This window comes from Acidobacteriota bacterium (genome assembly GCA_020845575.1).
GTDB lineage: Bacteria > Acidobacteriota > Vicinamibacteria > Vicinamibacterales > Vicinamibacteraceae > Luteitalea.
Window position 1 is genome coordinate 1 of the sequence record JADLFL010000013.1, and the last position, 57,671, is coordinate 57,671.

The following is a 57,671-nucleotide window of genomic DNA, read 5'->3' on the forward strand; positions in this document are numbered from 1 at the left end:
ATCCAGCAGCACGGGTATGCGCCGAGTCTGGAGGAGGTCGGCCGTCGCTTCGGGCTGTCGTCACTGGCCACGGTCCACAAGCACCTGACCAACCTGCAGGAGAAGGGGTTCATCAAGCGTGCGTGGAACCGCAGTCGTTCGGTAGAGCTGATTCCGGCGCGCATCGGCGGCCGCGCCCTGGAACTGCCGTTGCTCGGCTACGTGGCGGCAGGCCGCCCCATCGAGGCCATCACGAGCACCGAGACGATCACGGTCCCGGAAGCGCTGGCCGGCAAGCGCGACACGTACGTGCTCCGTGTCAAGGGCGACTCGATGATCGATGAGCAGATCCGCGACGGCGACTTCGTCATCGTCGAGGATCGGAAGACCGCGTCGAATGGCGAGATGGTGATCGCGCTGCTGACGGGGTCGGACGTCACCTTGAAAAAGTTCTACAAGGAGCAGGAGCACGTGCGGCTCCAGCCGGCCAACCCGACGATGGCGCCGATCGTGGTGCCGGCGTCCGACGTGCAGGTGCAGGGCGTGGTGATCGGCGTGATGCGGCGATACTGAGTGGCATGAGCCAGCCCACCGAGCCTCGCCAGATCAACTTCACGATCGTGCCGGCCGATACGCCGGACGTCCCGCGCGTCTACGCGAACTTCTGCGCGGTGGCCAACACGCCGTTCGACTTCACGCTGACCTTCTGCGAAGTACAGCCGCTGTCGCCGCAGGACGTCCAGCAGGCCGAGCGCGACCACGTGGTGCCCGCGCCGGTGAAGGTGAAGGTCGTGGTGCCGGTGCCGTTCATCCCGACGCTGGTGGCGGCGCTCCAGGAGCATATGCGAGCGTTCGGCGAATCGCAGAAGCAGGGCGCGCCCGGCTGGTCCGGCGGCGACCCGATCCACTGACGTCGCCTCACAGAAGACGTCGCACAACAGGGACGAACGCGCTGTCAGACCCGGCGCCTCCGAAGCGTTCTCGTTGTACTTCGCCTTTTGTTTGAGACGCCGGCGGAGCTGACGTGATGACCACAACCGGATACCCGAACGCACGCCTCGCACTCGTTCTGCCCGAATTCCTCGTCGACGTCGAACGCCGGTGGGAGCAGATTCCTGCCGACGTCCCGCTTGTCGTAGGCGGCGCGGCAGACGGACCGGGGCATGTGATGGCGGCGTGTCGCGTGGCGCGTGAGGCGGGCGTGCGTGTGGGCCTGCCGCTGCGGGACGCCGCCGCACTCGTTCCCGGCGCGCGCTTCGTTCCCGGCATCCTGGATCGCTATGCAGAAGCGGCGTCAATGCTGGACGAACTCGTACGCCGCTGCTGCAGCGAAGTCGACTGGGTGGCCATCGACACGGCGGTGATCCCGGCGCATGCCGTCGCGGCCGAACCGCTTGCGTCTGCCGCGCACGCGATGCAGCGCGCCATTCGCGAACAGTTGGGTCTGCACTCGGCGGCGGGGATCGCCGGCACGGAGGCCGCTGCGATGGTGGCTGCCGCGCTCGTGGCGCCCGCGGGACATCTGCAGGTGCTGCCCGGATACGACGAGCGGTTCCTCGCCCCCCTGGATGTTCGCTGGCTCCCGGGGCTGTCGGTCGCGGCTCGCGCGCGTCTGGCCGCGAGCGGGATCGACACAATCGGCGCGCTCGCCGCGGTGCCTGCCACCGATGCCGAAACCCTCATCGGAACCGGCTGGTCCAACGCGTGGCGCGCGGCGCGGGCCGAAGAGCCGCGTACGCTCGCGAGCACGCCCCTGCCACGCAGCCTCACGCGAGCGATGCCGCTCACGGGATTCGTCGCGTCAGACGCCGTGCAACTCGCGGCAGAGCATCTGGCCGACCAGGTGTCGCAGCGCCTGCTCCAGATCGGCGCGTTCGCGCACGGGTTGACGGTGCGCGTGATGGGAGCGAACCAGCGATTCAGAAGCCGGACATTCACGTTGCGTGAGGGAACGCACGCGCGCGCCGATCTCGCGCCTGTCGCGCGTGCGCTTGCCTCGCAACTCTGGAAGTACGGCGACCCGCCCATTCGCGTGAGCGTCGTGGCGAACGCCCTGTCGGTGGATGGCCCGCAGCTCAGCCTGTTCGATCTGTCGCATGGCGACAAGCGCCCTGCCGGCCGCCGTCTCGCAGACCTCCGGACGACGCGGAGCTTCCGCGCGCTCGCCGCCGGGTCGCTGAGTCGCCCCCGCCGCGCCTCGTGAGGCGAGCGCGCGAACCGGCCCGTGCCAGGGGCTGGAGCCCCTGGCCTCCAGCCCTCGTGGTCACGCCCTCCTTCGGGAGGGAGCGAACGGGCTTCAGCCCGTTCGTCAACCCGTCGTGCAGCCGGTGTAGCTGGCGTGGAAGGCGTTACCCGTGTAGCCGAGTTCTTTCAGCCCGGGCTCGGAGGCGAAGTAGATGCCGGCCACCCAGCCCTTGATGTGATCGAAGTGATCGCGCAACGTCGCGGGGCTGGCGGGCGGCTCGGGCAGCGGAATGGGGTCGCCCTTCTTCCACGACACGACGGGTCGGCTCGGCTGGCCGTTGGCGGCTTCGGTCAACAACTCCACCTGCTGCGCCGGCGGAAGATCCTTGAAGGCCGCGCGCCCCTTCCTGACCGCCGCGCCCTCGATGGCTCCAAGCGCCGTCGAGAGGCGACGCCGCGTCTCGGGCAGTTCCACGGCGAGCAGCTTGTCGAGGAACTCCGGCGTTCCCGACGCCTTCGCGCCAGGCACGATGAGCTCGGCCAGCACGACAATGGTCGCGAACTGATGCGGGTCGAGCGCCACGGGTACGTAGGCGGCGGCCGCGGTGGCCGTCCGGGCCGTGCGCGTCTGCTCGGCCACGTGCGCCACGTGCGGGTGGACCGGATGGTCATGCGCGATGGCCGCACCCGGCACGGCGATCGAGGCACCGATGCCCGCCGCGAGCGTCTGCAGGGCCGCACGGCGCGACACGCCGGTGTCAGGCACGGACTCCACCATTGACAGCGTTCGACGTTCCTTCATCGCATCCACTCCTGCGAAGCCATCCTGGGCGTCCGTTGGGGCGACGCACGCGTCGCCCGCACACCTCGATGCGCCACCTGCGTTCCAGATGCGCGCACGATAGCACACGCGCACCGCCGGACCGTTTGACGCTCGCGTGACGTCGCGCCTATGCTGCGCCTGTCCTTCAACAGGGAGTCGAGAGAGTGGCGCAAACGGCGCGCGATCAGGCAGGGCAATCGTTCGACGTCATCGTGGTCGGGTCCGGCGCCTCCGGCGGATGGGCAGCCAAGCGACTCTCGGAAGCCGGCGTGAACGTCGCTCTGCTCGACGCGGGTCGTGCGCTCACCGATGCCGACTACAAGGAGCACACACCCGCGTACACCCTGGAATACCGCAATCGCGCGAACGAGCGCATCAGGCAGACGCGCGGACGGCAGAAGGACTGCTACGCCTGCACCGAGTTCAACTACGACTGGTTCGTCGACGACAACGACGAGCCGTACACCACACCGAAAGACAAGCCGTTCTCATGGCAGGGCCGCACGCGCATCATCGGCGGCCGGACGAACATCTGGGGACGCCAGAGCTATCGCTTCAGCGACACGGACTTCAAGGCCGCGAGCCTCGATGGCCACGGCATCGACTGGCCGCTCTCCTACAAGGACGTCGAGCCGTACTACGACCTCGTCGAGGACTACGTCGGGATCTCGGGACTCGCCGAGCACGACCCGATGCTGCCCGACAGCCGGTTCCACCCGGCGATGGGATTCAACTGTTCCGAGGTCCACGTGCGTAACGTGTTGAAGCAGTCCTTCAACCGCACGCTGACGATCGGCCGCGCGGCCAACATCACCAGGCCGATCAACGGGCGCTCCGCGTGCCACTACTGCGGTCCGTGCGAGCGCGGCTGCATGACGCACTCGTACTTCAACTCCGCGTTCACGACGGTGGCCGACGCGTTGAAGACCGGCAAGTGCACGCTCATCCAGAACGCGATGGTGTACCAGGTGCTGATGGACGGCACCGGCAGGAAGGCGCGCGGCGTGTCGTACATCGATCGCCGGACGCGCCAGGTGCGCGAGGTCCACGCACGCGTCGTGATTCTCGCCGCGCAGGCGCTCGAGTCCGTGCGCATCCTGCTGAACAGCCAGCCCGGCGGCCTCGCCAACAGCAGCGGCGCGCTCGGCAAGTACCTGATGGACCACACGTGGGTCGCTGGCGGCGCAACGGCCGAGTTCCCAGACCACGCGCAGAAGCCGAGCGTCGACGGCCCGAATCGGCCCAACGGCACCTATGTGATCCGCTTCCGCAACCGCCCCGGCGAACCCGCGCACAAGGCGTTCCTGCGCGGCTACGGCTATCAGGGCGGCGGCAGCAACACCTTCAACTACGGCGTGCAGGGATTCGGCCAGGCCTACAAGGACGCGGTGAAGAGTTCCGCGCTCTCGACGTTCGGGTTCTCCGGCTTCGGCGAGGTGCTGCCCTACGAGGACAACCACGTCGCGCTCGACCCGGACCAGGTCGACGCATTCGGGATCCCCGTGCTGCGCATCTCGATGGAGTGGAAGGAGAACGAGAAGCAGATGATCCCGGACATGGGCTATGCCGCCGCCGAGATGCTGGACGCCGCCGGCGGGCGCAACATCAAGCCGTTCTTCTACCTGGACCGCGTCCCCGGCTACGGGATCCACGAGATGGGCATCGCACGCATGGGCAGCGACCCGCGGACGTCGGTGCTGAATCAGTTCCAGCAGGCGCACGACATCCCCAACCTGCTGGTCACGGACGCGAGTGGATTCACCTCCGGCGGCTGCCAGAACCCCACGCTCACGATCATGGCGCTCACGGTGCGCTCCACCGACCACCTGCTGGAGCAGATGAAGCAGGGAAATGTGGGTTGACATCTTCAGCAGACGCTCTAGGATGGGCGCACACGTTGTCTTACCACTTGATCGCAAGGAGCCTTCGATGTCTCTGGACTCGAGCGTGCCGTTCCGACGCCTGCGTGGCGTAGCGAGCGCGGCCCTCTGTTTGTGTCTGGTATTGCTGGTGGGCGCACTGCCCGCTTCCGCCCAAAACATCACCGGTCGCATCGGCGGTCGCGTCACCGACAGTTCGGGAGGTGTGCTGCCCGGCGTCACGGTGACGCTCCTCAACGAAGCCACCGGCATCTCGCGTACGGTGATCACCGACGAGTCGGGCACGTACCTGGCCACCAGCCTCCAGGTCGGGGCGTACAGCGTCACCGCCGAGCTCGAAGGCTTCCGCCGCCAGCAACGCACGGGCATCAGTCTGACGGCCGACGGCAGCATCACGGCCGACTTCGCCCTGGGCGTCGGGCAGCTCACCGAATCGGTCGAAGTCACCGCAGCCATCGGCGAGACCGTGAACCGTACCTCCGGCGAGGTCTCCCGCACCATCGACACGCAGCAGATCAAGGATCTGGCCTTCAACGGCCGCAACTACCTCGAGCTCGCGTCGCTCATCCCCGGAGCCGTGGCCACGGACTTCGACCCCCTCGCGCTGGCCACGAGCCTTTCGGTCACCGGCCAGTCCATCAACGGTAGCCGGACCAACACCAACAACCTCACCATCGACGGCACGTCCAACGTCGACTCAGGCTCGAACGGCTCGCAGGTGAACAACGTGAGCCTGAGCTTCATCGAGCAGGTGAAGATCCAGACGTCCAACTTCTCTGCCGAAGTCGGCCGCAACAGCGGCGCCGCCGTCAACGTCGTCACGCGCAGCGGAACGAACCAGTTCCGCGGCACGGCGCGCTTCGACATCCGAGACGAGAAGTTCGACGCCCCGAACCATTTCGCGCCGCGTGACGCCAACGGCAACAAGACCAAGCCACCCCTCGAGTTCCGCAACTTCGAAGGCGCGCTTGGCGGACCGATCATCCGCAACAAGCTGTTCTTCTTCGGCGGACAGCAGTACCGCATCATCAACCGCTACACGAACCCGACGCGCCAGACGCTACCCACGACGGCCGAACTCAACGGCGACTTCTCCGTCCGCCTGCGCGGCGCTGACGGCATCGTCGGGACGGCAGACGATGGCGTGCTGCGCGATCCGCTGACCGGGCAACAGTTCCCGGGCAACGTCATCCCGCAGGACCGCATCACGGCCAACGGTCGCGCCTTCGGCAATATCTACAGGGCCATGCAGGGCAAGGCCGCGTCATTCACCGACACGCCGACGGCCAACAACACGACGTTTCAGGAGTACAACCCGTTCAAGTCGCGGCAGGAGATTCTGCGCCTCGACTATCAGGCCACCGAGAAGCAGCGCTTCTACGGCCGCTACATCCACGACGAGTACGTCTTGACCGAGCCGTTCGGCACGTTCTCCGGCGCCGCGATGCCGACGGTGCCGACCGACAGGTCCCGTCCCGGCACCAGCTATCAGGTGGGTCACACCTACGTCGCCAGCGCCACCCTGATCAACGAAGCCAAGATCGGCGCGTCGTGGAACGGCCAGCGCATCAAGCCGCTCGGCGACAACTGGCAGCGGAGCACCTTCGGCTTGACGTTCCCGGAACTCTACGACACGCCGGGCTTTGTGGCCGGGGGCATCCCGAACGCCCAGGTTGCCGGCTTCGCGAGCATCCACGGTCCCAGTTTCGCGCTGCTCTCGCCGACCACCGACATCACGTTCTCCGACACGCTCACGTGGATCACCGGCAATCATTCCGTGCGGACCGGCGTGGCCATCTCGCGCAACCGCAAGGATCAGAACGGACGCGGCCCCTACTTCGGCAGCGTCAATTTCAACACCGGCGGCAACCCGAACAGCACCAGCAGTTCCGTGGCTGACATGCTGCTCGGCAACTACCGCACGTACGAAGAGGCCTCGGCCGACCCCGTCGGCTTCTTCCGCTTCACCACGTACCAGGGCTTCGTCTCGGATACGTGGCGCGTGCGCAACAACCTGAGTCTCGAGCTCGGCGTGCGGTACGAGTACACGCAGCCCACGTACACGCAGGGGAACAACCTGGTCAACTTCGACCCATCGCGGTACGACCCGAGCCAGGCCGTGCGCGTGCAGACCAACGGCCTGCTCGTGCCGGGTGTCGGCAACCGCTTCAATGGCCTCGTGATCGCCGGCGACGGGATTCCCGACGATCAGACGGGCCGCGTGGACCTCATCGCGGGTGGCGACTACGACCGCATCCCGTTCGGCGCACCCCGCGGATTGTACAAGGGGCAGCACCTCTTCATGCCGCGCTTCAGCTTCTCGTACACACTGAATCCGGAAACGGTGTTCCGCGGCGGCGTGGGCGTGTTCTACGACAAGCCGGAAGGCAACATCATCTTCTCGCAGCTCAACATCCCGCCGGTGCTGGCCAACACGCTCTACGAGAACTTCAACATCGCGAATCCGAGCGGTGGCGCGGCCGGCGCGATTGGTGCAGTCGGCACGATCAACGCCGTCGATCCGAACCTCCAGTTGCCCATGCAGACCAACTACAGCGTCGGCGTGCAGCGGCAGTTCGGCCGCGGGTACTTCGTGGAAGCGTCGTACGTCGGCAACACCGGCCGTCACCTGCTTCGCCAGCCGGACATCAACCGCGCGAGCTTCGACGACCTCAGGGCCAACAACGCCCTGCCGGCGGCGCAGCGCGTGTCGGAGAACTATCTCCGTCCATACAAGGGCTACTCGCAAATCCGCATGCGCGTCACCGACGCCAGTTCGCAGTATCACTCGATGCAGTTGTACGGCACCAAGCGCACGGGCGACTTCCAGTTCACCGTGTCGTACACGCTCGGCCGAGTGCTCACGAACGCCAGCGGCAACGGCGACAACGATACGGTGGACGGCGCCAACGACCTCGACTTCTTCTGGGGCCCTGCGTCGTTCGACAGGCGCCACGCCTTCGTGAACACGCTCACGTACCGCATCCCGTGGCTGCGCGACCGCGGTGACCTCGTCGAGGCGTTCCTCGGCGGCTGGGAGTTGAGCAGCAAGTACCGCTTCCAGTCGGGCCAGTACTTCACGCCCGTGGGCAATTCGTCGATCGGCAGCCGTCGCGCGGAGTATCTGGGTGGTGACATCGCCATCAATGGTGATGAGAACCGCTGGTTCAATACCGACGCCTTCGCGAATCCTCCCGAGGATCGTCGCGGATCGGCTGGCGTCGGCGTGATCCAGGGGCCGTCGTTCCAGCAGATGGACGTCTCGTTCCGCAAGAACTTCCGCTTCGGTGGGCGCTACAACGTGACGCCGATCTTCGACGTGTTCAACCTGTTCAACACCGTCAACCTCGGCAACCCGAACGTCGACCGCAACAACGTCGCGTTCGGCACGATCAGCACCGCTCAGCCGCCGCGCCAGTTCCAGTTCGGCGTGAGGTTCGATTTCTGACGCAGGACCCCGGGGGCGGGCAGGTGGAACACACCGCCCGCCCCGGGGATCGGCAACGGGCAACCGGCAACGGGCAACCGGTTGGCTTGGCGCCACGGTTCGCAATCCGGTTGCCGGTTGCCCATTGCCGGTTGCCGGCATCGTTTACCATTCCCCGCGTGGCTCGCGCGCGTTCTGCATCGACGACACTCGTCCCCGCGCCGGCAGTGCTCGAGCGGCTGCTCCGGCACTTCCCCGCTCCTGACACCGAACTGGCGTTCAGCAACGCCTTCGAGTTGCTCGTCGCGACCGTGCTGTCGGCGCAGTCCACCGACACGCGCGTGAACGAGACGACCCCGACCCTGTTTGCGCGCTACCCCGACGCAGCGACGCTGGCGGCCGCCGACCCGCTCGACGTCGAACCGCTCATCCACGCGACCGGTTTCTTCCGGGCGAAGAGCAAGGCCATCGTGGGCCTGGCGCAACGTCTCGCGCGCGACCACGGAGGCGAGGTTCCCGCCGACATGGACCTGCTCGTTGCCCTGCCCGGCGTCGGCCGCAAGACCGCCAACGTCGTCCTGGGGCACGCGTTCGGCGTACCGGGACTTCCCGTGGACCGCCACGTACTGCGCGTTGCGGAGCGCATCGGCATCACGCACCAGACCATGCCCGAAGGCGTCGAACGCGACATCTGCGCGGCGTTGCCACCCAGCGACTGGACGCGCATGTCGGACGGCCTCATCCTGCTCGGGCGACGCGTGTGCCGCCCCAAGCCGCTCTGCACCCAGTGCGAGGTGGCCGACATCTGCCGCTATCCCTTCAAGACAGGCGGCGTGGCGCCCCTCGATCTGGCCGCTCCGCCCGCCGGTGCGCCACGGCGCCGTGCACGACCCGCCGCACCGGCACATGCGCCCAGGCGCACCAGGAAGGCCACTCCCAGATGACGCGCGACGAGTTTGCAGGCCTCATCGAGGAAGCGCTCGCCATCATCCCGGAACGCTTCCGCGATGCGATGCGCAACATCGCGATCATCGTCGAGGCGGACCCGCCCGACTCACTGCTGGCCGAGATGGAAATCGAGCCGCCTGACACGCTCTACGGCCTCTACCTCGGCACGCCCATCACCGAGCGCCAGTGGGGCGACGGCAATCGCGAACCCGATCAGATCGTGCTCTACCAGGGCCCGCACGAAGAGGACGCCATCAACGAGGATGACCTGGTCGCCATGGTCGCCGAGACGCTGATCCACGAGGTGGGCCACTACTTCGGCATGTCCGAGGAGGAGATCCAGGAGGTGGAGGAGCACTTCTGGGCCGCGCAGGACGAGGTCGGCAACTAGTGGATCCGTCTTCGCCGGGACGTGGCCGGACGCGCCGCGCGCGCAAGCGGTTCGGCCAGCACTTCCTCGAGCGGCAGTGGGTGGACAAGATCGTGGCTGCCGTCGACGCGAAACCCGGCGAGACGTTCCTCGAAATCGGTCCGGGTCACGGTCAACTGACGATGCCGCTGGCGCACACGGGCGCGGTGGTTCATGCGGTGGAGATCGACAGGGACCTGGCGGCCGACTTGCGCGCGCGCGCCATCTCCAACGTCCACGTCCACGAAGGTGACTTCCTGGAAGTGCCCTCGTCTGCGTGGTTCGGCGGCGACCACCCATATCGCGTGGCGGCGAACCTGCCCTACAACGTATCGACGCCGGTTCTCGGCCGCCTGCTCGCGTACGCGCGAGAGGGCCTCATCGCCGACGCGGTGCTCATGCTCCAGAAGGAGGTGGCCGACCGCCTCGTCGCGCAACCGGGGTCGGGCGACTACGGCCCGCTCGCGATCGCGACGGCGCTCCAGGCCGACGTCTCCCGGCTCTTCGTCCTCCCGCCGGGCGCATTCCGGCCGCCGCCCAAGGTCCATTCAGCCGTCGTGCGCCTCGTCTTTCGTCCCGACCGCGTGCCGATCGCCGACCGCGGCCGCTTCGACATGCTCGTCAGGCACGTCTTCACCCAGCGCCGCAAGATGCTCGGCACGAGCCTGCAGTCACTGGCTCAGAACGGCACCGACGCCAAGGCCTGGCTCACGGCCGCCGGCATCGATCCCCAGCGCCGCCCGGAGACGCTGTCGCTCGAGGAGTTCGCCCGTCTGGCTCACGGGCTGAAGCCCGTGCGCTCCATCTGAGGGTTCAGGCCCGTCCGGTGCCCGGTGCCCGCCGGCGGCGCGACTGCGCCGCCGATCGTGGTATCGTGTTGCGCGTTGTAGGACTTAGCGGATTCAGCCCAACCCAGTGGGTCTGCGTCCAGAACGACGGCACTGGCGCCCGCCAGGTCAGCCGTCGGTCCGTGTTCACGTGCACCGGTCCCCTGCCTTCGGCCGGCGCGTGTGGCGCAGCAGTGCAGGGCGTCATCGCGACTCGTCCGTCGCGGTGGAGACGTGTCGGCCCGCGGCCGGCGTACTGGGATGCGTTCGAACAGATGACCGAGACGACACTGGCTCAGCCGGTCGACGTGGTGCCCCTCGGAGGCCTGCGCGAGTTCGGCATGAACACGATGGCGATCACCTGCGGCGAGACCACGATCGTGGTCGACGCAGGCGTGATGTTCGCCGAACCCGACATGCCTGGCGTCGATCTCGTGATCCCCGACCTCGCCTACCTCGAAGGTCTCGACCACAAGGTCAGCGCCGTGTTCCTCACGCACGGGCACGAGGATCACATCGGCGGGCTGCCGTACCTCATGCCGCTCGTCGACGGACCCGTCTACGGCTCGAAACTCGCCTTGGCGCTCGTCGAGCACCGGCTCGAGCAGCATGCGATCGACGTCCGTGGACGGCTCACGCCCGTCGCGCCGCGCGATCGCATCACCGTCGGCCCCTTCACCATCGAATGCCTGCGCGTCACGCACAGCATGCCCGACTGTCTCGCGCTGGCAATTCACACGCCCGCGGGCGTGCTCGTGCACACGGGCGACTTCAAGATCGATCACACGCCGCTCGACGGCGAGACGACGGACCTGCCGCGCCTGGCGGAACTGGGCCGCGAGGGCGTGCTGGCGCTCTTTGCCGACAGCACCAACGTCGATCGCCCGGGCGTGGCGGGATCCGAGCGCGACGTCATCGACGGCTTCGAAGAGATCTTCACCTCCACCGCCGGCAAGATCGTCGTCGCGATGTTCGCGTCGAGCATCCACAGGATGCAGATCCTCGTGGACCTCGCCGCGCAGTTCGATCGTCACGTCGCCTTCGTGGGCCGCGGCGTCGTGGACAACTCCGAGACCGCGCAGCGCCTCGGCCTGCTCCGCATTCCGACGGGCGTGCAGATTCGCGACAGCGAGGTGCGCAACTTCCCCGCCGCCGACGTCGTGTGCATCACCACGGGCTCGCAGGGCGAACCCGCCGCGGCGCTCTCGCGCATCGCGATTGACGATCACCGCTTCGTCAAGGTGGACGACGACGATACGGTGGTGTTCTCGGCGCGGGCGATTCCTGGCAACGAACGCGCGATCGGCCGCGTGATGAACCATCTGGCGCTGCGCGGCGCCGACGTGATCTACGAGGGCCAGAAGCACGTGCACGTCTCCGGGCACGGTCACGTCGAAGAGCTGAAACTGATGCACGCGCTCGTGCGCCCCAGGTACTTCGTGCCGATCCACGGCGAGTACCGGCAACTGGCGCGGCATGCGCGCGTGGCGCAGGCCGTTTCGCGCACGACAGAGATCATGGTCATCGACAACGGCGACGTGTTGCGCTTCGACGGCGAGGACGCGACGATCGCCGCGCGTGCGGAGGTCGGGCGACGGCTGATCGACGGCACGCGCACCGGCGAAGTGGCAGACGAAGTGCTGCGCGACAGGCGACACCTGGCGGGCGACGGCCTGATCGTGCCGATGCTCGCCGTGAACATGCAGACAGGCGAGCTTGCCGGCACGCCCGAGATCATCACCCGCGGCTTCGTGGTGGATGACGCCTCGGATGCGCTGCTGCGCGATGCCACGGCGTTGATTCGCGACGTCGTGCGCGAGGCGCCTGTCGAGGAACGGACCGACGTGGGCCTGCTGCAGGCGCGCGTCAGGTCGGAACTGCAGCGGGTCCTGCGGCGCAAGGCGGGGCGCCGCCCGCTCATCGTGCCCGTGGTGATGGAGATCTGATGTCGGCATCGGTCATGTCCAGACGTGCGAGTGAAGCCCTGGGCATCGTCCTGTTCTTCGGGGCGCTGCTCTGGTTCATGGCGCTGGCCAGCTATACGCCCGGCGATCCGGCGTGGTTCTTCTATGCCGGTCCGCCGAAGGAAGCCGCCAACTTCGCGGGCGCCTTCGGGGCGTTCCTGGCCGAGTCGTCGTTCCAGGTGATCGGGTACGCGTCGTTCCTGATCCCGCTCGTGCTGCTCGTGGCGGGCTATCACTACTTCTGGTGCCGCAGCCTCGCGGCCGGCTATACGAAGACGATCGGCGCGCTGGTGCTGCTGCTGTGCGTGTCTGCGCTGCTGGCGCTCGCGCTGGGCGCGCCTCGCACGGACGACACGTCGGTGCCCGCCGGCGGACACCTCGGCACGGTGCTCTCCGAGTTTGCCGTCCAGAACTTCAATCGAACCGGCGGCGCGATCGTGATCCTGTCGCTCGGCCTGCTCGGGTTCGTCCTCACGACGCAGGTTTCGTTGAGCGCACTCACGGCCGCGGGCGTGGACAAGGTGCGTGCGCGCGTGCGGGCGTCGATCGACGCCATGAAGGCGCGACGCGAGCGCAAGCGCCGCGACGACCAGCGCCGTGACGTGGTGGCCAAGCACCTCGGACGCGAAGCGACAGCCGACGATCTGCAGGCCCTCGAGGCGCGCAATCGCGGGCGTCTCGACGCGAGGGCCGCGGCACCGGTCGCGGCAGCGCCCGCGCCCGCGCCGCCTGTGCGCCGCGAGCGCAAGCCGGGCAGTGCGTCCGACACGGCCGCTTCGGTTGCCGGCGTTGGTGTGGCGCCCGCACGCGTCGTGAAGGACATGCCGCCCGTTCGCTCGAAGCCGCCCGTCAACGTCCCGACGCCGGCATCGCTGCAGGAGCACGAGTCGGAATTGAAGGCTCCCGCCGAACGGAAGTCCGGCGCGTACACGCTGCCGCCGCTCGCACTGCTCGACCCCGCGCAGGCCGAGCGCAAGGTCGACGAACGCGAGTTGATGGACTCGGCGCGTCAGCTCGAAGACAAGTGCCGCGAGTTCTCCGTCGAAGGCAACGTGGTCCAGATCCTCCCGGGCCCCGTCGTCACGACGTACGAGTTCAAGCCCGACGCCGGCGTGAAGTACAGCAAGATCACCGGCCTGTCCGAAGACCTGTCGCTGGCGATGCGCGCGGAATCGGTGCTGATCGATCGGATTCCCGGCAAGAGTACCGTCGGCATCCAGATTCCGAATCCCGTGCGCGAATCGATCTCGCTGCGCGAACTGCTCGAATCGGAGCCGTACCGGAAGTCGAGTTCGAAGCTCGCCATCGCGCTCGGCAAGACGATTCACGGTGAACCGTACGTCAGCGATCTGGCGACCATGCCGCACTTGTTGATCGCCGGTTCGACGGGCACCGGCAAGTCGGTGGGCCTGAACGCGATGCTCACCAGCATCCTGTACCGCTCCACCGCGGAGCAGGTGCGGTTCATCATGATCGATCCCAAGCGCCTCGAGCTCGGCATGTACGAGGACATCCCGCACCTGCTGACGCCCGTCGTGGTCGAGCCCAAGCTCGCGGCCAACGCGCTGCGCTGGGCCGTGCGCGAGATGGAGGAGCGCTACAAGACGCTCGCGGCGTTCGGCGTGCGGAACATCGAACAGTTCAACCGCAACCTCAAGGCGTCCATCGACGCCGGCGACGTGCGGACCGATTCGAAGACCGGAGAGCCGATCAAGCCGCTGCCCTTCATCGTCGTCGTGATCGATGAACTCGCGGACCTGATGATGGTGGCGTCCAATGAGGTCGAGCAGTCGATCTGTCGCCTCGCGCAGATGGCGCGTGCGGTGGGCATCCACCTGATTCTCGCGACGCAGCGCCCGTCAGTGGACGTGATCACGGGCCTCATCAAGGCCAACATGCCGTCGCGCATCTCGTTCCGCGTGTCGTCGAAGGTCGACTCGCGCACGATCCTCGACGCCAACGGCGCCGAGCAACTGCTCGGCAAGGGTGACATGCTCTTTCTGCCGCCCGCCACGTCGCGCGTGATGCGCCTGCACGGCGCCTACATCTCGGAACAGGAGAGCGCCAGGCTCGCGAGCTTCCTGCGCAAGCAGGGGCAGCCGTCGTACGACCGCTCGGTGACCGACGAAGAGAAGAGCGGCGACGCGATCGCCGGCGGATTCGAGAAGGACGATCTCTACGACGAGGCCGCGCGCATCGTCGTGTCGAGCAGTCAGGCATCGATCAGCTATCTCCAGCGTCGCCTGCGCATCGGATTCAGCCGCGCGGCACGACTGGTGGACATGATGGAGGCCGAGGGCCTCGTCTCGAACGGCCAGGGTGGCAAGGCCCGCGAAGTGCTGGTCCCCAAGGACTACTTCGACGAGGTCGACGCGCAACTGCGCTGAGGAATGGCGATGCGACGCAGCGTACCGATCATCGTCGCGGCGGCACTGGCGCTCACCGTGTGGGTGCCGATGGACGCCGCGCAGAAGAAGAAGACGCCAGCGAAAAGGCAGGCGGCACCTGTCAGTCAGGTGGCGCGGGCACGCACGGCACAAGCGGCCTACGAACGCACGCTCGCCCGTGAGCGTGCGCTGCGGGCATCGCGCCGGAAGGCCCCGCTGTCGCAGATGCGCGCCGTCGTGATCGAGTACGACACCATCGCACGCCGGTGGCCGCGCAGCGGCTACGCCGACAATGCCTTGTGGAACGGCGCGAACCTCGCCTACGACGCCAACATCTCGTACGGCGCACGCCAGGATCGCGACAGCGCCATGGCGATGCTGCGGTGGCTGGTGAAGGAGTATCCGTCGAGTTCGCTCACGCGCGATGCGCAGACGCGCCTGCGGAAGATCTCGGACACCGCGTCGAAGACCACGAAGGCCGAACCCGTGACACGCAGTGCGGCGGCGGCCCCCCCGGCGCCGCCGCCAGCCGCCACTGAACTCGCGAAGGCCAACATCCGCACGGCCGAAGCCGAACCCTCGGCGCCCCCGGACGAAGAGCCTGACGCGAGTGCGCCCGTTGCCGCACCCACGCGTGCTACCACTCCCTCACCGCCGGCGGAAAAGCGTGCGACGACGAAGGTCGTGGTGCGCGACATCACGCGTGTCGTGCTGCCGGAAGTCGTGCGCGTCACCATCGAGCTCGACGGTGAGGTGGCGTATCACGAGGAGACCCTGAAGAATCCCTCGCGCCTGTTCTTCGACCTTCGCGGCGCCAGCCTCGCGCCATCCATCGAGGAAGGCGCCATGCCGTTCCCCGATGGCGACATCGTGCGCGAGGTCCGCGTCGGGACGCATCCCGGCGGCGTGACGCGCGTGGTCGTCGACACCGAAGACGTGGCGCGCCACAGCCTCTTCACGCTCTACAACCCGTACCGGCTCGTGCTCGACATGTATCGCGATCCGGCCCGCGTCGCACGCGCCACCCCCGGAAGCGCCGTGTCCACGGCACCAAAGACTGTGAGCGCGAGTCGCGCCGTGGCTCTCCCACCTCCGGCGGCTCCCGTCACGACGCCTCCACCGTCGCCATCGGTGTCGGCGGATGCAGGAGCCCGGCCTGCCGTGACGGCACCCATCGCGACACTCCCCTCTGCCCCGGCTGGCCCGAACGTCACGACGGCACCATCAGCGCCCGAGTCGAACAGTTCCGGCAGCTACTCGCTCGCCCGTCAACTCGGGCTCGGTGTGTCTCGCATCGTCATCGATCCCGGTCACGGTGGCCACGACCCGGGCTCGCTCGGTGACGGCATCCGCGAAGCGGAACTCGTGCTCGACGTGTCGTTGCGGCTCGAGAAGCTGCTCCAGCAGGAGCCAGGCATCGACGTCGTGATGACGCGACGCACGGACGTGTTCATCGAGCTCGAGGAGCGCACGCGCATCGCGAACCGTCAGAACGCCGATCTGTTCCTGTCCATTCACGCCAACTCGAGCCGTCGACGCACGGCGCAGGGCATCGAAACGTTCGTCCTCAACTTCGCGAACACGAGCGAGGCCGAGGAAGTCGCCGCGCGAGAGAACGCCATCGCCAAGGGTTCCATGCGTCAGCTCCCGGACATCGTCAAGGCGATCACGCTGAACAACAAGCTCGACGAGTCGCGCGATCTTGCCGAGATCGTGCAGTCGAATCTCGTGACGCGGCTGCGCAAGACGGAGAGCTCACTGCCCGACCGCGGCATCAAGCAGGCGCCGCTCGTGGTGTTGATCGGGGCGTCGATGCCGAGCGTGCTCGCCGAAGTGGGCTTCGTGAGCACGCCGGACGAAGGCAGACGCCTGAAGACGTCGACGTACCGACAGGAGATCGCCGAAGCGCTGCGCGACGCCGTGGTGCGATACCAGCGCGCGCTCAAGAGCGGTGCGGCGACGGTCACCGCGCGCACACAATAGCGGACGCTTACCGTTCGGTGAGAGAGATGTGGTCCTGATCGTCGCGGTCGGGGCCACCCCACCCGAGCGTGTGTTTCACGAACACCAGGATACCGCCGAGGATCGCGCCGACCACGAGCGCGCCGATCACCATCACCGCGACGATACCCAGAGACCCGAGCAGGACATCCGGTACGCCGATGTCCGGCGTGACGGGGCCAACCTGTACGCGTTCGGCCTTCTGCTCCTCGCGGATCGACATGAGCGGCACTTCACGCGGGCCCACGCCGGGCTGCACGAGAATGCCGGTGCCCGCCGGTTTCCCCGGCACGGGCAGAGCCTCGACGCCAGGTCGAGGCTCTGCGGGAGGCGTCGCCGGCGGTCGATCGGCCGCCGGCTGTCCTGACGCCTGCGTCACGTCAGTGCCAGGCGCGTGACGAGCGGGCGAGTTCCACGAGCGTCCTCACGGCCACGCCCGTCGGTCCCTTCGGCTGCCACGGCTTCGGTTCGTCGGCCCATGCCGTGCCGGCGATGTCCAGGTGGGCCCACGGCGTGTCCCCGGCGAACGCCTTGAGGAACAGCGCCGCACTGATCGCCCCGCCGTAGCGCGTGCCCGCCGCGTTCACCATGTCGGCGATGTCGCTCTTCAGCAGGTCCTTGTAGTCGTCGGTCATGGGCAGCGGCCAGAGGAAGTCGCCGCCACGAACGCCAGCGTCCTGCACCGCGCCTCGCCACGAGTCCGGCGTCCCGAACAGCCCTGACGCAACGCGACCCAATGCCACGGCGCACGCGCCGGTCAACGTCGCGATGTCGACAAGGTGCGTGGCGCCGAGATGCCGGGCGTACCAGAGCGCGTCGGCCAGGATGAGCCGTCCTTCGGCGTCGGTGTTGGTGATTTCGACGGTGGCGCCGCTCGCGCCCGTCAGCACGTCGCCGGGCCTGAACGCCGACGCACTCGGCATGTTCTCCACCGAGGGAATCACGCCGATCACCTTGCACGGCGCGCCGGTGCGGGCGATGGCATGGAAGGCGCCGATGACGGCTGCCCCACCGCACATGTCGTACTTCATGCGGTCCATGTTCTCGGCCGGCTTGATCGAGATGCCGCCCGTATCGAACGTGACGGCCTTGCCGATCAGACCGAGGACCCGGCCCGCCTCGACACCCGGGTCGTAGGTCAGGACGATCATGCGCGGCGTGTTGACGCTGCCCTGCGCCACGCCGAGCAGCAATCCCATGTGCCGCTCGTGCATCTGCGCCTCGTCCAGTACGTCCACCTGCACCGGCGTTCCCGCGAACAGCGTCTGCGCGCGGGCTGCGAGCGTCACGGGCGTGAGGACATTGGGCGGCTCGTGCGCCAGCGCCCGCGCGACGTTGGTCGCCTCACCCAGCACGGAACCCAGCGCAACGGCGTCGGCGAGCGTCGAAGCGCCGCCTTCGGACACGACGATGGCCGCCGAGTGCAGGTCGGCCAGCTTCCGGTCCTTCGTCTTGTACGCGTCGACGTGGAACGCCGCGATCGTCAGGCCTTCTGCCAGCGCCCGCACCACCGCCTCGTCAGACAGTCCGCCGTGCGCGACCACCGCCACGCGTCCGAAGCCACGCGACCGGGTTGCAAGACCTGCCGCGGTACCGAGTCGACGTCCCAGGTCCGTCGTCATGGCGCCAGCGGCGCCGATCCCGAGCAGCAACACCCGTCCTGCCGCGGTCCCCTCGCCACGGAGCCAATGCTGTTCGTGCGGCTCCCCCTTCAATTCGCCGGAGGCGCGCAACGCCGCCACGGCCGCCGCCACACCATCCGGAAGCGCAGGCCCGGTGGTGTCCGCCTCGGCGGCGACAGGGATCACCAGTACGTCGGCGTCGACGCCGGCGGGCTCACTCACCACGAGACGCAGCGTCGGCGTGGTGTAGAACTCGTGCAACAGCATGACCCGACATTGTATACCTCGCGTTGCGCGACCACGCGTGGGTGCTACGATGCGGAAATGCGGCGCATCTGGCAGACAACGATGCTCGTGGCCCTGGCGGGCGCGGCGATGGCCGCGCAGGAACCGTCGCGGGATCGTGACACGAAGGCGGGCAAGGAGCCGGGAAAGCCGGAGATCAATCTCAGGGTCACGCCGCTCATCGCGTTCTCGCCGGCGAAGATCACGGTCAGGGCCGAACTCAAGGGCGGCGCGACCGACTACGAGCCGTTCTACTGCACCACCATCGTCTGGGACTGGGACGACGGGACCTCATCCGAGAACACGCCCGATTGCCCGCCGCACGAACCGGGCGTGAGCGAAATCCGCCGCTATCACTCCGCCACGCACGTCTACCAGATGGGCGGCCGGTACACCGTGCGCTTCCGCATGAAGAAGGGCGACAAGGTCGTCGGCAGTGCGTCGTACCTCGTGCAGGTCCGCTCGGGTATCCGCGACCACGCCGACATCCCGGAGTGAGCGGGCGACCTCACAACGGCCGGCCGACGGGGATCTTCGCGTCGTACTGCTCTTCCCTGTAGGGCGTGAAGCCCACGCGTTTGTAGTTGCGCAGCGCGGCGGGGTGATCGAGTGAGCATGTGTGGAGCCACACGCGCACCGGAGCGCTGCGCCAGGCTTCATCGGCAGCCAGACTCAACAGCGCCGGTCCCAGGCGCTGCCCCGTGAACTCGGGCAGCAATCCGAAGTAACAGATCTCCACTTCCTGCGCCGTCCGGTGCAGTTCGAAATAGCCGGCGGGCGTTCCGGACACCGACAACAGCCAGATCTCGATCCCGCCTGACGCCAGGTGTTCGGCGACGCGTGCGTCGCTCCAGTCCCACCTGTCGACCCAGTGCCACGGTCTGCCGACTTCACGGTACAGGTAGCGATACAGCGAACCCGGTACGTGATCCAGGCGCCGAACAGTGGCATCGACGTCGGGAAACTCGCAACGCACCACCTGCGAGGGCGACGTCATCTCGAGGAACGTCCGCACGGCCGGCCGGTGCAGCATGCGCGGCGACGAGGCCGGCGGGCGCTGCCCATCGAATGCCGTGCGCCAGCGACGTCCATCCTGCAGCACCGGCTGCATGGCTCCCGCGTCGCCGTAAAGCATCTCCGACGTCGGCAGCGCCGCGTGGAGCGCATCGAGCGCCTGACCGACGTGTGCAGCGTTGGTCGCCAGGATGTCGAGCCACAACGCCGGCGTGCTCCCCGCCAGTCGCGTCGTGTCGGCCAGGCCGGGTCCGGCGAACTGGAGGCCGTCTGTGGTCACCGCCTTGCCCGTGACGGCCATCAGGGTGCTGCTCACGACCTGCGGCAGGTGGCTCACGTACGCCATCACACGGTCGTGCTCGTCGGCCCCCATCACGACGGGACGCGCGCCGATACCCACCACCATCTGCGTGAGACGGGCGAGTGCCTCGCCCTCGGCCAGCGGCCCGCGAGCGCTCTCGGGATCAGGCGTGAGGATCCACGGTCTGCCGAGGAACAAGCCTGCATCCGCGTGCGCGAATCCGCTGTGCGTGCCGCCGGCCATCGGATGTCCGCCGAGAAATGCCATCGACCGATGCCGCCTGGCGCGATCGACCATCGCGGCCTTCGTGCTGCCGAGGTCCGTGACGACAGTTGCAGCGCCGACGTGCGGTGCGAAGGCGTCGAGCAGGCGCAGGTTCTCCGCCACGGGCGCGCCGAGCACGACGAGATCGACGTCGCGCGCCACCGCCGGAGAGGATGCCAGCGTGAAGTGATCCTTCACGCGCGGGTCTGCCGCCGGGTCCATCACGGACACCGACACGTCCGGCCACACCACCCTGATGGCGAGTCCGAGAGAACCGCCGATCAGGCCGCAGCCGACCAGCAGCACGCGCTCGAACGGTGCGGGCTCGTTCACTGTCCCCAGCCGCGACGCGTCACAGGCTCCTGACAGATGCTCCTGCCGATGGCCGGCGCGATGATCCGGAGTTCGGCCATCAGCCTGTCGAACTGCCCCGGGAACAGCGACTGCGCCCCATCGCTCATCGCGTTGTCGGGATCGCTGTGAACCTCGATGAGCAGGCCGTCGGCACCGGCGGCGATTGCCGCGCGCGCCATCGGCGCCACCTTGTCGCGATGGCCCGTGCCATGGCTCGGATCGACCACGATCGGCAGGTGACTCAGCTTCTTGACCACCGGGATCGCGGAGATGTCGAGCGTGTTGCGCGTGTAGCTCTCGAACGTCCTGATGCCGCGCTCGCAGAGGATCACGTCCGTGTTGCCGCCGGCCAGCACGTACTCGGCCGAAAGCAGCCATTCCTCGATGGTGGCCGAGATGCCGCGCTTGAGGAGCACCGGCTTGCGGACGCGCCCGAGTTCGCGCAGCAGCGTGAAGTGCTGCATGTTGCGCGCGCCCACCTGGTAGATGTCCACGTAGGCATCCATCAGCGCGATCTGGCTCGCGTCCATGACTTCGGAGACGAGCTTCAGGTCGTGTGCCTCGGCCGCCGCGCGCAGCAGTTCGAGCCCCTGCTGGCCGAGCCCCTGGAAGCTGTACGGCGAGCTCCGCGGCTTGAACGCCCCACCGCGCAGCACCTTGGCGCCCGCCCGCCTGACGACCGCCGCTGTCGCCATCACCTGCGTTTCGTTCTCGGCCGAACACGGGCCGGCCATCACGATGACCTCGTCGCCACCTATCCGCAGATCGCCGACGGTGACGACGGAGTTCTCGGACTTGAAGGTGCGACTCGCGAGCTTGTAGGGCTCGGTGATCCGCATCACGTCCTGTACGCCGTCGAGCACCTGCAGCAGGCCCGGATCGCGACGACCCTCGCCCACCGCACCGATGACCGTGCGATGCGAGCCGGTCGATCGATGTACGTCGAATCCCATCTGCACCAGTTGCGACACCACGCGCTGGATCTGCTCCTCGCTCGCGCGTTCTTCCATCACCACGACCATGATTGCGGTCTCCTCACTTACCCCTGCATCTCTGTTGCGGCGTCGCCGGTGCCATCGTTCTGCGACTGCACCACGCGTTCGAGTCGACGGGCCTCGTCGATGATTCGCTCGAACAGCCGCAGGAGCGCATCCCCATCGAGCGGACCGCCGTTGACCCGCCGCACGTGATCCAGCACGTCCTTCTCGCGGCCCGGCTGGTAGATCGCCATGCCTACTTCGCGCTTGATCTCCCCAATCTCCAGCGCGCACGACGCGCGTTCATTGAGCAACGCGACGATCTGCTCGTCGAGTGCGTCGATACGGTCGCGCAGCACGCGCATGCGCCAGTCAGGGTCGGTCATGCCGGCGCCCCCTCTCGCAGCCAGCGCACGAACGCGCGCACTTCATCGGCCAGCGCCGGCGAATCTCCGTGCTTCGCGATCTGCGCGACGAGCGCACTGCCGACCACCGCCGCGTCGGCGTAGCGGCCCACGTTGCGCACATGTTCCGGGCGCGACAGCCCGAAGCCGAGCGCGATCGGCAGCGTCGCGTCCTGGCGCAGACGCTCGACCAGCGCGCGCGCATCATCAGCGACCTGTTCGCGCACACCCGTGACGCCGAGCCGCGAGATCGCGTACAAGAAGCCCTTCCCCAGTTGGTCGGCCTTCCGCACGCGCTCCCCCGTCGTCGTCGGACTGAGCAGGAAGATGGGGGCGAGACCGTGCGACACCAGGACGTCACGCGTCGGCTGCGCTTCCTCGAGCGGGAGGTCGAGCAACAGCACGCCGTCGACCCCGACCTCGGTGGCACGCGCGGCAAACGCCTCCACCCCGTAGCGGACGACGGGGTTGGCGTAGCTGAAGAGGATGAGGGGCGCGCGCACGTCGGCGCGCAGGTCGGCGACGAGATCCAGCACGCCGCGCAGCGACGCACCCGCGCGAAGCGCCCGTTCCGACGACCGCTGGATCTCCGGACCATCGGCGAGCGGATCCGAGAACGGCACGCCAATTTCGATGACGTCGGCACCACCCTCGTCCACGGCGCGAATCACCTCGCCCGAGCGCGCCAGTGTCGGATCGCCGCCCGTGACGAAGGCGACAAGTCCCGTCCGGTTCTCGGCCTTCATGCGTGCGAACGCCTGGTCCAGCCGCGCGCTCATGCCTCACCTCCGAGGCGGTGCTGGATGCTCTGGACGTCCTTGTCGCCGCGTCCCGACAGATTGACGAGCACGAGTCCGTCCGGACCGACCTCGCGCGCAACGGCTTCGACTGCCGCGATGGCGTGCGCGGACTCGAGCGCGGGCAGGATCCCTTCGAGACGCCCGAGCCGTTCGAAGGCAGCGAGCGCTTCGGGATCCGTCGCGTACCTGTACTCAGCCCTGCCGCGCTGCAGCAAGTCCGCATGCTCAGGTCCCACCGCCGCGTAGTCGAGACCCGCCGAGATCGAATGCGTCAGCGAAATGTTGCCCGCCTCGTCCTGCAGGACCCACGTGCGCGTGCCCTGCAGCACGCCTGGCGTCCCGCCGGCGAAGCGCGCGGCATGCCTGCCGCCTTCGATTCCTTCGCCGCCGGCCTCCACGCCGACGAGTCGAACGCCCTCGTCAGCGACGAACGCGTCGAAGAGGCCCATCGCGTTGCTGCCGCCGCCGACGCACGCGACAGCCGCGTCAGGCAGCCTGCCGTACTGCGCCATGCACTGCGCGCGCGCCTCCTCGCCGATCACCGACTGGAACTCGCGCACCATCAGCGGATAGGGATGCGGGCCGAGCGCCGACCCGAGCAGGTAGTACGTGTCGCGCACCGTGGCCACCCAGTCACGCATCGCCTCGTTGATCGCGTCCTTCAACGTGCGCGAGCCAGAGTCCACGCCACGGACCTCGGCGCCCAGCATGCGCATGCGGAAGACGTTGAGCGCCTGCCGCGCCATGTCGTCGACGCCCATGTAGACCACGCACTGCAGGCCGAGCAGCGCGCACACGGTGGCTGTCGCCACGCCGTGCTGGCCCGCGCCGGTCTCGGCAACAATCCGGTGCTTGCCCATGCGGCGCGCGAGCAACGCCTGTCCGAGCGCGTTGTTGATCTTGTGCGCGCCCGTGTGCGCGAGATCCTCTCGCTTCAGCAGGATCGTGGCGCCGCCGCACGCCGCCGACAATCTGCGTGCCTCGTAGAGCGGCGTCGGTCGGCCGACGAACTGCCGCAGCAGGTCCTCGAACTCCGCGATGAACGCGGCGTCGTGTCGCACCTCGAAGTACGCCGCGGCCAGCGCGTCCATCGGCGCCACGAGCGTCTCGGGCACGAAGCGCCCGCCGAACTCGCCGAAATACCCTCGGGCATCGGGATCCCGACGCCCGAACACGGGACGTCCCCGGCCCGCCTCCGCTGCCATCGTCATTGCGCTGATTCCTGTTCTGTGTGGGATGCCGACGCCGACCGTTGTCGTACCGCATCCGCCTCTCGCACCGCCGCGATGAACGCCCGCATGCGTGCATGGTCCTTGATACCGGGCACCGACTCCACCCCTGACGCCACGTCCACAGCCCATGGCGCCACGACTCTCACCGCGTCGCCGACGTTCTCCGGACGCAGGCCGCCAGCCAGCACGAGATGTCGCTCCGACGCGATCGTTGCTGCCTGTTGCCAGTCGATGGTGCGACCCGTTCCACCGATGGTGACCGGATCGTGCGCGTCGACAAGGATGCCGGCATCCGTTGCACGCCACGGATTCCGCTCATACGACGCAAGCGGCATCGCCTTCACCACGGCGCGCGGGAACCCTATCCAGTCCTCCGGTTCCTCACGCCCGTGCAACTGCACGGCCGTCAGGCCGACGAAGTCAGCGATGACACGTACGTTGTCGCGCGTCTCATCGACGAACACGCCGACTACGGATACAAACGGTGGCAGCACGGACACGATGGCCCGCGCCTGCTGCTCGTCCACGGTGCGCGGACTGCGCGCCCAGAAGATGAGACCGATGGCATCGGCGCCTGCGTCGACAGCGGCGACGGCATCCGCCACGCGCGTCATGCCGCAGATCTTGATCCGTGTCATCGCGGCGCCTCGCCGGCCGCGTCCGCGTCGGCCATGACTCTGGCCAGCGCGGCGCCGGGCTCCGGTTCCGTCATGAATCGCTCACCCATCAGGAACGCGTGGTACCCGGCCTCGCGCAGGCGCGCGAGATCCTCGCCGGTACGCAATCCGCTCTCCGCCACGCGCACGCGCGCCGAGGCGACGATCGGCGCAATCCTCCGCGACGTTTCGATCGACACGGCCAGCGTCTTGAGGTTCCTGTTGTTGACGCCGACGATGGTCGCGCCGGCATCGATGGCTCGGCGCGCCTCGTCCTCGTCGTGGACTTCAGTGAGGACGTCGAGACCGACATCATCGGCGTACGCCAGCAGCCGTGCAAGGGTCACCTGGTCCAGTGCCGCAACGATGAGCAGCACCGCCGACGCACCGGCCACAGCGGCCTCCGCGATCTGGTACTCATCGACGGTGAAGTCCTTCCTCAGCAGCGGCAACGACGGCTGGGCGCGTCGGACGTTGATCAGATGTTCGAGTGCGCCATCGAAGAACGTCGGCTCCGTCAACACGGACACCGCCGCCGCACCAGCCGCTGCATAGGCGCCGGCGATCGCCACAGGGTCGTATGTCTGCCGCAGCACGCCCTTCGACGGCGAACGGCGTTTGCACTCGGCGATCACGCGGATGCCAGGTGCGGCGAGCGATTGCGCGAACGAAGGCCGCGATCCGCGACCCGTTGCGCGCGCGTCCGCAAGTTGCCGCTCCAGGTGCGCGAGCGGCACGCGCACCCGAGCGACATCGACGCGCGTATGTGCGGCGGCGACGATCGCGTCGAGCACCGACGGTGTACCGGCGGTCATGCCTGTTGTTCCTCGGGTGCATGCGACACGCGCACGAGATCGGCGAGCGTACGCGCGGCCTGCCCGCTGTCGACGGCTGCCGCCGCCATCAGCACGCCATCGGCGACGCTCGATGCGCGCCCTGCGACGAAGAGACCCGCGCCGGAGTTGAGCAACACGATGTCGCGGACAGGACCCGTCGCGCCGCCGAGCACCGACGTCGCGATCGCCGCGTTGTGCGCGCCATCGCCGCCTCGCAGATCGTCGATCGACGCTTTGGGCAGGCCGTATGCAGCCGGATGGATGAAGAACGTCCGCAGCAGGCCGTTGCGACATTCGGACACCTTCGTGTATCCGGTCGTCGACACCTCGTCCAGGCCATCCGCCGCATGTACGACCCACACGTGCGCCGACCCGAGCAATCCCAGCGCGCGCGCCACGAGTTCAGTCAGTTCCGGGCGCGGGACGCCGACGAGCTGTCGCGTCGTGCCGGCGGGATTGGTCAGCGGGCCGAGCAGGTTGAACGCCGTACGCACGCCGAGTTCACGCCGCACGGACGCCGCATGACGCATGGACGGATGGAACGTCGGCGCAAAGAGGAACGCGATACCGGCCTCTTCCAGGCAACGCGCGGCGACAGCAGGCGACGCGGCCACATTCACGCCGAGCGCCTCGAACACGTCGGCGCTCCCGCTGCGGCTCGACACGGATCGATTGCCGTGCTTGGCCACGCGCACGCCGCACGCCGCGATCACGACGGCCGCCATCGACGACACGTTCACGGTCCCGGCGTTGTCGCCTCCCGTGCCACACGTATCGAACACCTCGTCGAAGCGTTGCGGCAGAGGGACCGACGCGGCGCGCATCGCGCGCGCGAGCCCCACCAACTCCTCGGGACGCTCGCCCTTCGATCGCAGCGCGATGAGGAACCCGGCAATCTGCGCCGGTGTCGCGTCGCCGCGCATGATCGTGGCCATCGCGACGGCCGCCTCGTCGGCGGTCAGCGCATCATGGCGTTGCAGCTTCTCCAGCAGGGGCGCGAACATCACAGCTCCAGGAAGTTGCGCAGCAGGTGGTGGCCCGGTTCGGTGAGGACCGATTCGGGGTGGAACTGCACGCCGTGCATCGGATACTCCGCGTGGCGCAGGCCCATGATGATGCCGTCTGTCGTGGTGCGCGCCGTCACGGCGAGCACGTCTGGCAGTCCGTCGGGCGACACGATCAGGCTGTGGTAGCGCGCTGCCGTGAATCCCTGCGCGATGTCGCGGAACACCCCCTTGCCGTCGTGCTCGACCTGCGAGGTCTTGCCGTGCATCAGCACCGGCGCATTGACGACGCGGCCGCCGAAGGCATGGCCGATGGCCTGATGCCCGAGACACACGCCGAGCGTCGGAATGCGTGGACCGAACTCGCGCAGGACGTCGACCGAGATGCCCGCATCCTCGGGTCGTCCGGGTCCCGGCGAGATCACGATGTGCGACGGCTGCAGGGCCGCGATCTCCGCCAGCGTGATCCTGTCGTTGCGATGCACGGCCACCTCGGCCCCGAGCTCGCCGAAGTACTGCGCGAGGTTGTAGGTGAACGAATCGTAGTTGTCGATCAGCAGGACCATGATCAGCCGGCGTGACGCCCGAGTGCGTGGGCGAGTTCGAGCGCACGCAGCACCGCGCGCGCCTTGTTGAGGCTCTCGTCGTACTCGGCGGACGGATGGCTGTCGGCCACGATGCCGGCGCCGGCCTGCACGTAGGCGGTCCCGCCGTGCATCCACACGGTGCGAATGGCGATGCAGCAATCGAGATTGCCCGCGAAATCCAGGTATCCCACAGCACCGGCGTAGACGCCGCGCGGCCGGCCCTCGAGCTCCGCGATGATCTCCATCGCGCGAATCTTCGGTGCACCGGAGACGGTGCCCGCCGGGAAGCACGACACGAGCGCGTCGAGCCTGTCGGCGCGATCGTCGAGCGTCCCGACCACGCGCGACACCAGGTGCATCACGTGCGAGTAGCGCTCGAGCGCCATGAACTGCGGCACCCTGACGCTGCCGTACGCACACACGCGGCCAAGGTCGTTGCGTCCGAGGTCCACGAGCATCACGTGCTCGGACCGCTCCTTCTCGTCGCGCTTGAGCTCTTCGCCGAGACGGAGGTCCTCATCGTGCGTCGCGCCGCGCGGCCGCGTGCCTGCGATGGGATGGGTCTCGGCCTGCCCGCCTTCCACGCGCACGAGCATCTCCGGCGACGACCCGACGATCGACAGATCGCCCACGCGCGTGAAGTACATGTACGGCGAGGGGTTCACGTGCCTGAGCGCGCGGTAGACCGAAAAGGGATCCGCCTCGAGATCCACTTCGAACCGTTGCGACAGGACGACCTGGTAGATGTCGCCGCGTGCGATGTACTCCTGCGCGGTGCGCACGTGGCGCTCGAAGTCCTCGCGTGTGGTGAGCGCCCGGACCGCGGGCGGCGCCGTCTGGTCGCCGCCGGTGGCAATCGGTTGCGTGTGCGCCTGTTCGAGCTCGCGCTGCAGGAAGTCGAGGCGCGCGTTGGCGAACTGGTACAGGGACGCCAGGTCGTCGCTCGGCGTGATGCGCGCGTTCGCGATGAGCAGGATGCGGTGCTTGACGTGGTCGAAGGCCAGCACCGTGTCGAACAGCATGAACGCCGCCTCGTCGCGCGGATCCTGCTGGTCGTCGAACTGGCGCCACACGTCCTGCAGGGCCGGTTCGAACCATGGCGACGCGTCGTAGCCGAAGAACCCCACGGCGCCGCCGGTGAAGCGCGGCAGGCCTGGCACGAACGGCGACCGGTACTCCGCCATGATCCGGCGCAGCGCTCCCACGAACGATTCGTCGAGCGCCGAGGACTGACCGCCCTGCTCGAGCACGGCCCTGCCGTCGCGCGCGCGGAGCACGAGAAACGGGTCCTTGCCGAGGAACGAGTAGCGCGCCACCTGCTCGCCGCCCTCGACGCTCTCGAACAGGAACGCGTAATCGGAATGTTCCGCCACGCGCAGGAACGCCGACACGGGCGTCAGGAGGTCGGCGAGCAGTTCGCGGCACACGGGCACGAAGGTCCCGCGGCCGGCGAGATCGACGAACTCTTCGAAAGTGGTCTGGGTCATCGCTGACATGAGGTCTCCGGCGCGAACGCCAGGTGTGGCGCTTCGGCGTGGATGGCGGCGCGCATGGCGTCGATCGGCGGCTCGACGGGGAACCAGGTGGCCACCTGCGCACCGGCCTGGGCCACGAGCATCTCGAGTCCGCCGAGCGTGGCGCAGCCCGCGGCTGCCGCGTCGCGCAGCAACTGCGTCTGGCCCGGGTTGTAGACGAGGTCGTACACCAGCCCTCCACCCGCGAGACACGCCGCGTCGACAGGCGTGGCATCGACGTGCGGGGCTGTTCCGACGGGCGTGGTGTTCACGAGCACGTCCCACGACCCGGCGGGCGGCGGCCACTCACCTGTTGCCGCGCCGAGATCCGCGAGCGCGGCGGCTTGTTCGCGACGACGCGCGTACACCGTGACTGTCGCGCCCTCGTCGTGCAACCCGGCAGCGACGGCACGCGCCGCGCCACCTGCCCCGAGCACGGCGACTCGCGCGCCGCGCAGCGGCACTCGCGACCGCAACGGCAACAGGAAGCCTTCGACGTCGGTGTTGCCGGCGACCCACCCGCCCGGCGTGCGCGTGAGCGTGTTGGCGGCGCCCACTCGTTCTGCGACGGGCTCTGCACTCGCCGATCGGGCAAGCGCGTCGAGCTTGAACGGCGCCGTGACACTGAGGCCGCGCACGCCGAGGTGGTCGGCAAACGAGAGGAGGTCGTCGATGTCGCGAGCTTCGAGCGGCACGTACACGCCGTCGATGCCACGCGCACGGAGCGCGGCGTTGTGCAACACCGGCGACAACGAATGGCCAATCGGACGGCCCGCCACGCCCAGCACCAGCGTGTCGGCCGAATGCCGGCCGACGCCATAGCGCTCGCGCATCACGATGGGTGTCACTTGCCCCGGTGCGATGGCGCCCCCCCCATACGTCCAGCGCGAGCCGAACCGCTCCGGCAGGAGGCGCGACGCCAGACCTGTCGTGCCCATCGCGATCAGCACGACGGGAACGTCGCCAGCCGCTGTCGCCGCTTCCGCGAACGCCGTCTGATCCATCAGGCAACCGGGCGTGACGGCCACCTTGACCACACCTGGCCGGCGGGCGGCCATGTCCCGCACGAGCGCGGGCACGTCGGCCGGCATCCCTGCGAAATCGTGGCGCGACAACACCACACGGCCCGGGAAGGCGGCAATCACCGCATCGCCGAACGCGGCGTCCCACTCGACGTCCACGAATGCCGCACCCAGCCCGAGCGCCTCGCGCAGGACGACTTCGCGCTGCCCCTCCTCCCCTTCGAAGCGCCCTCCCTCGCGGACCGGACGCAGGGTCACGATCGCGCGGGCAGTCGCCTCCCCCAGGACATCGGCCAGCGGCAACGCCGGCAGTCGATCCAACCTGAACTCCACGAGATCGGCCACGCGCAGCGCGTCAGCCCGCGCCGGCGCGAGTGCGTCAGGAGCGAGATCGGCCAGCGTGGCGACGAGGGACGGGGAGAACATGGGCGGCTCAGGGCTTGCGGCTTACGGTCAGACGGCAAAGGGCAAGAGGGTGATGTTCGTCATTGGTCATTCGTCGTTGCCGCATCAAATGAAAACGCCCCATCGGCGAGAGGCCGAAGGGGCGCCAGGTACGCGATTCGCGTGGTGCTGGTCTGTGCGCGGCTAGACGGCCGCCCCTTCGACTGAGGACCCAAACCACCACCAATAGCGCGTCGTGGACGACGCACTGCGCGTGATGAGCCCGGAGACGAAGGAGAACGCGACACAGCCCCGCATGTCGGAGGAACCCTACCAAAGTCGCCAGAGCACGTCAACGACAACAACGATTCGAGGCGGCTTGCTTGACCCTCTCGGGGGCGCATGTCATAACCGACACCACAGTGCCCGAGCTGCCTCCGGTCATCGCCGGTCCGATTCGTGGGTTGGTGCTGGCCGTCGTCGCGCTCGCGTCGTTGAGCGTGGACGTGCCCGCACGCGTGGCAACGTTCCCCATGTCCGAGATCCGCCGCGGCCAGGTCGCCGAGGGCATCACGCGCATGGACGATGGCGAGCGCGTGACGTTCAACGCGCACATCCTCGGGATACTGGACGATGTCATCGGGCCGAAACGGCAGGTGATCCTCGCGCGTCTCGAAGGGGCCAACCTCGAACAGACGGGCGTCATCGCCGGCATGAGCGGCAGCCCGGTATATATCGACGGCCGGCTCGTGGGCGCCGTGGCGTATTCACTGGGCCAGTTCCCCAAGGTGCCGATCGCGGGCATCACGCCGATTGGCGAGATGTCCGACGCGACGCGTCCGGGTGCCGGGACCGCACCACGCCAGGTCGCGGCGTTCCCGCTCGACACGCCGCTCACGCCCGACGCACTGCGCAACGCGTTCCTGGCGTCGTTCCCTGGACGGGCCGGGGTACGCGTCGAAGCAACAGCGATGGGCGCCATGGGGCTGGAAGCCGCGGGGAGCCCCGTTCTCCGCCCCATCGCCACGCCGCTCTCCATGGGTGGCTTCACCGGTTCGGTCGGTGCGTGGCTCACAGACACCCTGACGGCAGCAGGATTCGCCCCCGTCTCGGCCGGCGCATCGTCGTCACGGGCCGCCGGCCGTGCGGCCCACGCGCAGGGTGCCCTCGCCAATACGGCAGCACCAGTTGACGCATCTCCGCTGCAGCCCGGCGACGCCGTCGGCGTCAGCCTGGTGCGGGGCGACCTCTCGCTCGGTGCCACGGGCACGGTGACAAGCGTCGACGGTCCACGGGTCCTGGCATTCGGCCATCCGTTCTTCAACCTCGGCCCCACGCACCTGCCGATGACGCGCGCCCACGTCGTGGCCGTCATCCCGAGCCTCGCCAACTCGATCAAGCTGGCGCAACTCGGGGACGTCCTCGGCGTGATGGACCAGGATCGGGCCACGGCCATCGCGGGCACGATCGGCGTCACGCCGCAGACGATTCCCATGACCATCGGGCTGCGTGCCAACGGCGGTGCCACGCGATCGTTCTCGTTCGAGGTGAGCGAGGATCCGCTCTTCTCGCCGCTGATCGTCTTTGCCACTGTCGCCAACGTCCTGCAGTCCTACCAGCGCGACGTCGGGGCCTCGACGATTCGCGTCCGCGGCACGGCGGCCATCGGCTCGACGACGCTTCACCTCGACAACGTGTTCGGCGGCGACAACGCCGTCGGCACCGCGGCTGCCTCGTTGGCGGCCCCGCTGGCCGCTGTGCTGCGCAGCGATCTCGGCACGCCACGCGTCGGCCGCATCTCGCTCGAACTCGACAGCGACGAGCACCAGCGCACGTCACGCCTCGACCGCGTGTGGCTTGCCGAACCACGGCCTCGCGCGGGAGACACGGTGACCCTCCTCGTCGAGACCCGCGGTTACAGGAGCGCCCCACAGGTCCATCGCCTGCCCATCCCCATTCCGGCCGCGACCACCGGCCTGCTGCAACTGCAGATCGTGGACGGCTCGTCTCTGGCGCAACTCGAAGGGCGGCGCCGGTCGCTCGAACAGGCGCGCAGCGTCGACGAACTTGTGACGCTGCTGAACCAGGCGAGGCGTGGCGACAGGTGGTACGTCCGACTCGTCCGCCCGGCGCAGGGCTCTGTGATCAACGGCCGCGACATGCCCGCGCTCCCCGGCAGTGTGATGCAGGTCCTCGGCACCACGCCCGGCGTCGTCTCCACGGCGCTCGATCAGGTCGTCCTCGGCGAATGGGAACTCCCGGCCGATGCCGTCGCCACAGGCCAGCGCGCGCTCGCCATCACTCCTCTCGTTCCGTAAGCGTTACATGACACACGCGTCACGCCTGTTCCTGACGATCGCCGCCACGACGGCCGTTGTCGTGCTTCCCGTTCGCGCCGCCGGTCCTTCCCGCTGGGAAACGGGGACCAGCGACCAGTGGATGGCGGGCCGCGGCGATCACGTCGCAATCACGCGCGACGGCCGGCTCTCGCTCGGTCCCGATGTCCGCGTGCTCCACGAGGACGCGGCCCCGGCCATGTGGACCGCGGTCACGGCGCCCGACGGTACCGTGTACGCCGGCACCGGCAACGAGGGGCAGGTCCTTGCGCTGTCTGGCACCACCACACGCGTATTCTGGGACAGCGACGAACTGCAGGTGCACGCGCTGGCCTGGCACGACGGGGCCCTGCTCGCCGCGACCTCGCCGGACGGCAAGGTCTATCGCGTGGCGCCGGATGGTACCGCGACGGTCTTCTTCGATCCCGAGGACACGTATGTGTGGGCGCTCGCCGTCGACCGGCAGCAGCAGGTGTACGTCGCCACCGGCGGCAGGGGACGCGTGTATCGCCTGCCGCGCACCGGCGGCGAGCCGACCACCATCTTCGAGAGCGCAGCCGCCAACGTGACGGCGCTGCTGCTGGCCGACAATGGCGACCTGCTCGTCGGCACAGACAGCCCGGGACGGCTGTATCGCGTGCCGGCCGGGGGATCGCCGTTCGCACTGCTCGACGGCCCGCACTCGCAGGTCCAGGCCATCAGGCAGGCGGTCGATGGCACGATCTGGGTGCTCGCCGGCTCGCCCGGGGCCTCTCCGGCCGCCGCGCAGCCGGCTCCGACCACGGCATCAACGGCGCCTGTCGCGTCGGTGTCGACGGAGGTCACGATCGTGGCCATCGGCGACACGACGAGCATCGTCAGTGCATCGCCGTCTGGCGGCGCGACGAGCACCGCGGGCAACGGCGTGGCGAAGGGGGCCGTGTATAGGCTCGGGGCAGATGGACTCGTCGATCAGTTCTGGGAAGCCACGGGCGAACTCCCGTACGACCTGCTGCCGACATCGTCGGGGCGACTGCTGGTCTCGGCCGACAACGGCGTGGTGTACGCGCTCGACGGCGATCCCGTGCGCACGGCGCGCATCGCGCAGGTGCCCGGCCGTCAGTTGACGCGCATCCTCCCGCGCGGCTCGGGATACCTGCTCACCGCGTCGAACCCAGGGAAGCTCGTGGAACTTGCGGGGACCGCAGCGACGAAGGGCTCGTACACTTCGGATGTGAAGGACGCCGCAACAGGGGCGACATGGGGAGTCGTGCGCTGGGAGGGTGAACAGCCGTCCGGGAGCACCGTCAGGTTCGCTACGCGCAGCGGCAACACGTCGACGCCCGACGACACGTGGGCACCGTGGGTGCCCGCCCGCGACGATGCAGGCGAACTTCGCATCGCGAGTCCCGCCGCACGATACCTGCAGTGGAGGATCGATCTCGCCGGTGCGCCCATCGTGGATCACGTCACGGTCACGTATCTCCCGCGCAATCAACGTCCGCGGCTGACGTCGCTCACCTTGCACGCACCGGGCGTCGTCTTCCAGCAGCCGTTCGGCGCCCAGGAACCTCCGGACCTCGCGGGGTACCAGGCCACCACACCCGCGCCCGTGCGCGATCAGGCGATTGCCGCCGCCACGCCTGCGACGGCCACGGCGGCGCCTGTCGGACGACGCCTGTTCCAGAAGGGCTTCCAGACATTCCAGTGGGACGCCAACGATCCCGACAGCGACGACCTGCGCTATCGCGTCTCGGTGCGTCGCGGCGGCGGGCACGCCTGGCGCGACATCGCCACGGATCTCGTGGGGACGGTCTTCACGTGGGACACGTCGCAGTTGCCCGACGGCCGATACATGGTGCGCGTCGTGGCGTCGGACGGCAGGGCGAATCCGTCGGGAGCCGCGCTCCAGGGCGAGCGCGAGACCGGCCCGTTCACGATCGACAACACGCCGCCGGTGATTCGCGTGACCGAACCGCCCGCAACGAAGGCGGCGGCGCCCCGCACGACCCTGACCTTCGAGGTGATCGACGCCACCTCGACGCTGGGCCGCGTGGACATGCTGCTCGGCAACGGCGAATGGCGCTCGCTGTTCCCCGATGACGGCGCGCTCGACAGCCTGCGGGAACGCTTCACGGTCCCGCTGACTGATGTCGGGAACGGTCCTGTCGTGCTGCGGGCGACCGACAGCCTCGCCAACCTCACAACGCTGGAAGTGACGCCCCGCCGCTGACGTCGGGCAGGCGTCAGCCGGGCTCGGAGAGCCGGCCGTACCGTAGATGCCGCGATGTCGGCCAGGCTTGATTAGCCGACCTTCCTGGAGATACCCGGAGTGTTGGCAGGGTCGGCTCTCCGAGTCCGGCCCTGCGCCCGCATCGGCGTGCTACGTCGCGATGTCGTCGGCGCCACGTCGTGACGACTGCGGCTTCACCATCGGCGGCCGGACCGTGGTATGGCTCACGAGCCATACGAGGCTGACGGCCACGGGCCTGCCGGCCCGACTGGCGGGCTGGAACCGCGCCGAGTCCTCCAGCGACTGCACGAGCGTCAGGTTCGGCGCGCCATCGAGTTGCTGCGTCTGCTCGACCCGTCCATCACGCGTGACGACCGCGGAGAGTGCCAGCTCGACGTCCTGATCCGTGTCCAGCGAGAGGTCGTTGACGAGCATCAGGGGTGTGACGGCCTCGGCCGAGGCACGCGGCGCCTGCATGCCAGGCGCCAGGGGCAACGGTTCCAAATCCGTGCCCGACAACGCCATCATCGTCACCATCGCGCGGAGGGAGTCGGCGCGCTCGGCGGCCGGCGCAAAAAGCACCAGGCTGGCCGCGAGGCCCGCGCAGACGACCATCGCGGCCGTCGCGCACAGTCCGGCCCACACAAGGTGCATGTCGTCGAAGGCCGCGCGCACGCGCACGGGCCACGACTGCTCCTGTTCGGCGAGTACGCGGCTCACCACGGCACTCGCCACGTTCCGGCGCGCTGGCTCGTCGCCCATGGCGGCAGACATCACCGAGGCTCGATGACGCAGCAGACCACCAAGGTCTTGCAACTCCTCGAAGGCTTCGCGACATGCGCGGCAGGCCCGCAGGTGCTGCGTGACGTCGAGGTGCTCGCTGATCGACAGCTCTCCGTCGCGAAACGCCGAGAGCCGTGCCGCGGTGATGTGGCCAGTGGCGGTCACGGCTGCAACTCCGCGCGCAGCAACTGACGCGCCCGCGCCAGTCGCGACTTCACCGTGCCGACGGCGACGTCGAGCGAGAACGCGATCTCGTCGTAGCTGAGGCCGTCGATCTCCCGCAGGATGAGGGCCGTGCGCTGATCGAACGGCAGTTCGCGCAGCCCCCGCCACACCCTGTCGGCCTGTTCCTTCTGCCGGAGCAGCTTCTCGGGGCCGCAATCATCGCCGGGTGATGGCAGCTCGCCGTGTTCGGTCACATGGGCGTCGAGAGAGACCTGCGCGGATCTGTAGCGACGACGCCACCAGCGCTGCCTGTTACGCGCCTGATTGACGACGATGCGGTAGATCCAGGTGCGCAGGGCGGATTGTCCACGGAAGCGATCGAGCATCCGGAAGACCGTGAGGAACACGTCCTGCGACAGATCCAGCGCCTCCTCCTTGTCGCCAAGGAGATGGAACGCCAGTTGGTAGACCATGCGCTGGTGAGTCTCGACAAGCTCCGTGCAGGCCAGCTCGTCGCCCGACAGGCAGCGCGACACCAGTGCTGCTTCGCCGTCTCCAAGCCCCGCCCAATCGAGCGTGACGGGCTTCATCGAGAGTTCTCCCGCCATCCGGCAGTCACCTCCTGAGCGTACCGATGTCTGGTTGGACACCGCAAGGGCGTAAATGTTCCCTGCAGGGTGACTATCTGGCGCGGTGCGGGTCTGTCCCGTCGCGCAAGCCGTCGCCGAGGACGTTGAACCCCAGCACGAGGCAGGCAATCGCCAGCCCCGGGACGATGGTGAGATGCGGCGCATCGAGCAGGTGGCTCCGGCCGGCGTCGAGCATCGCCCCCCAACTCGGCGTCGGCGGCTGGACTCCAAGACCGAGGAAGCTCAGGGAGGCCTCCGCCACAATCGCGCCCGCCATGCCGAGCGTGGCCTGCACGAGCACAGCCGGGTACGCCGACGGCAAGACATGCCGCAGGAGGATCCTCGGCGCCGACGCTCCGAGACTGCGCGCCGCCTGGACGTACTCGAACTCGCGCGCCTTGAGGACCTGTCCGCGCACCAGTCGCGCGTATCCCACCCAGCCGATGGCCGTCAGCGCGATCACCACGTTCCGCAGGTTCGGACCGAGTGCGGCCACGAGCGCAATCGCGAGAAGGATGCCCGGGAACGCCATGAGGACGTCGATGACGCGGCCCACGAGCGTGTCCAGCCACCCGCCGGCGTAGCCAGCCGCGCCTCCCACGAGCACGCCGACGATGGCCGATACGGTGACGACCGTGACACCCACCAGCAGCGACACGCGCGCGCCGGCGAGCAGGCGCGACAGGATGTCGCGTCCGAGTTCGTCGAGCCCCAGCGGATGCGCCCATGTGGGACCGGCGAGTCTCAGCGTGAGCTCCTGCGTGCGCGGATCGGCTGACACGAGCCACGGGCCGGCGAGGGCCGCCACCGCGATCGCCACCACGAGCGCCAACCCGATCCGCAAGTTCATTCGTACCGAATCCGGGGATCGGCGAATCCGTACGCGAGGTCGGTCAGCAGGTTGACCGCGACGTACGTGACGGCGATGAGCAGAATGCAGCCTTGCACCATCGGGTAGTCACGGAACTGGATCGACTGGATGAGGAGCCGGCCGAGCCCGGGCCACGCAAAGATCGTCTCGGTGACGATCGTCCCCGTGAGCACCGCGCCGAACTGCAGGCCGACGATCGTGATGATGGGGATCAGCCCGTTGCGCAGCGCATGACGCAGCACGGTGCGTGACGCGGACAGACCCCGCGCACGCGCGGCGCGCACGTACAACTCGCGGAGTTCCTCCACCAGCGATGCGCGCGTCATCCGCGCCAGGAACGCCGCCAGCGCGAGCCCCAGCGTAAGTGCCGGTAACACGAGATACGCCGGCGGCACGCGCGGAACAGACGCGATCAGCATCTCCGACGAGGGGCCACGTCCAGAAATGGGCAACCAGCCCAGATGCACGCCGAACAGCAATGCGAGCAAGGGGCCGAGCCAGAAATTCGGCATCGACACTCCGACGAGAGCCAGTGTCATCGCCAGGGTGTCCACCCACGTGTTCGCTCGCACGGCGGCGAGGATGCCGAGCGGAAGAGCCACGGCGATCGCGACGACCATGGCCGTGACGGCCAGCAATGCCGTCGCGCCCAGCTTCTCGGCCAGTTCGGTCGTCACGGGACGCCCGGTCCGCAGCGACTGCCCCAGTTGCCCACCAATCGCGTCGCGGAGGAACCGCGCGTACTGCGTCGGCAGCGGATCGTCGAGCCCCAACTTCGCGCGCAACGCGGCCACGTCGGCCGGCGTGGCCGCCTCGCCCAACATCGACACCGCGGGGTCCCCGGGCACCATGTGGATCAGCGCGAAGACCAGCGTCGCCACGCCGAGCAGGACCGGCACGGTCAACACGAGCCGACGGAGCAGGAAGCGCAGCATGAATCGGCCGCTATGGTAGTCGAGAGTCGGCATCTTCCTCATCGAGACCGAGCCGCCGTACGAGCTTGCTCAGTCCCTGACGCGTCAGTCCCAGGTCCCGGGCGGCCAGGGACGGCCGTCCGCCCGCGCGTGTCAGCGCTTCGCGGACGTACGTCGCTTCGAACTCCCGTCGCGCCGCCTCCAGCCCCGAGCGGCACAGGTAATTCGTGGTCTCGGTGCGTCGGGCGTCAGGGGGCAGATCGTCGACGGTGACGCGCCCGCGCGGCGGCACGCGGACAGCCAGCGCCGCCAGCGTGTTCTGCAGTTGCCTGACATTGCCGGGCCAGTCCTGTCGCGAGAGTGCGTCGAGCACGCGTGCCTCGAGTCGCGCACGACTCCCGACGCGTGCCGTGCAGTCATGCCACAGATGACGGGCCAGTTCGGGGATGTCCTCGCGGCGTTCGCGCAACGCCGGCATGCGCACGCGCACGACGTCGAGCCTGTAGAACAAGTCGGCCCTGAACGTCCCCCGCCGCACGGCGTCTTCGAGCGACACGTTGGTCGCGGCGATCACGCGGACGTCGACCCGGCGTGACTGGTTCTCGCCCACGCGACGCACTTCCCCGTCCTGCAGTACGCGCAACAGCTTCGCCTGGGCTCGCGCACCGAGTTCGCCGACCTCGTCGAGGAAGAGCGTCCCGCCATCGGCGTCATCGAACAGGCCGACACGATCGGCGGCGGCACCGGTGAACGCACCGCGCACGTGGCCGAACAACTCGGACTCGATCAGTTCGTCTGGCAACGCCGCGCAGTTGATCGCCGCGCACCGGCGATGCCGACGCGGTCCGAGCCCGTGAATCGCGCGCGCCGCCAGTTCCTTGCCGCACCCGCTCTCACCTCGAATCAACACGGGAAATGGTGCGCGCGCCGCCAGTGCGATCTGCGCGCGTACGTCCTGCATCGTCGCGCTGCTGCCGACCAGCGTCTGCTCCAGGCCAGGCGCGGCCGCGCGCGGCGGCGGCGGCAGCGCACACACGCGCGGCGCCACCAGTCTGGCAAACACCGTCAGCAGTGGCTGGTGATCGAGTCCCGCCTCACGCGACGCCCACGTCCCACCGACATGCACCGTCGTTCCGTCACTCGACTCGTGACGGCCCACCGCGAACCATCCGTCGGCGGCCACCAGCGAGTCGACGCCGTCGAGGACGGCGAGTCGCGACCAGGCCTCGACGGCGGCGGTGTCTCCGTCGCGTGCCACGGCGCGAACGGCGCCGCCCGTCCGCACGAGGATCCCGGCGGCGCGTGCCCGCGTGTGCCTGCGCACCGCCCGGCACGCGATCGACAGAGCGTCCTCATCCCGGCGCGCATCGTCCACCTGCGCGCTGACATCCAGCAGTTCCAGGTGCGTCATGAGAGCACGATCTCCTGCGGGGGCGGCGACCCATGAGAACGCTGGGCACGCCGGAGCCTCCGACGAGGCGCGCCACGCTCGGCCAACGAGACGCGCATGTGCTGCGTGGTGAAGAACCCGCCGCGGCGGCGGGCAGGGAGTGCGCGCGTGCAACGACGCCGCGGGCCACGACGCCGATGACGGCGACTGGCGCGCGATCGCGGCGACCCGTCCCCCGGCGACCGTCCACGCGATCAACACATCGCGGGCGCGACAAGCGTCGTCAGCCGGGACCGCCACGAACACGGGCGGGCACCGTGCCGGATGCGCGGCGCCTGGCGTGTGCTGCAGCACGACGAGCATCGGCAGCACGACGGGCGTCAATCCCGCGCGCATCGCCATGCACGCAAGACGGTACCAGTCCTCCACGTCGTATATGGTCGTCACGCCTATGCGATGGGTCGTCCAGTCCGCCGGCCGGGCGATGGGAGCCTCGTGCCGGCCACTGGGCGCGGCCGGCGGCACCGGGCCCGTGGCAATCGCGGCGCGTGCGACCCAGCGCCCCATGACATCGCGCGTGAGCCAGCTGTCGAGACACACGTCTGATGGCGGGATGCGCCGCCCCCCCACGCGTTGCGACGGCCGCCATGCCTGGACGGCGTCGTGCGGCACGATCGTCGTGACCAGGCGGACGCGCCATCCGGTGGCGAGGTCGAACAGTCCCTCGGACGTTTCCAGCAGCCGTCCGACGCGCAGACCGGAGGCCACGACAGGCACTCGCGACATGCCACGGTCCAGAGCAAGGGGCTCGCCAGCGCGCATGACGCGCAATAGCGGCGGAAATGCGCGATTCGGTGGCAGGACGCTGCGGAATCTGCACACCCCGGACCCTCGTAACGCAGCAGGAAGTAGAATCGTCGCCGATGCTGCGCTTCCTCACGGCAGGTGAATCACACGGACAGGCCCTCCTGGCAACGGTCGACGGACTGCCAGCGGGCCTGCCGATCGATCAGGACCTGCTCGCACACGACCTGCGGCGCCGACAACTGGGCTATGGCCGCGGCAGGCGCATGCAGATCGAGACCGACACGGCGGAGATCCTTAGCGGCATCCGCAAGGGTGTCACGCTCGGCAGCCCTGTCGCGATGCTCATCCGCAATCGCGACTGGAAGAACTGGCAGCAGACGATGCACGTCGGTGCGGACGCGCCGGCTGACGCCACGGGTGCGCGTCGCGCCCCGGTAACGCGGCCACGTCCCGGGCACGCCGATCTGGCAGGGGCGCTGAAGTACGACCGCGCGGACATGCGCGACATCCTCGAGCGCGCCAGTGCCCGCGAGACCGCTGCGCGCGTGGCCGTCGGCGCGCTCGCACGTCAGTTGCTCGCCGCGCTCGACATCCAGGTGGTGAGCCATGTCTTCACGCTCGGTCCGGTGACAGCCGGCGATCCGCTGGCGTACACGTTCGAGCAGGTGGCAGCGATCGACGACGAGGCGCCGCTCCATTGCGTGGACGAAACCCTGCAGCAGCACATGATCGAGGCGATCGACGCGGCGCGCGCGGCGGGAGACACGCTCGGCGGCGCGTTCGAAGTGATCGTGCGCGGCCTCCCGGCAGGACTGGGATCGCACGTGCAGTGGGACCGCAAACTCGACGGCCGCCTCGCGCAGGCCGTGATGTCCATCCCCGCGATCAAGGCGGTGGGACTCGGCAAGGGCGTGGGCGTCGCCACGGTCCCGGGATCGCAGGTTCACGACGAGATCCTGTTGCCGACAGACGATGCGCCCCGCGCGCTTGGCGTGGTGCGTCCGACCAACCGCGCCGGCGGGCTCGAAGGCGGCGTGACCAACGGGGAGGACCTGCGCGTCAGCGGCTACATGAAGCCGATTTCCACGCTGATGAAGCCGCTGCGCTCGGTAGACCTGCAGACGATGCAGGAGTCGCCCGCGGCGATCGAACGCAGTGACGTGTGTGCCGTGCCCGCAGCGGCCGTCGTCGGTGAGGCGATGGTGGCGTTCGTGCTCGCTGACGCCATCCTCGAACGCTTCGGCGGCGACACGCTTGACGACATCCGCGCCGCGGTGGCCCACGCACAGGCGCGCGTGACCCGCCGCTTCCGGTCGGCGGCTGCCGACGCCTGACGCGCGATGCGCCGGCCAATCCTGCGCTACGGCGCGCCAGTACTCCAGCGGAAGGCGGCCCCCGTCGCCGCCCTCACGCCAGACATCGACTCGCTCATCGACGACATGCGCGAGACAATGCAGCACGCGTCGGGCGTGGGACTGGCGGCTCCGCAGGTCGGCGCATCCGTGCGCGTCTGCCTCGTCGATCTGTCGGGCGGCAGACGACCGGATCAGACGATGGTGCTCATCAATCCCGACGTCATCGAGCGCGGCGGCCTGCAGTTGAAGGAAGAAGGCTGCCTGAGCGTGCCCGGTGTCGAGGCGACGGTGCCGCGTCCGCTCCGTCTCACGGTGCGCGCGATGGATCGCGACGGCGACGTCAGAGAGATTCACGCCGAGGGCCTGCTGGCCCGCGTCATCCAGCATGAGGTCGACCATCTGAACGGGATCCTCTTTCTCGACAGGCTCCGTCCCGAATATCGGTGGGTGCTGACGCGCCGCATCGCGCGCCTGAGGAACGCCGGGAAATGGTGAGGACGTCCTGACATGACGCGCTTGCGCATCGCGGTCTTCGGCACGCCGGCGTTCGCCGTGCCGACGCTCGACGCCCTGTTGGCCTCCGAGCACGACGTCGTCGGCGTCGTGACCCAGCCCGATCGTCCGCGCGGGCGAGGACAGCAGGTCAGCGAGTCGCCGGTGAAGGAGCGGGCGCGACTGGCGGGCGTGCCGGTGCTGCAGCCAACGCGCCTTGGCGACGAGGCGTTCCTCGCGGCGTTTCGCGAATGGCGTGCCGATCTCGGCGTGGTGGCCGCGTACGGTCGCCTGCTGCCGCAGGCCCTGCTCGACATCCCTCCGCGCGGTCTCATCAACGTCCACGCGTCGCTGCTGCCCGCCTGGCGCGGTGCCTCGCCGATTCAGCGAGCCGTGCTCGACGGCGATCGCGTGGCCGGCGTGACGATCATGCGTGTCGTGCTGGCGCTCGACGCCGGTGCGATGCTGGGGCGCGTCGAACTGCCGATCGCCCCCGACGACACGGCCGGGACGCTCGAAACCCGCCTGGCGGTGGCCGGCGCGCATCTGCTGCGTGACGTGGTCGACAGGATGGGTCAGGGTGAGACGGTCGCCGAGGAACCGCAGGACGATTCGAAGGCGACGCTCGCCCCGAAGATCGAAAAGCAGGATGGACTCATCAACTGGACGCGACCCGCGGCCGAACTGGACCGCCACGTCCGCGGCATGCAGCCGTGGCCGGGCGCGTTCACGTTCGTCGACGGTCAGCGCGTGGTGATCCGCGAAGCCACCGTCGACGCGCGTGCCGCTGGCGCCGCGGGCCCGGGCGACCTCATCGATCGCGACGGCGACGCCGCGGTGTTCGCGTGCGGCGACGGCACGGCACTGCGCGTGCGCCAGGTGCAGCCCGCGGGGAAACGCGTGATGACCGCGCGTGAGTGGCTGCAGGGCCGGCGCAGCCCGCTGCCGATCGTGGCCGGCCCGCACGCATGATCGCCCCCGCACGGCGAGCGGCCACCGACGTGCTCGTTGCCGTCGACGCCGGACGGCACGATCTGCCGACGGCACTGGCACAGGCACACGCCGGCCTCGCCGACGCGCGCGACAGGGCCCTGCTCACCGAACTCGCCACGGGCGTCCAACGCTGGCGCCTCGCGCTCGACTTCGCCATTCATGCACGCACCGGCAGGCAGCCCGCGGACCTCGATCCCGAGGTGCGCACCGCGCTTCGACTCGGTCTGTATCAGTTGTGGCACGCCACGCGAACGCCGGCGTCGGCGGTGGTCCACGATGGCGTGGAGATCGTGAAGCGCGGTCCGCGCCGGAGTGCGTCGGGGATGGTGAACGCCGTCCTGCGACGCGTGGCACGCGAGGGCATGCCGCAACTCCCCGAGCCGCCACGCGTGCCTGTCGACGATCCGCGCTGGCGACCGCAGGCACTGGCGTACCTCGCCATCGCCCAATCTCATCCCGCGTGGCTCGTGGAACGGTGGCTCGACAGATTCGGGTACGACGCGACCGAGGCGTGGGTCCGCTACGACAACACGCCTGCTGACGTCACGGTCTGGCGCACCGACGGCGCCAACCACGACGACGTCGAGGGCGAGCCGACGCGCTACGTCCCCGGCGGACTCACGCTGACGAGCGGACGCGATGCCATCGGCCTCCTGGCCACGGGCCGTGTCTACGCACAGGACGAGGCGTCGGCGGCTGTCGGCCTCGTCGCGGCCTGCGTGGCACGCGGGCGCGTGCTCGACGCGTGCGCCGCGCCAGGGGGCAAGACGCTTGCCATGGCGTCGCGGACAGGGGCCGACGTCAGATTCATCGCAAGCGACTTGCGCGCAAGACGCGTGACCCTTCTGGCACAGACTCTCGCCCGCGCACGGCAACGCCGCGTGGCCGTGCTGCGGAGTGACGCAAGCCGCCTGCCCTTCGATGCGTCGCTCGATACCGTGCTGATCGATGCACCGTGCTCCGGGCTCGGTACCCTGCGCCGCGACCCCGACGTCCGCTGGCGGCGCACCGCCGCGGACCTGCCGGCGCTCGTCGCCGTGCAGCGCGCGCTCATCGAGGAGGGGCGTCGCGCGATGCGTCCCGGAGGCACGCTCATCTACGCGACATGCTCGAGCGAGCCCGAAGAGAACGAGTCGCTCATCGCCGACGTCCTTCGCGCCCACCCCGACCTCGCGCGCGTGGACCTGCGACACGCCGGACTGCCGCCGACCATGACTCCCCTGCTCACCGCGGATGGTGCGCTGCGAACGTGGCCGCACGCCCACGGACTCGACGCCTTCCATGCCGTCGCGCTGCGCGTCGCGGGTAAGATCGACGACTGATGGAGGCGCGCCGCGGGTTCACCGGACGGGTGTGGGGCCTGGGGAAGCTGCTGGCGCTGCTGGCACTGCTGGCCGTCACGTATGCCGTCTCATTCGGCATGGCGATGCGTCTCGCGCTCCGGACGCGGGACGTCCGCGTGCCCGATCTCCTGGGCCGCAGCGTCAATCAGGCCAGCACGTCGTTGACCGAACTCGGGTTGCCGCTCAAGGTGGAAGAAGCGCGGCGTTCCGATCCCAGAGTACCGGCGGGACTGATTCTGGCGCAGGACCCGCTGGCCGGCAGCACGGCCCGCCGTCCGCGCAGCGTGAAGGTGTGGCTCAGCGCCGGTCCGACTGTGAGCCGCGTACCCGCCGTCTCCGGGCTGACCGAACGCACCGCACAATTGCGGCTCGAGAGCGAAGGCATCGGGATCAGGAGCCTGTCGGCGATCCGGTCGTCGGTCTTCCCTGCCGGTGTCGTCGTGGCGCAGAACCCGCTCCCCGGGTCCGCCGCCGATACGGTGGCGCTCCTGGTGAACCGCGGGGAACGAGGCGCCACGTATGTGATGCCCGATCTGATTGGCGTCAGCGCGTCGCAGGCCGCACAGCTCCTGCGCGGGCGCGGGTTCCGCGTCGCGCTCGTGGCCGAGCAACCCTACCCCGGTGTCCCCCCCGGTATCGTCCTGAGGCAATCGCCGCTCGGTGGCTTCCAGATCGCCCCCGGTGATGCCATCTCCCTCGAGGTGAGTCGATGAGCGTGCTGATCGCGCCATCCGTACTGAGCGCCGACTTCGCGGCCCTCGGAGACGCCGTGCGTCTGGTGGCAGACGGCGGCGCCGACTGGATCCACGTCGACGTGATGGACGGCCGCTTCGTGCCCAACATCAGTATCGGCCTGCCTGTGGTCGCCGCGCTGGCCAGGGTGTCTCCACTGCCGCTCGACGTTCACCTGATGATCGTCGAGCCCGAGCACTACGTCGACGCGTTCGCACGCGCGGGTGCGGCGTCGGTGTGCGTCCATGTCGAAGCCACGCCCCATCTGCACCGGCTCGTCCACCGTATCAAGGACAACGGCGTGAAGGCGGGCGTGGCGATCAATCCCGCCACGCCGCTCGAGGCTCTGACAGACATCGCCCCGGATCTGGATCTGGTGATCCTGATGACGGTCAACCCGGGATTCGGCGGGCAGACCTTCATCGAGCGTTCCTACGACAGACTGCGCCGGCTGCGCGATCTGCTCGACGCGACAGGGAGCCGGGCGCTCGTGACCGTCGACGGTGGCGTGGATCCGGCGCGGGCCGAACGCGTGGCGGCCGCTGGCGGCGACGTCCTCGTCGCCGGCCAGGCTGTGTTCGGCGCGGCCGACGCCGCCCGGGCCATCGCGGACCTCCGCACCGCGGGCGACCGCGGCTGGCACGCACGTACGACACGATGAGTGGCGTGGCGGGACAGACGCGGATCCGCGTCAGATACGCCGAAACGGACCAGATGGGCGTGGTCTACCACGGCAACTACTTCGCCTGGTTCGAAGTGGGGCGCGTCGAGCTCCTGCGACAGGTCGGCTGGAGCTACAAGGCACTCGAAGCCGACGGCATCAGCCTGCCGGTGATCGAAGCCACATGCCGATATCAGCAGCCGGCGCGGTACGATGACGAGTTGGAGATCCGCACCGCAGGCCGAATGGCGAGCGGCGTCAGGGTCGAGTTCTCGTATGAGCTGGTCCGCCTGGCCGACCTTCGTGTCCTGGCCACGGCGCGGACCCTTCATGTCCCCGTCACTCGTGACGGGCGGCCCTGCCGCCTGCCTGTGGCGCTGAGGGAGATCTTCGCGTGAGGGCACTCGTCACAGGAGCGGCCGGGTTCATCGGCTCGACGCTCACCGACCGACTGCTGGAGCGCGGCGTCGAGGTGGTCGGTGTCGACTGTTTCACCGACTACTACCCGCGCGCGCTCAAGGAAGGCAACCTCGCGACGGCCCGCCGGTCGTCGCGCTTCAGGTTCGTCGAGGACGACCTGCTGACAACGGACCTCGACGCGCTGCTGGACGGAGTCACGCACGTCTTCCACCTCGCCGCGCAGGCCGGCGTGCGCAAGAGTTGGGGTCGTGACTTCGACGTCTACGTCAGCAACAACATCTCCGCAACGCAACGCCTGCTCGAGGCGTGTGCCGGCCGCCCGGTCGAACGGATCGTCTATGCCTCGACGTCGTCGGTGTACGGCGACGAGGCCGCGATCCCGATGCGTGAAGACCAGCGCCTGCAGCCCGTCTCGCCGTACGGCGTCTCGAAGCTGGCCGCCGAACACCTCGGACACCTGTACCACGTGAACCACGGGGTGCCCTTCGTGGCGCTGCGTTACTTCACCGTGTACGGTCCCCGGCAGCGGCCCGACATGGGCTTCCATCGCTTCCTGTCGGCGGTCATGGACGGTCGTCCGCTCGCGCGCTACGGCGATGGCGAGCAGACGCGCGACTTCACGTTCGTTGCCGATGCCGTCGCCGCAACGATGGCCGCGGGCACATCAGGGGTGCCGGGCCGCGTCTACAACATCGGCGGCGGTTCGCGCGTCACGGTCAACCGGGTGTTCGAAATCATCGGCGATGTCGTCGGTCGTCCTGTGACGATTGACCAGCAGCCGTCACAGAAGGGCGACATGCGCGATACGTACGCCGACACGAGCCGCGCCGCGGCCGACCTCGGCTTCGCGCCGTCCGTCACGCTGGAACAGGGATTGGCAGAAGAGTACGCATGGCTACGCAGCACACGAGCATGATACGGACGACGGTGGTACGCATGGCCGTGGCGGCGATGGTGGTCGTGACCGCCGCGTGCGCGGCCAAGCGTACCAACATCCCGACGGGCATCAGCGAACCCGACAAATACCTGTACGAACAGGGCATGGCCGCGATCGAGGACCGCAAGTGGTTCACCGCGCGCGAGTACTTCCAGCAACTGGTCGACGGCTATCCCCAGAGCCCGCTTCGTGCCGACGCCAAGCTCGGACTCGGTGACGCGTACCTGAAGGACGGATCGACGGAGGGCAAGCTCCGGGCCGAACGCGAGTTCCAGGAATTCCTGTCGTACTTCCCCACCCATACCAGGGCCGACTACGCGCAATACAAGCTCGCGATGACGCACTTCGACCAGATGCCGAAGGCCGAACGCGACCAGACGGAAACGCGCGCCGCACTCGAGCAGTTCGAAGCGTTCCGCCAGCGGTACCCGAACAGCGCGCTGCTGCCGGAGGTGATCGAGAAGGAGCGAATCGCACGCGATCGCATGAGCGAGTCGATCTACAAGGTCGGCTTCTTCTACCATCGATCGCGCTGGTATCCGGGCGCGATCTCGCGGTTCCGCCAGGTGCTGCAGGAGGACGCGCAGTTCACCAACCGCGACGCCGTGTACTACTACCTCGCCGACTCGCTCGTGGCCGTCCGCCTGGAAGCCGAAGCGCTCCCGCTGCTGGACCGCCTCCAGGCCGAGTTCGAAGAGAGCGAGTTCCTGGTGAAGGGTGCGGCGCTGCGCGATCGGGTCCAGACGATCATGTCGCAGCGCACGCCGGGGACGCCCGAGGGATCGCCGGCCAGCGTCACATCTCCGGCTGCACCGGTACCGACACCGGATGGCACACCGATCATCGCGTCGCCCGCCACGCCGGCGGTGGATGTCAAACCGAAGACGGCGGTTCCTTCCTCAGAACGTCGTTGAAGCGGCGGTAGTAGTCCACCCCGGACCACACCGCGAGCGCGAGCATCACCCACAGCGCCACGGGCCCCACCCAGTCGAGGGGGAACGGGACGCTTGGCGCGAGCAGCAGGCCGAGGATGGCCGTCACCTGCGCAGCCATCTTCCCCTTCCCGAGATCAGAAGCGGGCATGGCCACGCCTCGCGCCGTGGCCACGCTGCGCAATCCGGTCACCGCCAGCTCCCGCCCCACGATAATCGTCACCATCCAGGCGGGCGCGCGATCGAGCTGTACGAGCGAGATCAGCGCACCGAGCACGAGCAGCTTGTCGGCCAGCGGGTCGAGCCACTCGCCAACGGCCGTCACCTGCCGCCGGCGGCGCGCGAGCCAGCCGTCGAAGAAATCGGTGAGCGAGGCCAGCGCGAAGATCAGCGCGCCGAGCAAGTCGCTGTGGACGCCGGTCCAGTCCCAGCTCCGCGGCGGCGTGAGCATCACCACCACCAGCAGCGGCACCAGCACGATGCGCACGATCGAGAGCGTGTTCGGGAGGTTCAGCATCGGCAGGTGCGGGGCCATTGTACCCGGCGACGGAAGGGCTGCCGGGACGTGCGCTATCATCGTGTTCTGAAATGAAGGCCATTCTTCTGGCAGGCGGTAAGGGCACGCGCCTGCGCCCGCTGACACTCCACACCCCGAAGCCCATCGTTCCGATTTTCAACAGGCCGTTCCTGATGTACCAGCTCGATCAGCTGCGTCAGGTGCCTGAGGTCACCGAGGTAATCCTCAGCCTGAACTACCAGCCGCGCCGCATCGAGGAGACGTTCGGCGACGGCGAAGCGCTCGGCATCAAGATTTCGTACGCGGTGGAACCGCAGCCGCTCGGCACGGGCGGCGCGATCAAGTACGCCGCGCAGACCGTGCAGGACTCGGTGATCGTCCTCAACGGCGATGTCCTCCAGGCGATCGACCTGCAGGCCGTGATTGCGCGACACCGTGCGGCACAGGCGAAGGCAACGATCGTCCTGACGCCTGTGGAGAATCCGTCGGCCTACGGGCTCGTGGAAACGGACGCCGACGGCAACGTGCAGCGCTTCCTCGAGAAGCCCGGCCAGGACGAGATCACCGTCAACACGATCAACGCGGGCATCTACGTGCTCGAGCCCGAGACGCTCGACCGCATTCCCGACAACGAGGCGTACTCGATCGAGCGGCAGTACTTCCCGTCGCTCGTCGCCAACGGCGAACGGTTCGTCGCCTACGTCAACGACGGGTACTGGATCGACATCGGCACGCCCGAGAAGTACCGGCAGGTCCATCGCGACATCATGGACGGCCGTTATCATGCCGCGCCGTTCCTCGATCGCGCCGGCGGCATCGTCGATCTCGGCGCGCGCATCGAGCGTGACGTGCACATCGAGGGGCCGTGCTTCCTCGACGAGGGCGTGGTGATCAAGGCAGGTGCCCGCGTCGGTCCGTACGCGGTGATCGGCCGGCAGGTGCAGATCGACGAGCAGGCGCAGGTGCGCGACTCGGTGGTCTGGGCCAACTCGGTGATCGGCGCCGACGCCACCGTCGACGGCGCCCTCGTGGGCCGCAACAGCCACATCGGACGCAGTTCGGTGGTGAGCCAGGGGCGGATGCTCGGCGATCGCCCCACGGTGACCGACTTCAGCAGGCTCTGAGCCGTCGCGCGACGCGGAGGTCGCGCGACTCCCCCAACGTACCCGGTAGCAGGACGCGCAGTGTCATGGCAGACGTGAACGTGGTCGATCCCAGCATCTTCAAGGCGTACGACGTACGCGGGCTGTATCCGTCGGAAATGAACGAGACGGCCGCCCACGATATCGGCGGCGCCTTTGTCACCTACCTGAAGGCACGTCGCATCGGCGTGTCGCGCGACATGCGCACCTCGTCGCCTGGTCTGGCCGACGCGCTGATCGAAGGCGCGCGGCAGCAGGGCTGCGACGTGGTGGACTACGGGATGCTGCCCACCGACGTGATGTACTTCGCGGTGTGCCGCGACGGACTCGACGGTGGCGCGCAGATCACGGCCTCGCACAACCCGAAGGAGTACAACGGCGTCAAGCTCGTGTCTCGGGAGGCGCGTCCCCTGAGCGGCGACGCCGGCATCAAGGAGATTCGCGAGATGATCATGGCTCGCGAACTGCCGCCAGGCACACCGGCGCGTGGCGCGTACGAGCGCCGCGACGTGATCGACGCGTACCTCGCGCACATCTTCGGCTTCATCGACCCGGCGATCATCACTCCGTTCAAGTGCGTGCTCGACGCCGGCTCCGGCATGGGCGGATTGATCGGTCCGAAGATCTTCGAGCGGCTGCCGTGCCGCACCACGCACGTCGCGATGGAGGTGGACGGCACGTTCCCGCACCACGAGTCCAACCCGCTCATCGAAGAGAACCGCCGGACCGCGACTGCCACGGTCCTCCAAACAGGCGCCGACATCGGCATCGCCTGGGACGGCGATGCGGATCGGTGCTTCTTCATCGACGGCACGGGCGACTTCGTCGCGGGCGATTTCGTGACGGCGCTGCTCGCCGAGGCGTTCCTGATGAAATCGCCTGGCGAGAAGATCATCTACGACGTCCGCGCCAGCTACGCCGTCAGGGACATCGTCGAACGGTACGGCGGCACGGCGCTCATGAGCCGCGTGGGACACGCGTTCATCAAGCAACGCATGCGCGCCGAGAACGCGATCTTCGGCGGCGAAGTCACGGGACACTACTACTTCCGGGACAACTGGTACGCCGACAACGGCTTCATCCCCGTGCTGCTGATCCTCGAACTGATGTCACGCAAGGGCCAGACGCTCGCAGAACTCCTCGCGCCGCTCCGTGCGAAGTACTTCATCTCGGGCGAGATCAACACGAAGCTCCCGAGCATGGCCGACGCCGACGCGCGCATCGCGGAGATCACGGCCCGCTTCGCCGACGGCCACGTCTACCATCTCGACGGTGTCTCGGTGGAGTATCCCGACTGGCACTTCAACGTGCGCAAGTCCAACACCGAGCCGCTCCTCCGGCTGAACCTCGAAGCCACGTCGCAACCCCTCATGGAACAACACCGCGACGAGATCCTCGCCCTGATCCGCGCGTAGCCACTGCCCCGCGCCTCACTGCGCCTCGTCGAGCCGAGCGCCAACGTCGCGTCGCGCTGGAGGTCCGGCTGTTCCCTGGGACGGCTCTGTCAGTGGTGCAGTGCCGCAGATTGACTTCAGCCAAACCCGACGTCGATAATGGGTGGCCGCGTGAGCGGGCTTAGCATAGTGGTAATGTCCTGGCTTCCCAAGCCAGTCAGACGGGTTCGATTCCCGTAGCCCGCTCCACCCTCAATCCCCAGAGCCCTTCAGGTCTTCCCCACTCGCGGACGCGTGACGTCTGTCGGGCCGTAGAGTGCGACAAGCAGCCCGAGGACGGCCAGGAGCACCACGCCGCCGAGCCAGATCAGCGTCGGGGCGAGCAGTTCGATCCGCCGGTCCACGCGGGCGCGCATCGGGAAGTTGGCGTCGTAGCGCACGGGCACCGCCGCGCCCACCGCGTACGGCGGACGCCCGTAGCTGGCAATGCTCCGGAACCTGATGCGGTCGCCAGTGGCCGTCTTGAACGTCACGAGCATGCGGAAGCGCGTCTGGACTTTCCACGCCTCGCGTTCGAACGGCTCGTGCGCCACCACCTCCCCCGTGGCGCGGGCGCCATGCAGCAGGAAAAATCTGTCGGTCTCGGTCAGCCGCCACCCCGCGACAAACAGGCCGACGGCCACCAGAATCAGGACCGTACCCACCGCGCTTCGCGCTCGTCCAGCCATCCGGTCGAGGATAGCAGGACCGGCGCATGGACGACCTGGAACGAAGCATGCATCGTTCAACTGCATTCCTGGGACCGGCGAGCGTCGATGCGAAGAAATGCGCTCCAGCCCTATACACTGTGTTCTGAATTCGAACACTCGTATGAAAGTGGACCGCCGTCAACGCTACTCACGGGAGCTGCTGCATGAACGGACGTGAGGCCGCGCCGCCCGCCCGGATTCTCCACGTCGACGACCAGCCCGAAACCCACGAGTGGCTGAAGCTGGCCCTCGAGCGCAAGCAGTTCCAGGTGACGGCGGTCACGAGCGGGCAGGCCGCGCTTGCCTCCTTCACCAGCCATCGGCCGGACGTCGTGCTGCTCGATCACCAGCTGCCGGACCAGAACGGGTTGGAGGTCCTGCGGCAATTCAAGAACGCGGATCCGCTCGTCGAGGTCGTGATGCTGACCGGTCATGGCAGCGTCTCGCTCGCTGTCGAAGCCATGCGCGAAGGCGCGTTCGGCTTCGTCGAGAAGCCCGTCGAGTTCGCCGTCCTCGACGCCGTACTCGACAAGGCGCTCGCCCACCGCGCGCTGCACGCCGAAGCGACTCGCCTGCGCCTCAACGCCGAGCGTCGTGAAGGGTTCACGCGTCTGGTAGGCACGTCGCCGACGATGAAGCGACTGTTCGACCTGATTCAGCTCGTGGCGCCCACCGACGCCTCGGTGCTGATCCGCGGTGAGAACGGTACCGGCAAGGAACTCGTCGCTGACGCCGTCCACGAGCGGAGTTCCCGCAGCCGCGGCCCAATCGTCAAGATCAACTGCGGCGCCATTCCGGGCGATCTGTTCGAGTCGGAACTGTTCGGGCACAAGCGCGGCGCCTTCACCGGCGCGCTCGCCGACAAGCGCGGACTCATCGAATCGGCCGACCACGGCACGCTGCTGCTCGACGAGATTGGCGAGATGCCCGCCAATGCCCAGGTGAAGCTGCTGCGCGTGCTGCAGGAGAAGCAGGTACGCCGCCTCGGCGACACGCACATGTCGGCGCCGGACTTCCGCCTGATCTGCGCCACCAACGCACGCCTCGAGACCCTCATGGCCGACAACAGGGTCCGCGAGGATCTCTACTTCCGCATCAATACCGTCGTGCTCGACATCCCCCCCTTGCGCGAGCGCCGCGAGGACATCCCCGTCCTCGCGCAGGTGTTCCTGCAGCGGTACGCCGAGAAGTACGAGCGCGACGTGGTGCGCTACCACCCGTCGGTGCTCCAGCGCCTCATGAAACACGTCTGGCGCGGCAACGTGCGTGAGCTCGAACACGTCGTCGAACACGCGGTGATCGTCGCGACGGGGCGCGACGTGCAGTTGCGCCACCTGCCCGAGTCTTTCCGCTCCGAGTCGACCGTCGACGACACCAGCCCGCTCTGTACGCTCGAAGACGTCGAACGCGCCGCCATCGTTCGCACGCTTGCCTACACGCGTGGCAACAAGCGCGCTGCGGCGGACATCCTCGGGGTCTACCGGCCGACACTCTACGCGAAGATGCGCAAGTACGGCCTCATGGCCGCTCAGGAGGAGCCGACACCGGCATGACTCAGGAGACCGGTCCTTCTTCGGGGGCCGACGATGCCACGCTCGACACGCTGGCCGTGCCGGTGCTGGTGTGGATGCCTGACGGCGGCGTGACGTTCGTCAACGAGGCTTGGTGCGGCGTCACGGGCACCACGCGTACGCAGAACCTCGGTGATGGCTGGCTCGGCGCCGTCCATCCTCAGGACCGCGACACCGTGTCGCACGTGCTCGCGCGGCCGGGCACCAGCGTGCTCGCGTACAGACTGCATCGTGATGGGCTCGCCGTCCCCGTGCTCGACACGGCTCGCGCGATCGCACGGGCGGACGGCAGCATCGCCGCCGTCGTGCACACCGTTGTGCCACGCGACATGTCGGCGCCGCAGGGGCAGTCCGTGGGCCGATGGGCACACGAGTTGCGGGGCCCGCTCAACGCCATTCTGGGGTGGGCGGATCTGCTGGCAGCCGGTGAAGCGGATCCCGCGATCCTGCAGAAAGGTCTGCAGGTGATCGCCAGCAATGCCCGTCGGCAGGCGGCGATCATCAAGCGCATGGCGGAGTGACGTTCGTCAGAGTGTGGGCGGCTTCAGCGTCATCTTGTCGATCACGCGCTTGACGCCCTTCGTCTCGCGTGCGTGCTTCAGGACGAGATCCCGTAGCGCTTCTGACGGCACGTCGCCGGTGATCGTCACCACGTTCTTCTTCACCTTCACGTCCACATCCACATCCTCGAGCGCATCGTCGGCGTTGATCTTCCCGGCGATCTTCGCCGTGATCCACGTCTCGTCGATCTTCGCGGGCGCATCGGAGACGACGTCCTTCGTCTTCTTCGCGCCCGTCACCACGGCATCTCTGGTGGCTTCGGCCGCCTTCTCCACGGCCTCACCCGTCTTTGCCGCCGCCTTCTTCGTGGCGTCCTTCACATCGCTCGCCGCGACCGAGCCCCTGGTGCCGTCCTTGTCTTTGTCCTTGTTCTCGTCGGATTGCGTCTGCTCCTGCGACTGCATGGCCGCGAGCGGGGTGGCGGCACCGGTGATGACCCATACGCCAAGTGCCACTGCCAGAGATGTCGAGTGGATACGATTCATGCTGCCTCCTGTGCCTCCGCCTTTCATTGTTCGATATCGATACAGTGTACGGCCTGCGAGTATGATCCTCGTCGATGCCAACGCGATCTGCAGCGTTCCCCTTCCGGCTGGCGGCCATCGACATCGACGACACGCTGGTAGGGCCGGACAAGCAGGTCAGTGCGACCAACCGTACCGCCATCGATCGGTTGCGCGCGGCGGGCTGCCGCGTGGTGCTGGCCTCCGGACGCGAACACCACAGCATGGCGGTGTACCAGCAGCGCCTCGGGCTCGACGACTTCGTGGTGGCCAACCAGGGCGCGCTCGTGGTGCAGCCGTCGAGCGGACAGCAGATTTGGCGCCGCCCCGTCGAGCCGGCACTGGCGGTCCAACTCCTCGCACGCGGCTTGGCCGAAGGGTTCGATGTGCTGATGGCCACCGACGAGGGCTTCGTTGCCACAGCGACGAGCCCATGGATCACACACAATCTCGCCGGGCGCGACGATACGCTCCGCATCACGGCACGCGATCTCCACGACGAGGCACGGCGCTCGCCCCTGAAGATTCTCTGGCATGGAGAAACGCCCGCCGTCTACGCGCTCGAGCGCGTGATGCGGCGCGAGCTCGCTACGCGCGCCGAAGTGGTCATCACCACACCGCACCTGCTCGAGTTCAACGCGCCTGACGCGACCAAGGCCACCGGCGTGGCTGCCGTGGCCTCGCACTACGGCATTGCGCAAACTGAAGTTCTCGCCTTCGGTGACAGCTACAACGACATGCCGCTCCTGCAGTGGGCAGGACTTGGCGTGGCGATGCCCCATGGACTCATCGAGGCACAGGCAGCGGCTGACCTGGTCGCACCTGAGGCCGACCCGTCGGACGCACTCGCCATTGCCATCGCCGCGCTGCTCGCCGGTCACCGCCATGCCTTCACCGCCGCGCCGCGACTCCAGACATCCGCGGACGGCAAAGGCCCGACGCCGTAAGGGCATCGGGCCTTCGAAGAATGGCTCCTTCTGATGGTGGACGGTGAAGGTCGCGCTGAAGAGCGAGGGCGCTTGACGTTGGCAGCCGCCGCGAGGCGTGTGAGCCTCAGTGTCTTCGGCACTCGCTCCCAGCGTGACCGGCAGATCCTCCGCACAGGTATCAGGGTGCGCAAGCGCTCACTGCTTCCCTGTGGGTCATGCGTTGTTCGGTGGCGTATCCTGGTCCATCGGCTCCTCGCGGAATGTCGCTGGTCCTGGTCCTCACGGAACGTCGTTGGCGATCATGCTGCCATCAGTGATGACAGCGTGGACAGTCGGGCCGTTGGTTCGGCTGGCACTGTGGTGAATCGCTTCCCCACGCGCCGTTATGTGAAAGGTGGATCCCCTTCAGCCATCGTCCTCCTGCTTTCTCCGAATCCACTCGGGGTGAAGCGGTGAACCGCGCTGTCTGATGTCACACTACGCCTCTCCAAAGGGCGTCGCAAGGGTCTGCCGCATCACGCGATGTACATATCGATCTACCACTCGCGCACGATCGTGTAGTCAGACGGCCGCCGCCTCTGGTGTAATGGACGCCCTGATGACCGCCTTCCGGCCCGCCGCGCCAGCGTTTGCGTCGAGCACTCGCCCTCGGTGGTCACCTATGTGCGCTCCGCTGCTGGCCGTCATCGTCGGGCTGTTCACGAGTCACGTCGCAGCAGCAGGGCAGGACCAACCGCCACAGGCCCCGCTCACGCGTGCGGCAGAGCTCGAAGCCGCGCGCCGCGCCAGGGCGGCGGACCTCGAACGTGCCCCAACGCCCAACACCGTCGAACGGGCATTCACCTACATCGAAGACACACGGATCGTAGGCAGGGTCTTCAATCCGACGCGAGGATGGTTCGCGCAGATCGGCGGAGCCGGTGAGGGGAACGGCTTCACCGTCGGCGGCGGGTATCGCCACCCCACGCCGCTCGGCGTCGTGTCGGCACGAGCCGTCGGATCGATCAGGCAGTCGTACCTCGCGAGCGTCGACGTGACGCGGACGTTCCTGCCCGGGGACGCGGCGTTCGTCACGGCCACCGTGACACGGCGGCACGAAGCGGCGCAACGGTTCTACGGCATGGGGCCCGATACCGCATACGCCGACAAGTCGAGCTTCGGGCTGTCTGCCACACAGGCCGACGTGGTGGCCGGAGTCCGCATCACGTCGTGGCTCACGGGAACCGCCGGCGTTGGTGTGCTGCAGCCGGACATCGCGCGAGCGTCGGAAGCCTCACGGGTCCCCCCCACCGTCGATCGCTTCACGGGAGCGCCTGGCGTGGACGTCCAGCCGACATACACGACGGCCCAGGCCGGCGTCATCGTGGACACGCGCGATGCCGGCAACGCGCGTCACGGAGGCCTGTATCAGGTGCACGTGCGGCGACTGGCCGATCGCGACCAAGGCGCGTACAGCTTCTCGGACACGCGCGTGGACCTGCAGCAGTTCATCCCGTTCTGGAACCGGAGCCGCGTCATCGCGCTGCGTGTCCTCGCCCAGCACACCGACGGCATCGGCCAGGCCCAGGTGCCGTTCTACCTGATGCCTTCGCTCGGCGGCGCGCGCAGCCTGCGCGGCTACGAGCGCCAGCGCTTCCGCGACCGCAGCGCACTCCTGTTCTCGGCCGAGTACCGCTACGAAATGAACCCGTTCCTGATGGGCGCCATCTTCTACGATGCAGGCCAGGTGGCGCCAGATTGGTCGGACTTCCGGTTCCGGCAGTTCCGCGACGACTTCGGCATCGGCCTGCGGTTCGGCTACTCCAACGCCGTGGCCTTGCGCGCGGACGTCGCCTTCGGTGGCGAGCGCGCCGCGCGTCTCATCCTCGGTTTCAGCAGCAGTTTCTGACCGGATCATGCCTGCCTCCCGTGTGTTCCCGTGGTTCCGCCCGGTGGCCGTGGCCATCGCCCTCGGAGCGGGACTGCTGGTTGCCGGAGCCAGCCAGGGGCTCGGCGGCTCCCTCGTGCACTTCTTCCCCGACGATCCGATCTGGGTGGACGCCGACATGGTCGCCGACGCCAGCGGTGTGAAGGAGCAGGATCTCAGTCAGACCTACGACTTCCTCGAGAACACCTTCGCGCTGCGGGGTGACGTGCGGGACGTGCGCGCGGTGAACGTCAACACGCTCGACGAAGTCCCCGATTCGAGCTGGTTCACCAACCGCATCGCCCATCACCCGCTCGACGATGAGACGCTCGTGCGCGGACC

The 57,671-nt window shown here is 68.4% G+C and carries 52 protein-coding genes and 1 tRNA gene (1 of these 53 running past the window's edge); 31 read left to right on the forward strand and 22 right to left on the reverse strand.

Going from position 1 to position 57,671, the window contains the following annotated elements; all coding sequences use genetic code 11:
* The 3 genes from lexA (at position 1) to IT182_03500 (ending at position 2,182) form a co-directional block, all read left to right on the forward strand.
* Positions 1 to 552: a transcriptional repressor LexA gene (gene lexA / locus IT182_03490; protein MCC6162394.1), complete on the forward strand. Its 552-nt coding sequence runs from the start codon at positions 1 to 3 to the stop codon at positions 550 to 552.
* A gap of 5 nt (positions 553 to 557) precedes the next feature.
* Positions 558 to 890: a DUF3467 domain-containing protein gene (locus tag IT182_03495; GenBank protein MCC6162395.1), complete on the forward strand. Its 333-nt coding sequence runs from the start codon at positions 558 to 560 to the stop codon at positions 888 to 890.
* Positions 891 to 1,006: 116 nt separating this feature from the next.
* A complete protein-coding gene (locus IT182_03500; protein MCC6162396.1) occupies positions 1,007 to 2,182 on the forward strand; it encodes a hypothetical protein in 1,176 nt (391 codons plus the stop codon).
* 105 nt (positions 2,183 to 2,287) lie between these two features.
* On the opposite strand, the gene IT182_03505 is transcribed toward IT182_03500, so the two are convergent.
* Positions 2,288 to 2,965, reverse strand: a complete 678-nt coding sequence (locus tag IT182_03505; GenBank protein MCC6162397.1) for a gluconate 2-dehydrogenase subunit 3 family protein — start codon at positions 2,963 to 2,965, stop codon at positions 2,288 to 2,290.
* A 185-nt stretch (positions 2,966 to 3,150) separates the two neighbouring features.
* Between IT182_03505 and IT182_03510 the strand changes: the two genes are divergently transcribed.
* From IT182_03510 to IT182_03545, 8 genes are all read left to right on the forward strand, one after another.
* The gene (locus IT182_03510; protein MCC6162398.1) at positions 3,151 to 4,848 is read left to right on the forward strand and encodes a GMC family oxidoreductase; all 1,698 of its coding nucleotides are present in this window, start codon (positions 3,151 to 3,153) and stop codon (positions 4,846 to 4,848) included.
* 67 nt (positions 4,849 to 4,915) lie between these two features.
* Entirely contained in the window at positions 4,916 to 8,314 is a 3,399-nt protein-coding gene (locus IT182_03515) for a TonB-dependent receptor (protein MCC6162399.1), read from the forward strand.
* Between the two features lie 158 nt (positions 8,315 to 8,472).
* Positions 8,473 to 9,237: an endonuclease III gene (nth, locus tag IT182_03520; GenBank protein ID MCC6162400.1), complete on the forward strand. Its 765-nt coding sequence runs from the start codon at positions 8,473 to 8,475 to the stop codon at positions 9,235 to 9,237.
* On the forward strand, positions 9,234 to 9,632 hold the full coding sequence (locus IT182_03525) for a metallopeptidase family protein (GenBank protein ID MCC6162401.1): 399 nt from the start codon (positions 9,234 to 9,236) through the stop codon (positions 9,630 to 9,632). The genes nth and IT182_03525 overlap by 4 nt, the downstream gene beginning before the upstream one ends.
* A complete protein-coding gene (gene rsmA, locus IT182_03530) occupies positions 9,632 to 10,459 on the forward strand; it encodes a ribosomal RNA small subunit methyltransferase A (protein ID MCC6162402.1) in 828 nt (275 codons plus the stop codon). The genes IT182_03525 and rsmA overlap by 1 nt, the downstream gene beginning before the upstream one ends.
* Before the next feature lie 293 nt (positions 10,460 to 10,752).
* Positions 10,753 to 12,423 (forward strand): ribonuclease J, encoded by a 1,671-nt coding sequence (locus IT182_03535; GenBank protein ID MCC6162403.1) that lies wholly within the window; start codon positions 10,753 to 10,755, stop codon positions 12,421 to 12,423.
* Between the two features lie 14 nt (positions 12,424 to 12,437).
* Positions 12,438 to 14,828: a DNA translocase FtsK 4TM domain-containing protein gene (locus IT182_03540; GenBank protein MCC6162404.1), complete on the forward strand. Its 2,391-nt coding sequence runs from the start codon at positions 12,438 to 12,440 to the stop codon at positions 14,826 to 14,828.
* A 9-nt stretch (positions 14,829 to 14,837) separates the two neighbouring features.
* A complete protein-coding gene (locus IT182_03545) occupies positions 14,838 to 16,811 on the forward strand; it encodes an N-acetylmuramoyl-L-alanine amidase (GenBank protein MCC6162405.1) in 1,974 nt (657 codons plus the stop codon).
* 7 nt (positions 16,812 to 16,818) lie between these two features.
* On the opposite strand, the gene IT182_03550 is transcribed toward IT182_03545, so the two are convergent.
* Together IT182_03550 and IT182_03555 are read right to left on the reverse strand one after the other, a co-directional pair.
* Positions 16,819 to 17,121, reverse strand: a complete 303-nt coding sequence (locus IT182_03550; protein MCC6162406.1) for a hypothetical protein — start codon at positions 17,119 to 17,121, stop codon at positions 16,819 to 16,821.
* Positions 17,122 to 17,209: 88 nt separating this feature from the next.
* The gene (locus IT182_03555; protein MCC6162407.1) at positions 17,210 to 18,718 is read right to left on the reverse strand and encodes a leucyl aminopeptidase; all 1,509 of its coding nucleotides are present in this window, start codon (positions 18,716 to 18,718) and stop codon (positions 17,210 to 17,212) included.
* A 57-nt stretch (positions 18,719 to 18,775) separates the two neighbouring features.
* On the opposite strand from IT182_03555, the gene IT182_03560 reads away from it, so the two are divergent.
* Positions 18,776 to 19,234, forward strand: a complete 459-nt coding sequence (locus tag IT182_03560) for a hypothetical protein (protein ID MCC6162408.1) — start codon at positions 18,776 to 18,778, stop codon at positions 19,232 to 19,234.
* A 10-nt stretch (positions 19,235 to 19,244) separates the two neighbouring features.
* Here the strand turns inward: IT182_03560 and IT182_03565 are convergent, their stop codons facing one another.
* From IT182_03565 to IT182_03615, 11 genes are read right to left on the reverse strand one after another with little or no spacing between them, the layout of a single operon-like run.
* Positions 19,245 to 20,648 (reverse strand): prephenate dehydrogenase/arogenate dehydrogenase family protein, encoded by a 1,404-nt coding sequence (locus tag IT182_03565; GenBank protein ID MCC6162409.1) that lies wholly within the window; start codon positions 20,646 to 20,648, stop codon positions 19,245 to 19,247.
* Complete coding sequence (aroF, locus tag IT182_03570) at positions 20,645 to 21,691, reverse strand: 3-deoxy-7-phosphoheptulonate synthase (protein ID MCC6162410.1); 1,047 nt, start codon at positions 21,689 to 21,691, stop codon at positions 20,645 to 20,647. Before aroF ends, IT182_03565 begins: the two co-directional genes overlap by 4 nt.
* A 17-nt stretch (positions 21,692 to 21,708) precedes the next feature.
* Positions 21,709 to 22,011 carry a chorismate mutase gene (pheA, locus tag IT182_03575; GenBank protein ID MCC6162411.1) on the reverse strand — a complete coding sequence of 101 codons (303 nt, stop codon included), beginning with the start codon at positions 22,009 to 22,011 and terminating at the stop codon, positions 21,709 to 21,711.
* A 17-nt stretch (positions 22,012 to 22,028) separates the two neighbouring features.
* The gene (locus tag IT182_03580) at positions 22,029 to 22,829 is read right to left on the reverse strand and encodes a tryptophan synthase subunit alpha (GenBank protein MCC6162412.1); all 801 of its coding nucleotides are present in this window, start codon (positions 22,827 to 22,829) and stop codon (positions 22,029 to 22,031) included.
* On the reverse strand, positions 22,826 to 24,055 hold the full coding sequence (gene trpB / locus IT182_03585) for a tryptophan synthase subunit beta (protein ID MCC6162413.1): 1,230 nt from the start codon (positions 24,053 to 24,055) through the stop codon (positions 22,826 to 22,828). Before trpB ends, IT182_03580 begins: the two co-directional genes overlap by 4 nt.
* A 2-nt stretch (positions 24,056 to 24,057) precedes the next feature.
* Positions 24,058 to 24,720 carry a phosphoribosylanthranilate isomerase gene (locus IT182_03590; protein MCC6162414.1) on the reverse strand — a complete coding sequence of 221 codons (663 nt, stop codon included), beginning with the start codon at positions 24,718 to 24,720 and terminating at the stop codon, positions 24,058 to 24,060.
* Positions 24,717 to 25,553 carry an indole-3-glycerol phosphate synthase TrpC gene (gene trpC, locus IT182_03595; GenBank protein MCC6162415.1) on the reverse strand — a complete coding sequence of 279 codons (837 nt, stop codon included), beginning with the start codon at positions 25,551 to 25,553 and terminating at the stop codon, positions 24,717 to 24,719. Before trpC ends, IT182_03590 begins: the two co-directional genes overlap by 4 nt.
* Positions 25,550 to 26,578: an anthranilate phosphoribosyltransferase gene (gene trpD / locus IT182_03600; GenBank protein MCC6162416.1), complete on the reverse strand. Its 1,029-nt coding sequence runs from the start codon at positions 26,576 to 26,578 to the stop codon at positions 25,550 to 25,552. Before trpD ends, trpC begins: the two co-directional genes overlap by 4 nt.
* On the reverse strand, positions 26,578 to 27,144 hold the full coding sequence (locus IT182_03605; protein ID MCC6162417.1) for an aminodeoxychorismate/anthranilate synthase component II: 567 nt from the start codon (positions 27,142 to 27,144) through the stop codon (positions 26,578 to 26,580). The genes trpD and IT182_03605 overlap by 1 nt, the downstream gene beginning before the upstream one ends.
* Positions 27,145 to 27,146: 2 nt before the next feature.
* Positions 27,147 to 28,652, reverse strand: coding sequence for an anthranilate synthase component I (trpE, locus tag IT182_03610; GenBank protein MCC6162418.1), 1,506 nt, complete (start codon positions 28,650 to 28,652; stop codon positions 27,147 to 27,149).
* Positions 28,649 to 30,127 (reverse strand): type I 3-dehydroquinate dehydratase, encoded by a 1,479-nt coding sequence (locus IT182_03615; GenBank protein ID MCC6162419.1) that lies wholly within the window; start codon positions 30,125 to 30,127, stop codon positions 28,649 to 28,651. Before IT182_03615 ends, trpE begins: the two co-directional genes overlap by 4 nt.
* Positions 30,128 to 30,507: 380 nt before the next feature.
* Between IT182_03615 and IT182_03620 the strand changes: the two genes are divergently transcribed.
* Entirely contained in the window at positions 30,508 to 32,403 is a 1,896-nt protein-coding gene (locus tag IT182_03620) for a hypothetical protein (GenBank protein MCC6162420.1), read from the forward strand.
* A gap of 7 nt (positions 32,404 to 32,410) precedes the next feature.
* Positions 32,411 to 34,633, forward strand: a complete 2,223-nt coding sequence (locus tag IT182_03625) for a hypothetical protein (GenBank protein ID MCC6162421.1) — start codon at positions 32,411 to 32,413, stop codon at positions 34,631 to 34,633.
* 150 nt (positions 34,634 to 34,783) lie between these two features.
* On the opposite strand, the gene IT182_03630 is transcribed toward IT182_03625, so the two are convergent.
* The 5 genes from IT182_03630 to IT182_03650 all read right to left on the reverse strand — a co-directional run bounded on the left by IT182_03630 (position 34,784) and on the right by IT182_03650 (position 40,171).
* Positions 34,784 to 35,581: a zf-HC2 domain-containing protein gene (locus tag IT182_03630; GenBank protein ID MCC6162422.1), complete on the reverse strand. Its 798-nt coding sequence runs from the start codon at positions 35,579 to 35,581 to the stop codon at positions 34,784 to 34,786.
* Positions 35,578 to 36,189 carry a sigma-70 family RNA polymerase sigma factor gene (locus IT182_03635; protein ID MCC6162423.1) on the reverse strand — a complete coding sequence of 204 codons (612 nt, stop codon included), beginning with the start codon at positions 36,187 to 36,189 and terminating at the stop codon, positions 35,578 to 35,580. The genes IT182_03630 and IT182_03635 overlap by 4 nt, the downstream gene beginning before the upstream one ends.
* A 73-nt stretch (positions 36,190 to 36,262) precedes the next feature.
* Positions 36,263 to 37,060 carry an ABC transporter permease gene (locus IT182_03640; GenBank protein ID MCC6162424.1) on the reverse strand — a complete coding sequence of 266 codons (798 nt, stop codon included), beginning with the start codon at positions 37,058 to 37,060 and terminating at the stop codon, positions 36,263 to 36,265.
* On the reverse strand, positions 37,057 to 38,016 hold the full coding sequence (locus IT182_03645; protein ID MCC6162425.1) for an ABC transporter permease: 960 nt from the start codon (positions 38,014 to 38,016) through the stop codon (positions 37,057 to 37,059). The genes IT182_03640 and IT182_03645 overlap by 4 nt, the downstream gene beginning before the upstream one ends.
* Positions 38,017 to 38,026: 10 nt before the next feature.
* Positions 38,027 to 40,171 carry a sigma 54-interacting transcriptional regulator gene (locus tag IT182_03650; protein ID MCC6162426.1) on the reverse strand — a complete coding sequence of 715 codons (2,145 nt, stop codon included), beginning with the start codon at positions 40,169 to 40,171 and terminating at the stop codon, positions 38,027 to 38,029.
* Positions 40,172 to 40,311: 140 nt separating this feature from the next.
* On the opposite strand from IT182_03650, the gene aroC reads away from it, so the two are divergent.
* The 9 genes from aroC to bamD are packed head-to-tail and all read left to right on the forward strand — an operon-like array spanning position 40,312 to position 48,039.
* Positions 40,312 to 41,526, forward strand: coding sequence for a chorismate synthase (aroC, locus tag IT182_03655; protein MCC6162427.1), 1,215 nt, complete (start codon positions 40,312 to 40,314; stop codon positions 41,524 to 41,526).
* A gap of 6 nt (positions 41,527 to 41,532) precedes the next feature.
* On the forward strand, positions 41,533 to 42,042 hold the full coding sequence (gene def / locus IT182_03660; GenBank protein MCC6162428.1) for a peptide deformylase: 510 nt from the start codon (positions 41,533 to 41,535) through the stop codon (positions 42,040 to 42,042).
* 21 nt (positions 42,043 to 42,063) lie between these two features.
* Entirely contained in the window at positions 42,064 to 43,011 is a 948-nt protein-coding gene (locus IT182_03665; GenBank protein ID MCC6162429.1) for a methionyl-tRNA formyltransferase, read from the forward strand.
* A complete protein-coding gene (locus tag IT182_03670; protein ID MCC6162430.1) occupies positions 43,008 to 44,354 on the forward strand; it encodes a 16S rRNA (cytosine(967)-C(5))-methyltransferase RsmB in 1,347 nt (448 codons plus the stop codon). The genes IT182_03665 and IT182_03670 overlap by 4 nt, the downstream gene beginning before the upstream one ends.
* Positions 44,354 to 45,088: a PASTA domain-containing protein gene (locus IT182_03675; protein ID MCC6162431.1), complete on the forward strand. Its 735-nt coding sequence runs from the start codon at positions 44,354 to 44,356 to the stop codon at positions 45,086 to 45,088. Before IT182_03670 ends, IT182_03675 begins: the two co-directional genes overlap by 1 nt.
* The gene (locus IT182_03680; GenBank protein MCC6162432.1) at positions 45,085 to 45,768 is read left to right on the forward strand and encodes a ribulose-phosphate 3-epimerase; all 684 of its coding nucleotides are present in this window, start codon (positions 45,085 to 45,087) and stop codon (positions 45,766 to 45,768) included. Before IT182_03675 ends, IT182_03680 begins: the two co-directional genes overlap by 4 nt.
* A 5-nt stretch (positions 45,769 to 45,773) precedes the next feature.
* The gene (locus tag IT182_03685) at positions 45,774 to 46,166 is read left to right on the forward strand and encodes an acyl-CoA thioesterase (GenBank protein ID MCC6162433.1); all 393 of its coding nucleotides are present in this window, start codon (positions 45,774 to 45,776) and stop codon (positions 46,164 to 46,166) included.
* Entirely contained in the window at positions 46,163 to 47,104 is a 942-nt protein-coding gene (locus tag IT182_03690; protein ID MCC6162434.1) for a GDP-mannose 4,6-dehydratase, read from the forward strand. The genes IT182_03685 and IT182_03690 overlap by 4 nt, the downstream gene beginning before the upstream one ends.
* Entirely contained in the window at positions 47,080 to 48,039 is a 960-nt protein-coding gene (gene bamD, locus IT182_03695) for an outer membrane protein assembly factor BamD (GenBank protein MCC6162435.1), read from the forward strand. Before IT182_03690 ends, bamD begins: the two co-directional genes overlap by 25 nt.
* On the opposite strand, the gene pgsA is transcribed toward bamD, so the two are convergent.
* Complete coding sequence (pgsA, locus tag IT182_03700) at positions 47,999 to 48,571, reverse strand: CDP-diacylglycerol--glycerol-3-phosphate 3-phosphatidyltransferase (GenBank protein ID MCC6162436.1); 573 nt, start codon at positions 48,569 to 48,571, stop codon at positions 47,999 to 48,001. The genes bamD and pgsA overlap by 41 nt on opposite strands.
* A 74-nt stretch (positions 48,572 to 48,645) precedes the next feature.
* Here pgsA and IT182_03705 point away from each other — a divergent pair, with 74 nt between their 5' ends.
* From IT182_03705 to IT182_03715, 3 genes are all read left to right on the forward strand, one after another.
* Positions 48,646 to 49,698, forward strand: a complete 1,053-nt coding sequence (locus IT182_03705; GenBank protein ID MCC6162437.1) for an NDP-sugar synthase — start codon at positions 48,646 to 48,648, stop codon at positions 49,696 to 49,698.
* Positions 49,699 to 49,763: 65 nt separating this feature from the next.
* The gene (locus tag IT182_03710) at positions 49,764 to 51,131 is read left to right on the forward strand and encodes a phosphomannomutase/phosphoglucomutase (GenBank protein ID MCC6162438.1); all 1,368 of its coding nucleotides are present in this window, start codon (positions 49,764 to 49,766) and stop codon (positions 51,129 to 51,131) included.
* Positions 51,132 to 51,285: 154 nt separating this feature from the next.
* A tRNA-Gly gene (locus IT182_03715) sits at positions 51,286 to 51,359 on the forward strand.
* 20 nt (positions 51,360 to 51,379) lie between these two features.
* Here the strand turns inward: IT182_03715 and IT182_03720 are convergent.
* Positions 51,380 to 51,814, reverse strand: coding sequence for a DUF3592 domain-containing protein (locus tag IT182_03720; GenBank protein ID MCC6162439.1), 435 nt, complete (start codon positions 51,812 to 51,814; stop codon positions 51,380 to 51,382).
* A gap of 209 nt (positions 51,815 to 52,023) precedes the next feature.
* Between IT182_03720 and IT182_03725 the strand changes: the two genes are divergently transcribed.
* A complete protein-coding gene (locus IT182_03725; protein ID MCC6162440.1) occupies positions 52,024 to 53,412 on the forward strand; it encodes a sigma-54-dependent Fis family transcriptional regulator in 1,389 nt (462 codons plus the stop codon).
* Positions 53,409 to 53,951: a PAS domain-containing protein gene (locus IT182_03730; protein MCC6162441.1), complete on the forward strand. Its 543-nt coding sequence runs from the start codon at positions 53,409 to 53,411 to the stop codon at positions 53,949 to 53,951. Before IT182_03725 ends, IT182_03730 begins: the two co-directional genes overlap by 4 nt.
* Positions 53,952 to 53,957: 6 nt before the next feature.
* Here IT182_03730 and IT182_03735 read toward each other — a convergent pair whose 3' ends face one another.
* Positions 53,958 to 54,476 (reverse strand): BON domain-containing protein, encoded by a 519-nt coding sequence (locus tag IT182_03735; protein ID MCC6162442.1) that lies wholly within the window; start codon positions 54,474 to 54,476, stop codon positions 53,958 to 53,960.
* 74 nt (positions 54,477 to 54,550) lie between these two features.
* Between IT182_03735 and IT182_03740 the strand changes: the two genes are divergently transcribed.
* The 3 genes from IT182_03740 to IT182_03750 all read left to right on the forward strand — a co-directional run.
* Entirely contained in the window at positions 54,551 to 55,441 is an 891-nt protein-coding gene (locus IT182_03740; GenBank protein ID MCC6162443.1) for a Cof-type HAD-IIB family hydrolase, read from the forward strand.
* Between the two features lie 643 nt (positions 55,442 to 56,084).
* Positions 56,085 to 57,311: a BamA/TamA family outer membrane protein gene (locus tag IT182_03745; protein MCC6162444.1), complete on the forward strand. Its 1,227-nt coding sequence runs from the start codon at positions 56,085 to 56,087 to the stop codon at positions 57,309 to 57,311.
* Positions 57,312 to 57,318: 7 nt separating this feature from the next.
* Positions 57,319 to 57,671, forward strand: the 5' portion of a protein-coding gene (locus IT182_03750) for a hypothetical protein (GenBank protein ID MCC6162445.1). 1,327 nt of this gene lie beyond the right edge of the window; 353 of the gene's 1,680 nt are visible here — the first part of the coding sequence; it begins with the start codon at positions 57,319 to 57,321; the stop codon falls past the right edge of the window.

Bases quoted from the DNA above. Each gene is read 5' to 3' on its own strand.
- IT182_03495 (MCC6162395.1), top strand. From the start codon at position 558: ATGAGCCAGCCCACCGAGCCTCGCCAGATCAACTTCACGATCGTGCCG.
- IT182_03500 (MCC6162396.1), top strand. From the start codon at position 1,007: ATGACCACAACCGGATACCCGAACGCACGCCTCGCACTCGTTCTGCCC.
- IT182_03505 (MCC6162397.1), bottom strand. From the start codon at position 2,965: ATGAAGGAACGTCGAACGCTGTCAATGGTGGAGTCCGTGCCTGACACC.
- IT182_03515 (MCC6162399.1), top strand. From the start codon at position 4,916: ATGTCTCTGGACTCGAGCGTGCCGTTCCGACGCCTGCGTGGCGTAGCG.
- IT182_03525 (MCC6162401.1), top strand. From the start codon at position 9,234: ATGACGCGCGACGAGTTTGCAGGCCTCATCGAGGAAGCGCTCGCCATC.
- IT182_03535 (MCC6162403.1), top strand. From the start codon at position 10,753: ATGACCGAGACGACACTGGCTCAGCCGGTCGACGTGGTGCCCCTCGGA.
- IT182_03540 (MCC6162404.1), top strand. From the start codon at position 12,438: ATGTCCAGACGTGCGAGTGAAGCCCTGGGCATCGTCCTGTTCTTCGGG.
- IT182_03545 (MCC6162405.1), top strand. From the start codon at position 14,838: ATGCGACGCAGCGTACCGATCATCGTCGCGGCGGCACTGGCGCTCACC.
- IT182_03555 (MCC6162407.1), bottom strand. From the start codon at position 18,718: ATGCTGTTGCACGAGTTCTACACCACGCCGACGCTGCGTCTCGTGGTG.
- IT182_03560 (MCC6162408.1), top strand. From the start codon at position 18,776: ATGCGGCGCATCTGGCAGACAACGATGCTCGTGGCCCTGGCGGGCGCG.
- aroF (MCC6162410.1), bottom strand. From the start codon at position 21,691: ATGGTCGTGGTGATGGAAGAACGCGCGAGCGAGGAGCAGATCCAGCGC.
- pheA (MCC6162411.1), bottom strand. From the start codon at position 22,011: ATGCGCGTGCTGCGCGACCGTATCGACGCACTCGACGAGCAGATCGTC.
- IT182_03580 (MCC6162412.1), bottom strand. From the start codon at position 22,829: ATGAGCGCGCGGCTGGACCAGGCGTTCGCACGCATGAAGGCCGAGAAC.
- trpB (MCC6162413.1), bottom strand. From the start codon at position 24,055: ATGGCAGCGGAGGCGGGCCGGGGACGTCCCGTGTTCGGGCGTCGGGAT.
- IT182_03590 (MCC6162414.1), bottom strand. From the start codon at position 24,720: ATGACACGGATCAAGATCTGCGGCATGACGCGCGTGGCGGATGCCGTC.
- trpC (MCC6162415.1), bottom strand. From the start codon at position 25,553: ATGACCGCCGGTACACCGTCGGTGCTCGACGCGATCGTCGCCGCCGCA.
- trpD (MCC6162416.1), bottom strand. From the start codon at position 26,578: ATGTTCGCGCCCCTGCTGGAGAAGCTGCAACGCCATGATGCGCTGACC.
- IT182_03605 (MCC6162417.1), bottom strand. From the start codon at position 27,144: ATGGTCCTGCTGATCGACAACTACGATTCGTTCACCTACAACCTCGCG.
- trpE (MCC6162418.1), bottom strand. From the start codon at position 28,652: ATGACCCAGACCACTTTCGAAGAGTTCGTCGATCTCGCCGGCCGCGGG.
- IT182_03615 (MCC6162419.1), bottom strand. From the start codon at position 30,127: ATGTTCTCCCCGTCCCTCGTCGCCACGCTGGCCGATCTCGCTCCTGAC.
- IT182_03625 (MCC6162421.1), top strand. From the start codon at position 32,411: ATGACACACGCGTCACGCCTGTTCCTGACGATCGCCGCCACGACGGCC.
- IT182_03635 (MCC6162423.1), bottom strand. From the start codon at position 36,189: ATGGCGGGAGAACTCTCGATGAAGCCCGTCACGCTCGATTGGGCGGGG.
- IT182_03640 (MCC6162424.1), bottom strand. From the start codon at position 37,060: ATGAACTTGCGGATCGGGTTGGCGCTCGTGGTGGCGATCGCGGTGGCG.
- IT182_03645 (MCC6162425.1), bottom strand. From the start codon at position 38,016: ATGCTGCGCTTCCTGCTCCGTCGGCTCGTGTTGACCGTGCCGGTCCTG.
- IT182_03650 (MCC6162426.1), bottom strand. From the start codon at position 40,171: ATGTCGCGAGTGCCTGTCGTGGCCTCCGGTCTGCGCGTCGGACGGCTG.
- def (MCC6162428.1), top strand. From the start codon at position 41,533: ATGCGCCGGCCAATCCTGCGCTACGGCGCGCCAGTACTCCAGCGGAAG.
- IT182_03670 (MCC6162430.1), top strand. From the start codon at position 43,008: ATGATCGCCCCCGCACGGCGAGCGGCCACCGACGTGCTCGTTGCCGTC.
- IT182_03675 (MCC6162431.1), top strand. From the start codon at position 44,354: ATGGAGGCGCGCCGCGGGTTCACCGGACGGGTGTGGGGCCTGGGGAAG.
- IT182_03680 (MCC6162432.1), top strand. From the start codon at position 45,085: ATGAGCGTGCTGATCGCGCCATCCGTACTGAGCGCCGACTTCGCGGCC.
- bamD (MCC6162435.1), top strand. From the start codon at position 47,080: ATGGCTACGCAGCACACGAGCATGATACGGACGACGGTGGTACGCATG.
- IT182_03705 (MCC6162437.1), top strand. From the start codon at position 48,646: ATGAAGGCCATTCTTCTGGCAGGCGGTAAGGGCACGCGCCTGCGCCCG.
- IT182_03710 (MCC6162438.1), top strand. From the start codon at position 49,764: ATGGCAGACGTGAACGTGGTCGATCCCAGCATCTTCAAGGCGTACGAC.
- IT182_03725 (MCC6162440.1), top strand. From the start codon at position 52,024: ATGAACGGACGTGAGGCCGCGCCGCCCGCCCGGATTCTCCACGTCGAC.
- IT182_03730 (MCC6162441.1), top strand. From the start codon at position 53,409: ATGACTCAGGAGACCGGTCCTTCTTCGGGGGCCGACGATGCCACGCTC.
- IT182_03735 (MCC6162442.1), bottom strand. From the start codon at position 54,476: ATGAATCGTATCCACTCGACATCTCTGGCAGTGGCACTTGGCGTATGG.
- IT182_03740 (MCC6162443.1), top strand. From the start codon at position 54,551: ATGCCAACGCGATCTGCAGCGTTCCCCTTCCGGCTGGCGGCCATCGAC.
- IT182_03745 (MCC6162444.1), top strand. From the start codon at position 56,085: ATGTGCGCTCCGCTGCTGGCCGTCATCGTCGGGCTGTTCACGAGTCAC.